Genomic DNA, 56,480 nt, shown 5'->3' with positions numbered 1-56,480 from the left:
ATCCTGCAGTCGTTGAATCTGCGGCCGCGCAAGTTGGAGATTGTGTCGTGTCCGTCGTGTGGGCGGGCGCAGGTGGATGTGTACAAGCTGGCTGATGAGGTGACCGCGGGTCTGGAGGGCATGGAGGTGCCGTTGCGGGTCGCGGTGATGGGTTGTGTGGTGAACGGGCCGGGTGAGGCTCGTGAGGCTGATCTGGGTGTGGCGTCGGGTAACGGCAAGGGGCAGATTTTTGTGAAGGGCCAGGTCGTCAAGACCGTGCCGGAGCACCAGATCGTCGAGACGCTGATCGAGGAAGCGATGCGGATCGCCGACGAACACGGGGACGCATAACGACATGAGGTTCGACATGGACACAACGGTTTCCCTGCCCTTCGAGCGCACGCACCCGCTGCGAATCCCGCCCCTGTTGCGTGAACTGCAGGGCCAGGGCCCGGTGCACCGGGTCCGTACCGCGGTGGGCGACCCCGGCTGGCTGGTCACCGACTACGCCGAGGTCAAGCGGCTGCTCGCGAGCGACAAGCTGGGCCGGTCGCACCCCGATCCGGAGAACGCCGCGCGGATCGGTGAGTCGGCACTGGTCAGCGGCCCGCTCGGCGACTACGAGACCGAACCAGCGGACAGCGCGCGCACCCGCGCGTTGCTCCAGCCGCACTTCTCCCCCAAGCGGATGCGAGTCCTGCGCGAACGGGTGGACGAGCTGACGACCGCGCTGATGGACGACCTCGCCAGGCAGGCGCACCCGGTGGACTTCATCGAAGCGCTGGCGTTGCCGCTGCCCATCCTGGTGGTCTGCGAACTGCTCGGTGTGCCCTACGAGGAAAGGGAGCAGTTCCGCGCGTGGATTCACGCCGCCGCCGACGTGACCGACCGCGCCGGGTCCGAGCAGGCGCTCGGCGCGCTGTTCCACTACGGCCAGCAGCTCGTCGCCCGCAAACACGAAACCCCGGGTGACGACATCACGTCCCGGCTGTGCCAGACGGAGGGCGTCAGCGACGAGGAAGTGGCGCTGCTGACGATGGCCCTGCTGTTCGCCGGTTTCGAGACCACGTCCGTGCACATCGGTCTCGGCCTGTTGCTGTTCCTGGTCAACCGGGACCAATGGCAGGCCATTGTGGACGATCCGGCGCTGATCCCGAGCGCGATCGACGAGATGATCCGGGCCACCCCCGGCCCGGCGGGCGGTGACATCCCCCGCTACGCCAGGACCGACATCGAGATCGGGCCGGTGCTGATCAAGGCGGGCGATCTCGTCCTGCTGGACAACGGTGCCGCCAACCACGACCCGGCGGCGTTCCCCGAGCCCGACCGGTTCGACGTCACCCGCCCGGCGGGCGCCCACCTGTCGTTCGGGCACGGTCCGCACTACTGCATCGGCGCCCCGCTGGCCAAGGTCGAACTCGAAGCGGTCTTCACCCAGCTGGTCCGGCGGTTCCCGGACCTGCGCCTCGCGGTGGAGCTCGACGAGCTGCGGATGCGGGCCAACACCCAGACCGGCGGGCTGGTCGACTTGCCGGTGACGTGGTGATCCCGCTCGCCCCGGGCGGCCTGCCGCTGGCCGGGCACGCACTGGCCCTGCTGCGCGACTCGCACGGCTTCCTCACGTCCCTGCCCGCCCACGGTGATCTGGTCAGGATCAAGCTGGGACCGAGTCAGGCGGTCGTGGTCTGCACACCCGAGCTGACCCAGCGGGTGCTGCGCGAGGACAAGGTGTTCGACAAGGGCGGGGCGCTGTTCGACCGGATCAGGGAGTGGCTCGGTGACGGGCTGGGCACGTGCGCCTACCACCGGCACCGGCGGCAACGGCGGCTGATCCAGCCTGCCTTCAACCACACCCGGCTGCCCGGCTACGGCGAGACGATGACCGGCCTGATCGACGAGGTCACCGCGGGCTGGCAGGACGGGCAGGTCCTCGACATGCCCGCCGAGATGGGAACGCTCAGCGCCCGCATCGCGGTGGAGACGATGTTCCGTGACGCGTTGTCCCCGGACGTGCTCAGGAAGTCCGTCGACGACGTCACCACCATCGTGCGTGGCCTTTACCTGCGTGCCTCCGCTCCCGAGGTGCTGACCAAACTTCCGCTGCCCGGCAACCGGCGCCAGCAGATGGCCCGCACCAGGCTGCGGCGGATCGTCGGTGACATCATCACCGAACGCCGGTCGGCCGGGGCCGACCACGGCGATCTGCTCTCGGCTCTGCTGGCCGCCCGTGATCTCGCCGAACAGGGCGACGGCCAGGGACTGTCCAATGAGGAGATCGGCGACCAGGTGCTGACGTTCTTCGCGTCAGGACTGGAGACCACGGCGCTGGCCCTGGTGTGGTCGCTGCGGCTGCTGTCCTATCACCCGGACATCGAGCAGCGCGTACGGGCCGAGGCCACGTCGGTGTTGTCCGGCAGGCCGGCCGCGTACGACGATGTGTCCAAGTTGGACCTGACGGGCCGGGTGGTCACCGAGGTCCTGCGGCTGTTCCCACCCGCGGGCGAGATGTTCACCCGCCGCGTCACCAGCGACACCACCCTCGCGGGCCATCCAATCGCCGCGGGCACGACCATCGTGTACAGCTCCTGTCTGATCCACCACCGTGGCGACCTGTACGACAACCCGGCCGCCTTCGACCCGGACCGGTGGGACCGGCAGACCCGCACACCACCGCCGCGCGAGGCCTTCATCCCCTTCGGCGGGGGTGCCCGCAAGTGCATCGGCGACCAGTTCGCCCTCACCGAAGTCATCCTCGGCCTCGCCACGATTCTGTCCCGGTGGCAGGTCCGGCCGGTCCCGATGCGCCGGGACCGGCCGAAGAACACCACCGAGTGGCGTCGCCTCGGCAAGCGCATGCGGGTCACCCGCGTGAAGTGAGCGACGGACAGCGAAACGGGCCACAACCGCGATCGGTTGTGGCCCGTGTCTCGTTCTGTCACGCCACCTCGAAGGTCGGCACGTACTCCCGCTGGCAGACGAAAAGTCCTTGGCAGTACAGCGCGTTGTTGTCCAGGCCCCATTCCGGCGTGTACGGCATCTTGCGGCCGTCCGCGTGCGTGATGATCACGTTCTCCGGCGGCGGCCCGTCGTAGGACAGCATGTCCAGATCGGACAGCAGGGTTCCGATCTCGGCGGGCACGGTCAGCGCGGCACTGTGCTCGTCGATCGGCTGGTGTCCGATGTGCTCGAACTCGTAGTCGGGCGTCCTGGCCGGTTCGGCGTAGATGTACGGACGCGCCAGCAGGTCCAGCTCGAAGGCGGCCTGCGCGCCCGGGTGGTGCGGCCACCAGGGCTGCTTGCGCACGAAGTCCGCCACCATGGCGTTGAACTCGTCGCGGTGGGCGTGCAGCACCATGTGCGCGACCATTCCGCTGTCCCGGAAGTCGTAGTTGCCCAGGTTCTTCACCGACTCGGCGAAGTACAGGCTGATCTGGGTGTCCATCCGGCCCTGGAAGTACTCCACGGCCTTGGTGAAGAACTCGTCGAAGGGCGAGATCTCGTGGCGGTCGAGGTAGTTCGCCAGGTAGTAGAGCCCCCGGACGTTGTACAACGCGTGAACGAGGTAGGCGTACCAGACGCCCAGTTCGTACTCGGCGAAGTTGACCCACTTGGTCCCGATGACGATGTCCGCCTCGGCGATGTCACTGGGCACCCGCGCGGTCTGCACACCGAACACGTCACGCTGCTCGTAGATAGGGGTGTTGTGCAGCAACAACTGCGGGTACGTCACGACCACGTCGGCGTGGAGCCGGCACAGTTCGGCGATCCCCTGGCGGTACGACTGCAGTGTCTCGCCGGGCAGCGGCCAGATCAGCTCGATGTTGGAGTTGATGCCCTTCGCCCGTAACGTCTGCTGCAACGTGGTGTACGCGCTGAGCCGGATGTTGGCGCGCTGGATCAGGTTCAGCGTGTTCTGGTCCATCGTCTGCAGCGAGATCGTCTGGCTGGTCACCAGGCCGCCTTCGACCAGCGTCTCGGTGATCTTGGCCATCCGGTCCGGCCGGTTCTTCGCCGACGCCATGTCCACCCGGTACGGCAGGCCGTTCTTGTTCTTGCAGTCCACGATGAACTCGGTGAACTCGACGTCCCGCGGCCCAATGCCCCAGTTGGCGTCCGCGATGAAGATCGACTGGAAGCCGTTCTCCGAGATCCAGGTGATGTCCTGCCGCACCCGGTCGTCCTCGAACTTGTACACCTTGTCGTTCGTGGCCGCGCCCCACGCGCAGAACCCGCAGTTGAAGGGGCAGCCGCGGTTGGTCTCGAGGATCGCGGAAATGTACTCGCCCGGTTTGTAGACGCCTGTGGTGAACGGGGACGGCACCTCCATAAGGTCCTTGATCCGTTCGGATTTGGGGGTGGTGATCGCCTCACCGTTCTGCCAGAAACTCAGTCCGTTGACCGAACGGAGATTCATTTCGCCGCTGACCACCTGTTTGAGGTAACCGTAGAAGGTGCGTTCGCCCTCGCCGTTGCACACCACGGTGTTCTCGCGATCCGGCGAGACGTATTTGGTGAGGTGGTTCATCACCTGCGGACCACCGAGGATGATCTTGGCGTCCGGCCGTTCCTCGTACAGACGCTGGAGCAGCCACTTGGTGGTGCCCATGTTCCACAGGTAGCAGCTCACCGCGTACACGTCGCTGTTCTTGGCGACCAGCTCCTCGGCGATCGCGGTGCGCTCGCTCGTGGCGTTGCGGGAGAAGATCTCGAACGAACACTCGGCCGCGATCTCCGGGTCCTGCGAGGCGTACGCCTGCAGGTATCCGGTGGCCAGCGGAAGGACACCCTCGTAGGCGGTTAATTCGACGAACGTGACTTTCGTACCCATACGCCTGACCTTTGGTTCAGCGAGCCGACAGTTTCACGACGGACGCGGACACGAAGAAAGGATCCACCATAACCCCCAAGTCACACCGACCGCATTTTCGGAATGCACCACCGTAGGTCCGCGAACGGCGGATCGGCAAGCGGGGTTCAGTCGAACGATCACGGTCCAGCCATCCCACAACGAAGTGGGAACGCCCAGTATCCCGCCAGAACCGCCGGGACCACACTCAGTCCTTTATAGACAGTTCAAAAGAGACGATCGAGATCGGTGACGACGTCCAGTTCATGGCTTCCTGACCACGGTTCCGCCGAACGGCGAGGATTTGCACACCGCTCCGGACAATGCGATCCTGGTGGATCAGGCCCGCGAGAGCACCATCGCGCTCTGAAAACCACCGAAACCGCTGCCCACGCTCAGCACCACACGCATGTCGTGCTCCCGGGCGGTGAGTGGCACATAGTCCAGGTCACACGTCGGATCGGCGTTGTGGAGGTTGGCGGTCGGCGGGACGACCTGACGGTCCAGAGCCAGTGCGCACGCCGCGACCTCGATCGAGCCGATCGCGCCGAGCGAATGCCCGACCATCGACTTGATGGAACTGACCGGAACCTCGTAGGCATGCTGCCCGAGGGCGCGCTTGAACGCGGCGGTCTCGTGCCGGTCGTTCTGCTTCGTGCCGGAGCCGTGCGCGTTGATGTAGTCGACTTCGGACGGGTCGATCCGCGCACGGTCGAGCGCGACCCGGATGGCCTCGGCCATCTCGCGTCCGTCCGGCTTCAGCCCGGTCATGTGGAATGCGTTGCTGCGGCTGGCGAACCCGCTGATGGTCGCGTAGATCCGAGCACCTCGGCGGCGGGCGGCCTCAGTGTCCTCCAGCACCAGAACAGCGGCGCCCTCCCCGAGTACGAACCCGTCCCGCTTGGCGTCGAACGGCCTGGAGGCGTGCTCCGCGTCGTCGTTGTTCGGCGACGTGGCCCGGATGGCGTCGAAGCACGCGGAGGTGATCGGGGACAGTGGTGCGTCGGTCGCACCCACGAGCACCACGTCCGCCGTGCCCTCCTCAATGAGCGCAGCCCCGTGTCCCACCGCGTCCAAACCGGACGTGCACCCGGTGGAGACCAGGGCGGTCGGTCCCTCGGCCGCCACCTCCCATGCCACCTCCGCGGCCAGCGTGCTCGGCACCATGTAGCCGTACAGGTGCGGCACGCCGTAGGTGTGATCGACCAGCCAGCGGCGGCCCTCGTCGGCCAGGACCGCGTACTCCTCCTCCAGCCCCATGGTGCAGCCCACGGCACTGCCGATGCTGACCGCGATCCGTTCCGGCTCAAGCTCGCCGAGGTCGACGCCGCTGTCGGCGACCGCCTCTCTGGTACACACCGTGGCGAACTGCGCGGCCCGGTCCATGCGCCGGGCCTGTTGCGCGGAAAGGCCTGCCTCCTTCGGGTCGAAGTCGACCTCGGCGGCGATCCGCGAGCGGAACTTCGTGGGGTCGAACAGGGTGATCCGGCGGGTGGCGGTGCGGCCCGCGGTCAGCAGTTCCCAGAACGCCTCCCGGCCGATCCCGCCCGGCGCCACCACACCGATCCCGGTGATGGCGGCCGTCCGGTTCACCGGGGTCCTCCGACGTCCGGGTGGGGTGCGTCCGGTGCGGGCAGCTGCTCGGTGTCCACGTGGCCAAGCTCGGGCCGCGGAGCCAACGGGGACAGGTGGAACACCACTCGCGCGGTCTGTCCGCCCACGTTGACCAGACGATGCCGCACGCCGATCGGCACGATCAGCGAGTCGCCCTGCGCCAGCGCGACCGGTTCGCCGTCCAGTGACATCTCCAGGTCACCGGTGATCACGTGCAGGAACTCCTCGGAGTACGGGTGGTAGTGCTCGGTCACGAACTCGCCGGGCGCGAGCAGCAGCACGCCGCCGAATCCGGAGGTCGACCCCACGGTCTTCGGGCTGAGAGTCACCCTGATGTCCCCGCCACGACGATGGTTCGGCACCGCCTCGTCGATATGGACCTTCAGCCTCCGCGTCGCGGTCACTGGACCCTCCCGTCCCGCGCGGTCCACACGTAGATCGGCGACGCCATGGCGTCCTTCGGTTCCGCCCAGCCGGGGTCGTACGGCGCCACGAGCTTCGCCAGCTTCTGGTTGAGGTCCTGGTACAGCGGGTGGCTGCGTGCCTTGTACAGGTTCGGCGAGATGTCCTGCTCGGCCTCCACGAGGTGGAAGTACAAGTCATGGAAGGTGAACAGGGTCCGCCGGGACACCCCGATCATGTGGGGAAGTGGTGAGCCGTCGGATTCGCCGAAGGCGTCGGCGATGGTCCGGGGATCATCGGTGCGCAGCTTGGCGACGATCAGTGTGCGGTGCACGGTCAGCCTCCATTCGGTTACCAGTCAAGGAATCGGTCTCCTCGCAGGAACGTCCCTGTCGGACCGTCGTCCGGCAGGGTCGCCGCGTCGGCGACGTCCACCGCCGCCTCGTCGGGGGAACGCCGCGCGTCCGGCACCATCCGGGTGCGCACCTGCCCCGGGTTCACCGCGTTCACCAGCACCCCGCTGCCCTTGGTCTGTGTCGCGAGCATCGTGGTAAGACCGTTCACGGCAGTCTTCGACACCGAGTACCCGGGCGCACTGGTCCACAGCCCGACGCTGAACGCCCCGGTGGCGCTGGAGACGAACACGACCCGCCCCCACCCACGGCGCACCATGTCCGGCACGAAGGCCTGGGCCACGCGCCAGGACCCGACCAGGTTCACCAGCAGCGTGCGCTCGACCAGTTCCAGCGGAACGGACAGTGGATCGGTGCCGCTGTCGAGCAGGACACCGGCGTTGCACACCAGCACATCCACCGCACCGAGCGTGCCCACGGCTCGGGTGACACTGCCAGGGTCAGTGATGTCGAGTGGCTGTGACCGGACGTCCGGTCCCAGCTCGGCGGCGGCGCGCGCCGCGTCCGCCGCGTTGCGTGCGGTCACCACGACGCTCAGGTTTCGCCGGTGTAGCTCAGCCGCGACCGCGCGGCCCAGTCCTCGGTTGGCCCCGGTGATCACGGCGACGCGTTGCTCAAGCACGCCGCCGATGGTCACCGGAACCACTCGATCCTGGCTTGAGTCCCGTCTCGAGCAGGTTTCCAGCACGGGACCGCACGGTCGGGGTATGCGATTCCTGTTCACCACGTGGGCCTGGCCGTCACATCTGTACGCCCTCGTTCCCTTGGCTTGGGCCTGCCGCTTGGCTGGTCACGAGGTCCTGTTCGTCAGCCAACCCGGATTGCTCCCGGACATCCGGCGCACCGGCCTACCGGCCGTCTCGATCGGGACGGACGTGGACACGGTCGGAATGGTTCGTGAGTACCTGCTACCGCTGGAGGGACCGACCCCGCCGCCCGGTAACGGCGCACCGCGTGCCCTGCGCATGCTGCTCGCGCACGCCGAGTCGATGACCGGCGACCTGGTCGAACTGGTCCGCGCTTGGCGCGCGGATCTCGTGGTGTACGACCAAACCGCATTGGCCGGCCCGCTTGCGGCGGCTGCCGCGGGAATCCCGGCGGTGCGCCATCTGTACGGCGTCGACTTGATGCTGCGGGCCCGGTCCCTGTTGCCGGACGCTTTGGCACCGCTGGCCGAAGTCCACGGCGCCGCCGGATTTGACGCGTTCGGTGCGGCGACCGTGGACCCCGTGCCTGCCAGCCTTCAGACTGTCGGTGACCATCGCCGCATTCCCATGCGTTACATACCGTTCAACGGATCGGGTGCGCTGCCACGCTCGCTCGGTGATACTGGCGACCGTCTCCGCGTCTGCGTCAGCTGGGGGCACACGATCGCCAAGGTGGAACCGGCCCGGTTCCTCGCCGGATGGCTCGCCTCCGCCCTTCGGGACGCGGACGTGGACGTCGTCCTGGCGATCACCTCGGCACAGCGCACGCTGATCGGCCAACCGCCCGACGGTGCGCGGGTCGTGCTGGACGCACCTCTCTGGCATGTGTTGTCGACTTCGGACATGCTGGTCGGGCACGGCGGCGCGGGCAGCGTGCTCACCGCGCTCGACCGCGGGCTGCCCATGCTGCTCGTACCCCAGTTGCCCGACCACGCCGGGCATTCGGCTCGGGTGGCCGACAGAGGAGCCGGCGTGGTGCTCGAACCGGACGCGCTGAGCCACAGCACCGTGCGGGAGCACATCGAGCGGATGCTGGGCGACTCGCCCGAGCGTAAGGCCGCCCGCGCGCTCCGCGAGGAGATGCGCGAGCAGCCCACGCCTTCTGCCGTGGTCTCCGAGCTCGAATCACTGTGCCGGTGAGGGCTCCGGTTTCATGGGGACACTCCCTTGGGCCGCTCAGTCGCCGGGGCCTGCGGGCCGGGCGCGGGTGGCGCCCCTCGCGGCAGTGCTGCGGTCAGCACCAGTGCCAGCACCAGCACTCCGACACTCACCACGAGCGTCCCAGCCGTGGCCGAGGTGAACCCGCCAGGCAGCCGGGCGAAGAAAACCGTGCCGAACAACGCGATCCCGGTCGCCGTGCCGAGCTGGACGGTGGTGTTGACCACCCCGGACGTCGCCCCGGCCTGGTCCGGCCGGACGTCCGACATCGACGTGGCGAACAGCGCGTTCAACGTCGCCCCCATGCCCAGGCCGAAGCCCACCGCCGGGACGAGCAACACCCACGCGTTCAACGCGCCGCTCAGCCACACCACCAGAAGCGCGATCGCGGCCAGGCTCACCAGGAGCACCGCGACGGCGGCGGCGGTGAACAGCCGGCCGAGCCGCGGGGCGAGCCGCATCGCGAGCACGTTGCCGGCGACGATGCCCAGGGTCGCAGGCAGGAACGTCAACGCGGCCTCTATCGGCGTGTACCCCAGTCCCAACTGCAGGTGCAGGGTGAGGACGAAGAACACGCCGACAGCCGTGTTGACGCAGAGCATGACCACTTGAGCCGACGCCAAGCTCCGGCGCCGCAACAACCCCGGTGGCATCAGCGGCTCCCCGCCGCGCCGGGCGAGGACTCGCTGCTGGTACGCGAAGAGCCCCAGCACCGGGATGGCCGCCAGCATCAGTCCGATGGTCCAGACCGGCCAGCCCAGCTCACGGCCCTGCACGAGCGGGTAGAAGATCGCGAAAAGCCCGAGGGTGAGCAACACCAGGCCGCCCAGGTCCATGCGATGACGGACGAAGCCAGGCCGCGCGGGCATCGCCAGCAGCGCGCCGGCCAGCGCGACCAGTCCGACCGGAAGGTTGACCAGGAAGATCGACCGCCAGCCCAGGCCGAACACGTCGGCCTGGGTGAGCACCCCGCCCAGCAGCGGACCGGCCATCCCGCCCACCGGGAAGGCGGCCGCGTAGTACGTCATCGCCTTCGGCCGTTCCGCCTCGTCGAACTCGGCGTGGATGAACGACAGGACCTGCGGCACCATCAACCCGGAGCCGATGCCCTGGACCACTCGCGCGGCGATCAGCACGGCGACGTTCGGCGCCAGGCCCGCCGTCAGCGACGCGACCGTGAAAACGGTCATGCCCAGCAGGAACAACCGCTTGATGCCGTACCGGTCGCCCAGTCTGCCGCCGGTGATCAGGGTGAGCGCGAACCCCAGCGCGTACCCGGCTGAGATCCACTGCAACTCGGCTTCCCCGGTGCCCAGTTGACGCTGGATGGTCGGCAGCGCCACGACCACGATCTGGTTGTCCACCATGTCGACCAGGACGGCCAGGATCGCCACGGCCAGCGCCCACCACCGGAGCTGATGCTTCCGCACGGCGCCCTCCTTCCACCAGAAGCGCCTCGACACCCGCCATTGTCAACCGTTCACATCACTGTGTCAAACGAACGTTTGATTGAGTTGACCAGACAGTCAATTCTGCCAGGTGGATGTACAATTGCCGGGTGTCTGCGCCCAAGGCCCGCCGGTCGCCCAAGCCCCAGGAACGACAGCGAGATGCGGACCGAACCCGCAAACTGATCCTGGACGCGGCGACGGCCGAGTTCGCGGCGCATGGCTACTCAGGCGCCCGGATCAGCGCGATCGCGTCGAGGGCCGGGGTCAACCAGCAGCTGATCTCGTACTACTTCGACGGCAAGGACGGCCTGTACCAGGCGATTTCCGAGCGCTGGCGGCAACGGGAGAGCGAACTCGTGCCCCCGGGCACGCCGCTGCCCGAACAGGTCCGCCAGTACGCGCTGGAAGCACTGGACAACCCGGACGGGGTCCGGCTGCTGGCGTGGAGCGGCCTGGAGTACACCGGCCCGGACAGCGATCTCGACCACGCGCCCCGCTCGCAGCGGATGCAGGGCACCGTCGACCACATCCGCGAGCTACAGGCCGCCGGCAGGTTGCCCGACGAGGTCGACCCCGCCTGCCTGACGATCATGCTGATGGCCGCCGCGATGGCGACCACCACGCTGCCGCACGTCATCGAAGGCGTGTGCCAAGTCGATCCCAAGTCCCCCGAGTTCGTCGACCACTACGCCGAACAGCTGACTCTTGTCACACGTCTGCTCGGTCTCGAGCCCGCGTAGTGCCACAGTCGCCCACGTCCTGCCGCAACTGATGGGTGAGAACGGCGAGCATGCCGAGGTTGACCACGACTCCGGGCAATCCGGCTAGCTGCCGGTCGGCGAAGTTGAACACCTGCCCGATCAAGATGTTCACCAGTACCGCATACCGCAGAATCCGGATGCCGTCCCGCCGGTCCCGCAGCCACCGCAGGAAACCGACCACGATGAGCACGGTCGCGGCCACAACGGCGCCGAACTGGACGATCCGTGCGACGGTCGGCGTGGCGGTGACAGTACCGAGCAAACCGGGCAGGACGGTTGTCAGCGAGTCGACGACCATGATCAGGAGCACCACGCACACGCTGACAAAAGCGGCGTTGCTGCGCACCACCGTGCGAACCAGACGACGGAGGCGTCGCATGAACTCGGCGCGCCGGCGGTGACTGGGGTGTGCCGGCGGGCATGCCTCGATCATCCGCGTCGCCGCGTCGGTCATCAGCTCGTCCGCACCGTGTGCGCGGGCGTCCGCGATCAGCCGGGCACCTTGGGCCCGCGCCGTCTCGGTCAGTCCATCGAGGACACCTGTCTCGGCGATGGCCAACGCGTTGGCCAGTTCCGTTGCCGGGTCTTTGTCATGCCGGTCCGCCAGCCAGCGCATGCTGATGATGACGAGGCAGAAAACCGCATAGATGATGGCGAACGTGGGTTGGAAGAAGTAGTTGTTGTCGGCGGTGACGAACTTCCCCACCTCGTCGACGACCAGGCCGAAACCTGTGCCCGCGACGACAGCGCCTGCCGCTTTGGCGCGCGGGCCGAGGAACGACAACAGCACCAGTTGGCCGCCGAGCATCAGCAGAGTCCCCCAAAGGGTGTGCGCGATGTGCAGCCCGCCGCCGCTCAGTTCCGGGTAGCCGGTCAGTTCCAGGTAAGCCCGCACCACGAGAACCGCGCTCACCGCGGTGATGACGAACAGCTCGATCATGCGGGCACCACGAATGTCCCGCCCACGCAGCCACCGCGAACGAGCCATGGACCGGCCTCCTCCCGGCGTCACGGACGATGGGCGGACCGCGCCCGTAGTGCCGAATCCGTGTGACAGTGCCAATCCGGTCGGACTCGACCGGATTGGCCGGTCCCGCGGCCAGTTCTGCCGCAGTGTCCTCGAGGAGTCGTCGAGCCCGGATCGAGTACCGGCCGTCACGATGCCGGTGATCCGGTGATCCCGATCCACGATCCGCCGAGTGGAGGGCCATACATGTGCGGCATCACAGGCTGGGTGGACTTTTCCCGGGACCTGACGGCCGCGCGGCCGACCATCGAGTCGATGACCCGAGCGCTCGGCAACCGTGGCCCGGACTCCGCGGCGGTGTGGCTCGATCGCCACGCCGCACTGGGGCACACGAGAACCGCGGTCATCGACCTCGCCGGCGGTTTGCAGCCGCTGGTGGCACAAGAGGACGGTAGGACGCCGGCGGTTCTCAGCTACAGCGGCGAAGTGTACAACTTCCGCGAACTGCGCAGCCTGCTCCGGAGCAACGGTCACCGCTTCCGCACCAGCAGCGACACCGAAGTCGTCCTGCGTGCCTATCTGGAGTGGGGCCCGGACTGCGTGCGACGCCTGGAGGGCATGTTCGCGTTCGCGATCTGGGATCGGCGCCACGAGGAGCTGGTGCTGGCCCGTGACCGGCTGGGGATCAAACCGTTGTTCTACGCCCGGCTGCCCCACGGTGTGCTGTTCGGCTCCGAGCCCAAGTCGTTGCTGGCCAACCGGTTGGTGCGCCCAGTGGTCGATCAGGCCGGGCTGCGGGAGCTGCTGTCGACAGCCAAGACACCGGGGCAGGCGGTTTTCCGTGACATGCTGGAACTTCCGCCAGGCCATACCGCGGTGGTGAGTCGCCGGGGAATCAGCCTGAACAGGTACTGGCGGTTGAGAGCCGCGCCGCACACCGACGACCTGCCCACGACGATCACCACGGTACGCGAGCTCCTGAAGGACATCGTCCGCCGTGAACTCGTCGCGGACGTCCCACTGTGCACCGCCCTGTCCGGCGGGCTCGACTCCAGCGCGCTCACCGCCTTCGCGGCCGACGTCCTGGCCGAACAGGACGGGCACCGGGTACGGACGATCACCACCACGTTCGAGGGCTACGGGGACAACTTCCGTCCGGATGACACCCGCAGTGCGCCCGACGCCCCGTTCGCGGCCGAGGTCGTGCGTGCCGTCGGATCCGATCACGTCGACATCGTCCTGACAACCTCGGACATCACCGAGGAATCCACCAGGCTGGCCGCGATGCGCGCGCAGGACATGCCCACGCCGTACGGCGACATGGACGCATCGCTGTACCGCACCTTCCGCCGAATCCGGCAGCACAACACCGTCGCACTGATCGGCGAGGGCGCGGACGAGATATTCGGTGGCTACATCTGGCTGCATCAGGCCGAGTTCGCGCACGCGCAGACCTTTCCCTGGGTGGCGATGGAATCGCTGCACGACAGCTGTCGTGAGGCGGGCATGGGACGCGCTCTGCTCGACCAAGGTCTGCTTGCGAAGATCGACATGCCACAGCACTACGCCGAGATCTACCGGCAGGCCTGTGCGGAGGCCCCCCACCAGGACGGCGAAAGCGCCGACGAGCACCGGATGCGTGAACTGTGCTACCTGCATCTGACGCGCTGGTTGCCGATGCTGCTCGATCGTGACGACCGGCTCAGCATGGCGTCCGGTCTGGAGGTGCGGGTGCCGTTCTGCGACCACCGGCTGGTGGAGTACCTCTACAACGTTCCCTGGTCGATGAAGACCTACGACGGCAGGGAGAAAAGCCTGCTACGGGCCGCGGTGGCGGACAAACTGCCGCAGCGGGTGCTGCGGCGGCCGAAGAGCCCGTGGCCGGTGACCCAGGACCCGGCGTACACCCATGCGTTGCAGCGTGAGCTGTCCAAGTTGCTGGCCGGCTGGGATTCCCCTGCGCTGCAACTGATCGACGTCGGCAACGCCCGCCGGGCGGCGGACGACACGTCGGCCACGGCCTACGGATGGCACAGCCGAATGAACATCGAACTGGTGCTCCAGCTCGACCTGTGGCTGCGGCACTACGAGGTCGAACTCGCCCTGTAGGGATCAACGGCATGTCCACCGACATGATTTCCCAAGGAGAATGATGACGAGAGAGATGGCCGCGCAGCCGCTGCCGTTGGCCCGTGAGTGCCCGTTGACCCCGCCCGCCGAGTACGCGCGGCTCCGCGCCGAAAACCCGGTCAGCCCGCTGGCGCTGCCGGGTGGCGGCACCGGTTGGCTGGTCACCCGTTTCGAGGACGTGGCGGCCGCGCTGGTCGACCCCGCGGTGAGCGCGCAGCGGAAGTTCCAGACCACCGTCTCGGCGGTCACGCTGACCGCCGAGGAGTGGCAGGCGTCCGGGTTCGGCACCTCGTTCATCGGGATGGACCCACCGGAGCACACCCGTTACCGGCGGATGCTGACCGGGCAGTTCACCGTCCGCAGGCTGAAGGAGCTGACGCCCCGGATCGAGCAGATCGTGGACAAGCACGTGGACGCGATGATCGCCGCCGGACCACCGGCCGACCTGGTGCGGGACTTCGCCGAACCCGTCCCGTCACTGGTGATCTGCGAGCTGCTCGGCATGCCCTACGCGGACAGCAAGCAGTTCCAGCGCCACGCGGACGCGATGCAGCGGTTCGAACGCACGAAGGAGGAACTGCTGACCGCGATGACCGGGATGGCCACGTACATGCGCGCCCTCGTCCAGGAGAAGCGCGACCATCCGGACGACGGGCTGATCAGCGGCCTCATCCGGGCCACGCCCGAGGACGGCGTTCCGCTGACCGACGACGAACTGGTGGCGACCGGCAACCTGCTGATGATCGCGGGATACGCGACCACCGCCAACATGATCGGGATGGGCGCGCTCGCCCTGCTGACGCACCGCGAACAGTGGGAGGTGCTGCGCGACCATCCCGAGACCATCGAGCGCGGTGTCGAGGAAATGCTTCGTTACCTGTCGGTGGGGCCGTTCGGGCTGCCGCGCACGGCGAAGGCCGACACCGAGATCGGCGGACAGCGAATTCGGGCGGGCGACCCCATCGTGTTGTCGATCGAGTCCGCCAACCGGGACCCCGCGCAGTTCGAATCGCCGGACGTGCTGGACGTGACCCGGCAACCCAAGCGGCACCTCGGTTTCGCCTACGGTGCCCATCAGTGCCTCGGCCAGCAGCTCGCCCGGCTGGAGATGCGGATCGCGTTCGGTACGCTGACCCGGCGCTTGCCCCAGCTGCGGCTGACCGTCCCGGCCGAACAGATTCCCATGCGCTCGGACATGCAGATCTACGGCCCGTACGAGCTTCCGGTCACCTGGTAGCGCCAGTCACGCGGGCACGACCACTTCGCGAGTCCGTTTCGAGCGGGGACCTGGACACTGAACGAACCGCCGCCATGAATCCACTATGGATGGACGCGGAACACCGGCGAGAGCAAGGGGCTTCGATGCCGCCCGACCAAGCACCGCTTCGTTTTCCGTTTCGCAGCAAGCATCCGATGCTGCCGCCGGACGAGTACGCACTGCTTCGGAAGGAGCGGCCGCTGTGCCGCGCCAGCCTGCCCAACGAGCACAGCGTCTGGCTGGTCACCCGATACGCGGACGTGCGGCAGGTACTCGCCGATCCCCGGTTCAGCCGGGAGGCCATCACCCGGCCTGACGCACCGAGGCTGCTGCCGGTGGCGGCGGGCTCGAAGTCCATCTTCGTGATGGATCCGCCCGAGCACACCAGGCTGCGCAAGCTGGTGGGCCGGGTCTTCACCACCAGGCACGTGGATCGCCTGCGGCCGAGGATCGAGCACCTTGCGGGCGCCATGGTGTCCGCCATGGCCGAGCAGGGACCGCCCGCCGACCTGATCGCGGGACTGGCGCAACCGCTGCCGATCACCGTGATCTGCGAGATGCTCGGCGTTCCCCACCAGGATCACTTGCTGTTCCGGGAGTGGACCGACGTGATGCTCAGCGTGAGCGCCCACTCCTCCGAGGAGGTGACCGCGGCCGCGGCCAAGCTTCGCCGGTACTTGGGCGAACTGATAGCGGACAGGCAGCGTGCCCCCGCGGACGATCTGTTGACCACGCTCATCAAGGCCAGGGACGAGTCGGACTCGCTGAGCACCGAGGAGTTGCTCGCCTTCGGCGAAACCCTGCTGATGGCCGGTTACCACGCCACCACATCGGAAATCGCGCATGCCGCGCTCACCCTGTGCGAGCGGCCGGAGACGATCCGCCGGCTGCACAGGCACCGGGACGAACTGCCTGCGGCGGTCGAGGAGCTGTTGCGGTACTCGCAGGCGGGCGGCGGCGTCGGACCGATCCGGATCGCAGTGGCCGACATGGAGATCGGCGGAACCACCATCCGCGCCGGCGACGCGGTGCTGCCGTGCATCAACTCGGCGAACCGTGACGAGACCGTCTTCAGCAACGCCGAAGACCTGGAGCTGACCCGGAGCCAGAACCCGCACCTGGCCTTCGGCCACGGAATTCACCACTGCATCGGCGCTCAGCTGGGGCGCGTGGAGCTCACCGTCGCCCTTGACGCACTGCTCGAACGGCTCGGCCAGTTCACCTTGGCCGTGCCGCCGGACGAGCTGGAATGGAAGGCCGGCAGGGCGTTCACCCGGCCGGAGACACTGCCGTTGCGGTGGTGAGACGAACGGCGCACCGAACCTGGGAAGGACCGCGACACACGATGAGCACCACGACACCCACGCCCAGCGCCCGGCCGTTGATCGAGCTCGGCACCTCCTTCTGGAGGGGCAAGACGCTGCTCTCGGCCGTCGAGATAGGACTGTTCACCGAACTCGGCGACGGTTCCTGCACAGCGGAGGAACTGCGCGCCAAGCTGGACCTGCATCCTCGTGCGGCCAGCCACTTCCTGGACGCGCTGGTCGCACTGGACGTGCTGGAGCGGACCGACGGGAGGTACCGCAACACCGAGGCGAGCGCGTACTTCCTCGATGAGAACAAGGACACCTACCTCGGCGGCTGGATGCGTCAGGCCAGCGCGCACCTGTTCCGGGCCTGGGGCGGTCTCACCGAGAGCCTGCGCACCGGCAAGCCGTTCATCGGCTGGGACAGTGCGGACTACTTCGAGCGGCTGTACGAGGACATGGACGAGCGGCGCAACTTCATCGCGGCGATGGACGCGTGGACGACCCACATCGCCCGCGAGTTGGCGGCAGGTGTCGACTGGAGCCGTCATCACGACTTCGTCGACGTCGGCGGCGCCCGCGGCAACCTGTCCGCCTGGCTGGTCAAGGCCCAGCCACACCTGTCCGGAACGGTCTTCGACCGGCCAGAGCTCGAACCGCTGTTCGCCGAGCACATGGCGCGGCACGGCACCGCGGAGCAGGTCCGCTTCGTCACCGGCGACTTCTTCACCGAGTCACTGCCCGAGGCCGACGTGCTGATCTTCGGGCACATCCTGCACGACTGGGACGACGACGAGCGCCGCGCGCTGGTGGCGCGTGCGTACGAGTCGGTTCGGCCCGGCGGCGTCGTGGTCATCTACGACCGGATGATCGACGATGACCGAAGGCGGAACGTGACCGGGTTGCTCGGCTGCCTCAACCTGCTCGTGGTCACACCAGGTGGTTCGGAGTACACGGTGGCCGAATGCCGGGCCTACGCGGCTGCTGCCGGGTTCGGCGAAACCACCACGCTGCCCCTTTACGACGGCTTGGAAACCGCGGTCATCGCCCGCAAAGCCGGCTGACCGGAACAGTCCCCAGGGAGTTCCCATGCCGTACACGGCCATCACCTACGACATCAAAAGCGGGTACGAGGACGAGGTGGCCGAGGTGTTCGGCGACTTCCAACGCCCGAAGAGCACTGTGGTTCCGGGTGCCGACGGCGAGCAGGCCGGCCGAATCCTGGCCACTGCGGTCTTCATCCGGGACAGCACGCTGGTGCGGTTCATCGAGTACGAGGGCGATCTGGAGGCGGTGGCCCGGTTCATGGCCACCCAGCCCGGCGTGCGCCAGGTGGAACGGAAACTGGCGCCGTACCTGAACAAGCCGAGGGACACCGGCACCGTCGACGGCTTCCTGCGTACCTTCCGGGAAAGCCAACTGCGCTGCATCACCCAGTTCACCGTGCCACGCGCCTGACCCGAGCAGCGGCGTCGCGCCGGGTCAACGAACCGTTTCGTGGAATCGGCTCAGCCGAGAACCACCGCGACGGAGTTGACCACTACCGCGGCTACGGCGAGCGTGGTGCGCAGGAGGTGCCAGCGCCGCCACAGCGGCCGGGGATCACGCCAGCCGACGGGGATGCCGGCCGGATCGAGCGACTTGACCACGCGGTTGATCGGCACGTTGCAGAAGTGCGAGACCACCGACACCCCGAGCAGTAGCACTGCCGCGACGACGAACAGCGTCGTCGGTCCCTCGGCGAAGACGGCCAGCGCGATGTCGACCGTCATCGACGACAGCACGATGATCGGCATGGTGGGGTCCCACCGCCGGCCGATCAACTGGTGCGTGTAGACGTACCGATCGGGTGGCATCGCGACCAGCGCGGGCAGCACGCTCAGCGCCACCGCGAACAGCACACCGGCCACGACGCCGCTACCGACCAGCACGGCCACAGACAGCACATCCGTGATCACGCCGAGCCCGCTGGAGCATCAGCCCTGTTGGTCCGCAACGGCAGTTCGACCACGGCGGCCGCGTCGTCGTCGCCGTATCCGGCATCCACAGTAGACGCGAGAATCTCGGTCGCGCGCCCGACAATCGGTAGTTCCACGCCCTGTGCGTGGGCCTCTCTGCCCGCGAGGCTGAGGTCCTTGAGCATCAGGGCCGCCCTGAACGCCGCAGGCTGGTAGTTACGCGTGCGCATGAACTCCGCACGGAAGCCCAGTACCGGGGAATGCCATCCGCTGCCCGCGAAGGCGTCCAGCAACAGCCGCCGGTCCATGCCCATCGCCTCGACGAACGCGACCGCCTCGGCCAACCCCACGGTCTGCACACCCAGCAACAGGTTGAACGCCAGCTTCAGCACGCAGGCATTGCCGGCCGGGCCAAGATGCCTGTGTTCCCGGCCGATCGCGACCAACACGTCGTGCACCGAATCCACATCGGACTCGTTACCCGCGGTGAAGACTCGCAGCTGCCCGGTAGCGGCCATCATGGGATTGCCGATCACACACGCCTCGACCCGGCGCACGCCCGCTTCGGCGAGTCGTCGCGCCGCCTCCCGCGAGAACGCCGGCGACACCGTCGAGGTGTCCACCACGACCATGCCGGGCCGCAGCCGGCCGGCGAGTTCACCGAACAGCACACGCTCAACCGCCTCCTCGTCGGCGAGACTGAGCAGGACGACATCGGCGACCGCCGCCGCGTTCGCTGCTGTCGCCGCGACGATCGCACCGGCCTGCCGCAAGGATTCGGCCTTCGTGGCCGTGCGGTTGAACACGATGGTGGTGAAGCCCGCGGCAAGCAGCGAACGGGCCATGCCGGAGCCCATCGCGCCCAGTCCGATCACCGCTGTCGGCGTTTCGGGCACGGCTCATCCCTTCGTCGGGTGCGTGTCCAGCGAAAGCTGGGAGACACAGCGCATGGTGGCGTCCCTGAAGTACTGGCCGAACGCCTGGGGAGTGGTGGTGTCCCGCTGCCGCTGTAGGTACGGGGCCAGCTGCTGCTCGATCAGGTGGACGCCGCGCTGGGCCGCCATGTGCCGGGCGATGACGGCGAAATCACCCTCGAAGTGGATGATCCGCACCATCACGTCCTCCTTGACGAACACGGCAGTGCCGAGCAGGCGACCGGCGGGCCCGCCGTCCTCGTACCGCAGGTCCGGCGTGTCCACGCGCTGGAACTGCGCGAAGATGTCGGCGATCTCGTCCTCGTGCCCCGGTTTGACGCGGTAGGTGATCGCGGCGTACGGCATCGGCTCACTCCGTTCTCGTTGGTGGATCACATTTCCCTGGCCGGCACCGGCTCGGTCTGCTGGTACGGCGAGCTGTCCTTCGCCAGCGCCCGGCTCAGACTCCGGCGGTACAGCGCGAAGCCGGCACCGGCGAGCGTCGCCGCCCCGCCCAGACCGAGGTAGTACACCGACTCAGGGACAACCTCCCCCAGCCGCACCAGAGCACTGCCCAGCCCGCCGCCGAGTGCGGCGAACAGCCACAGCATGCCCAGAATCCGCCCCATGAACTGTTTGGGCAGCACGTCGGCCGCCGACGAAATGGTGACCGCCGCGATGACCACCTCGCCGCAGGCGTGCATCAGGTAGACCGCGATCAGCCACAGCGGTGAGACCTTCGCGCCGCCGGAGGTGTTCGCCGCGGCGACCGCCATCACCAGAAAACCACCACCCACCAGCAACAGTCCGACGGCGAACTTCACCGCCAGCTGGTACCGCTCGCCGAAACGCGGCAACACGACAGCCACCAGCGGTGCGATCACCAGGATGAACAGCGGCGTCGCGGACTGCAGCCAGCTCGCCGGCACGCCGAACCCGAACACGGTGAGGTCGGTATGGTCCCGTGCGAACAGGTTCAGCAGCGAGGCCGCGTGCGCGATGATCATCCAGAAGAGCGTGGCACCGAGGAACACCGCCAGGAATCCCTTGAGTCTGCGGCGATCACCGGCGCCCAGCGCCGGATTCCGGTACAGCACGACATAGCCGACCACCGGGATGACCAGACCGAGCACGCTCGCGCACACGATGGCCGTCGTCGCACTGAGCACACCGCACAGCCACAGCACGGTCAGCAGCCCGGCCAACGCCAGCAGAGCGCTTCCAGTTCTGCGGGCCACCACAACACGTTCGGGCCTTGTCAGCGGACGCTCCGGACGGCCGCCCACGTCGTGGAACTGCCCGGCCGCGCCGGCCAGCAAAGCAGCGGTGAGCAACACCGCCACCGACGCGATCGAGAACGCGAGGTGCCAGCTGACCCGCTCGCCCAGGTATCCGGTCAGCAGCGGGGCGATCAGCGCGGACACCTGCACTCCGACGTACATCAGCGAAATGCCCGACTCCCGGCCCCGGCGACCCGCGAACATCAGGTTGACCATGGCCTGGTGGTTCGGTTTGAACAGCCCTCCCCCCGCGGCCAGCAGAACGAGCCCGGCCGCGGTGGTCCAGCCGGCCGGGACCGCCAGGCACACATAGCCGAATCCGCTGATCAGGCAACCTGCCAGCAGCGCACGCCGTTGGCCGAGCACCCGGTCGCCCAACCAGCCGCCCGGCAACGACAGCAGGAACATCACGCTGATCCATGCGCCGAACAAGGCGGCAGCGTCGCCGGTGGCCAGGCCGAGCCCGCCCCGGGACTCGGGCGCCGCCGCGTACAGCACGAGGATGGCCTGCATACCGTAGAACCCGAACCGTTCGAGTGTGTCGGTGCAGAACAACGTGACGTACCAGCGCGGCATCGTGCGAAGGGAAACAGGTCCGTCCGCTGTGGACTCCCGCCTGCTCATGCCGTCACCTCTCGACAGGCACGTGCCCACTCGCCCGGGCGAGCGCCGCGGCCAGAATGCCGTCCTGGTCGTCAACCCACCCGGGCGAGCGCCAGGCGACGAAGGCGTCCGGCCGCACCAGGACCGCGCCTTGCTCGGACACTCCGTAGGCCGTGGCCCAGTCCCGGTCGACCGGCACCATGTCGCCGCCCTGGCCGACCACGAACCCGCGCACCGGAACGGACAGCTGCTTGGCGACCCGCTCGGCGCTCTCCACCCAGCCGCTTCCCCTCGAACCGGTCAGCAGCACGAACTCGTCCCAGAACAGGTCGATTGTGGACATGCGGGCTCCGTCACGATCCAGCCACACGTGCGGCGCGCGGGTTCCGGGCTCGCCGGACAGCTGAAGATCCGGGGTGAGTACCGGGACGTCCTGGCGGTCACCGGTGATCACGTCCGACTTGTACCGGTACCCGAGAGTGATGATGATGTCGTCCACCATGGACGCCAGCGTTTCCTCGTCCGCGTGCCCATGCCGGATACGGTTTCGCACCATCGCCTGGCGTGCCATGGCCGCACCCACCCCGCGTCGTTCGTCGTCATAGCTGTCCAGCAGCGCGTCGCCGGCCCAGCCACGCAGCACCGCGGCGAGCTTCCATGCCAGGTTGTGGGCGTCGTGAATGCCTGTGTTGGCCCCGAAACCACCGGCCGGTGGATGCACGTGCGCCGCGTCGCCCGCCAGGAACACGCGGCCCCGCCGAAAGGTCTCGGCCACCAGCTGGGCACCCTGCCACGGAACTTTGGCGACGATCTCGACGTCCATGTCCGCCTTCCCGGAAGCGGTACGCACGATGTCGACGCACCGCTCGTCGGGGTAGTCGGCCGGTGATTCGCCCTTGTCCGGGTAGTACAGCGGTGCGGCCAGCCACGGGTCACAGCCGTGCAGCCGGGACAGGCCCATCAGTGTGCCTGGCGCCGCCGTCGCGTAGCACAGGATGAACTTGCGGCCCTTGAGCAGCTTCTCCAGCTCCGGCGCGCGGAAGTAGATGCTCAGCGCGTCGAACACGGTGCCGATGCCGCTGCGTTCGACACCGAGCTGCTGCCGCGTGCGGCTGCCGGCGCCGTCCGCGCCGACCAGGTATTCCGCTCGGACGGTCATCCGTTCGCCGGACCCGTCGTCCTTGACGATGGCGGTCACGCCGTCCTCGTCCTGGTCGAAGCTCAGCAGGCGCGTGGCGAACCGCACCTCCGCCCCTGCCCTGCGCGTCAGGTCCACCAGAACCCGTTCGTAGCGGTCCTGCCCGCAGCCCATCACCCGCTCCGGGCTGATGGTCGGCCCGTCCAGCGACGGCGCTTCGAGCACGATCGCGTCGTCGATCTCGGCGAACGTGCGGACCTGCAGGATGCCGCCCTCGAAATAGCCGTGTGAGTCGCCCACTTCCAGTGCGCGGATCTCCTTGTTGACCCCGGCCGCCCGGAACAGCTCCATCGTGCGGGCCTGTAGCCCGGGCGCGCGGGGCAGCGTCGACGTGCCGTCCCTTTTCTCCACCACCAGCGAACGCACACCGTGGTGTGCCAGGAAAAGAGCGGTGGACAGACCCACCGGCCCGGCACCGACGACCAGCACCGGAACCCTCACGTCTACCATGCCGTCTTCCTTTGCCCCAGTCCGCCGGCGGACAAAGCGACCTTGGCGATGAGGTCGAGTTGCTCCACGTCCGCTGTGCACGGAAAAAGCAGCAACTCGTCACACCCCGCCTCGGCGTAGCCATCGATCGTGTCGCGCAGCCTGTCCTCGTCCGCGATCACGCCGGACGCGAGGAACTGCGCCTTCTCGCCCATGTAGGAGTAGTAGTCGAGCAGGTACTCCCCGCCCGTCTTCTTGCGATCCGCGCCAAGCGCCACGTAGGTGAGCGCACCCAGTTTCGGTGTGTCGGTACGACCCTCGGCCTTCCAGGCATCGCGCACCTGTTCGGCCAGTGCCGGGAACTTGGCGATCGGGCCACCACCGGAGACCCAGCCGATGCCGTGCTTCGCGGCACGCGGGAACGCTGCGGGCGAGTTACCGCCGATCCACAGTGGAACGCGCTGGTCGTTCACCGGCCGTGGACCGATGCCCGGCACGGGTCCGGCACCGGCCCACACCTTGCCGAGCTCGTTGAGCAGTTCGTCCAGCCACCTGCCCCGGGTCCGGTAGGACACTCCGGTCGCCCGGAAGTCGTCCTCCCGCGCGCCCGCCGCGACGCCGACCACCAGCCGCCCACCGGAGACGCGGTCGATGCTGGCGAGTTGCTTGGCCAGCAACGCCGCGCTCGGCCAGTACGCGGCCAGCAGGATCGTCGGCGCCAGCGTGATGCGCTCGGTCACCGCGGCTGCGGCAGCCAGCGAGACAAGGCTGTCGTAGCTGTCGTACACCAACCGGTCAAGCACCGCCAACGTGCTGAATCCCAGCTCGTCCGCCCGGCGGGCGAACTCGACCAGCTGACGGCCGTCCGTACCGGGAACGGTGTTCGGCAGGCCCACTCCAACGTCCATCGTGATCTCTCCTGTTGTCCGTTCCCTGGGGACTGTTCACGCGGTCGCCAGCACCGACTCGTCGAAATCGATCCGCTTCAGCGACCACTTCGCCACTCGCAACGACATCGCCACCGCCTCGGTGGCGTAGCCGAGCATCTCCGCCTGGTAGTTCTCCGATGCCTCGGACACCGAGCACTCGCCTCGATCCACCGCGCGGAGCCATCGGGTCAACGTGCTGGCGTCACGCATGGCCGTGTTCGCGCCGACGCCTCCGGACGGCGGCATCGCATGCACGGCGTCGCCGAGCGGGATGACGTTTCCCGGTGCCCACGGCTCGATCGGGGCGGTCGCCCGCACGGCGACCGGAAAGGTCTCCGACACGTCCGCGTAGCGCAGAATGGTGCGCAGCGCCGGATGCCAGCCCGAGGTGCGTTCCACCACCAGTTCCCACAGCCGCGCGCCGCTCATCGTCAGGAACTCGCGGTCGGCCATGCCTGTGGCACTGCGGTGCATGGAGAACACCGACATGAAGTAGTCCCCGGTGTCGTCGAATTCGTACCCCGGCCACAGCTTCGCCGCCGCCTGCCTGGGCTTGACGCGATACACCATCGGCATCAGGCCGAGCTTGTGCCCGTCCGAGCCGATCACCCACGTGAACCGGTCCTGCAGGACCTCGGGGACACCACGACGCAGTGCGCCGGTCATCGGGATGCGGCCGAAGACCGTGCGAACTCCCAGATCGCGTGGCTCGCCGAGGTCTCCCTGTTGGCGACGTACCACCGAGTTGCTGCCGTCCGCCGCCACCAGCACGTCTGCCCTGACCGCGTCGCCATCGGCGAAGTGCGCCACCACGCCACCGCCCACCGGCCGTTCGTAGTGGGTGAACCGCCTGCCGAAGCGCACCACGTCGTGCAGACCCGCCAGCAGCACCCGGCGCAGCGTGACCCGGTCGACCGCGTCCACCTTCTCCGGCCGATCCGCTCTCGGGTCGTTGATCTCCGGACCCCATTGCTCGACCAAATGCTCGTCGTACACGGCCATGCCGTAGCCGTACCGGCTGTTCGCGGTGGCCACGAGCAATTCCCGCACCGGACGAGGCAGGCAGTCACGCAACGCCTGCTCGCCCTCGGGGCTGATGTGGAGGCGATAGCCCTGGTTGCGGCCGCGCACGGACTCGTCTCGTTCGTACACCTCGACGTGGACGCCGGCCTGCCGCAGTCCCTGAGCCAGACAGAGCCCGCCCACGCCACCGCCGATCACGACGACGCGCAGCCCGCGTCGTGATGCTCCGCCACCCATCACACCCCGCCGTCCACATTGAGCGTGGCTCCACTGATGTAGCGGGCTGTGTCACCGGCCAGGAACAACACCGCGCCGGCCACGTCCTCCGGCTGGCAGATGCGGCCGAGCGCGGTCATCCCGACTATGCGTTCGACTGCCTGCGGCGGCAATCCGGCGCCCGGTTCGGTCTCGGTGAGCCCAGGCGCGACGATGTTGACCCGGATGCCACGCGGACCGACTTCCTTGCACAGTCCACGGGTGAAGCCGAGCAGCGCGGCCTTCGAGGCGGTGTAGTGCACGCCGTTGACCCGTCCGCGCAGCGCGACGGAGGAGCCGACGTTCACGATGGACGCGCCGTCCGTCAACAGATCGAGCATCGCCTGGGTGACCAGGAACGCGGTGGTGAGGTTGTGGTCGATCAACCGGTGCCACTCGTCGTCGTCGATGTGCCCGAACGGGACGCCGCCGTCCACGCCGACGTTGTTGACCAGCACGTCGAGCTTGTCGAACTCGGTCCGCACCACCTCGGCCAGCCGCTCCACCTCGGGCCTGTTGGTCGCGTCGGCACGCACCACCCGATGCTCGTCACCGAGCGTCTTGAGCTGCCTGCTGAGGCTTTCCGCCGCCTCGTCCGCGCTGTGGTGGCAGGTGATCACCCGCGAACCGGCACGGGCGAAGGCGAGCGTCGTCGCCCGTCCGATCCCCTTGGTACCGCCGGTGACCAACACTCGTTTGCCACGCAACCCCTGGTCCACTGGATGCCACCTCTTCCTGCGTTCGGCCGGCGTCCGATGCTGTCAACGGCGGCTGGTCCGGTACTCGAACCGTGGTCGAGGACCCGCCCACCGAGTCCACTGAGGACTTTCCGCACGCCTTCGAGCACGCCTCCACCACGCGATGCGAACGTTCCCGCTCGACTCGGCATGGCGCCTGGCCGGCCGAATTCGCCAGAAAGGGAGCCGCACGAATGACGAACACCGTTCCCGACGTCAGCACCCCGGCCGGAATCATCCGGCTCTGCAACGCGTTCTGCGATGCAAAAGCGTTGCTCACCGCGGCGGAGCTCGACCTGTTCACCGTTCTGCACGCGGGCCCGTTGACCGAAGAGGAGATCCGCCTGCGGCTCGAGTTGCACGGCCGCGGGCTGCGTGACTTCCTTCAGTTGCTGGTCGCGCTGGGCCTGGTGGAGAAACAGGACGGCCACTACCGCAACGCCCCGGGCGCGGACCGCTACCTGGTCCGGCACATGCCGACCTATGTCGGCGGATTCCTCCACCGGGCCAACAACAACCTGTATCCGGCGTGGGGCAGGCTGACCGAAGCACTGCGGACCGGTAAGCCCCAGGCGGCAGGCGACTTCGAGCAGGTGCTCCGGAACCCGGAGGTGCTCGGCCAGTTCGTCCGCATGATGGACGCGCTGACGCAGGTGCTCGGGCCGCGACTGATCGAGGCGTTCGACTGGACGGGATACCGGACCGTGCTGGACGTCGGCGGCTGCCGGGGCAACATGGCAGGCCAGATCGTCAAGGCACATCCCGGGCTGACCGGTCATGTCCTGGACCTGCCACAGATGGAGCCGTTCTTCGACGAGCACATGGCCGCCCTGGGCCTCACCGGCGAAGTGCGCTTCCACGGCGGCAACTTCTTCCACGACCCGCTCCCCCGGGCCGACCTGGTGATCCTCGGCCACGTCCTGCACGACTTCGACCAGGAACACCGGAAAACGCTGGTCCACAGGGCATGCGAGGCGGTACTCCCCGGTGGGGCGCTGCTGGTCTACGACCGGATGCTGGACGAGGAGCCGACCCACGTGGAGAACCTCGTGATCAGCCTGGACATGCTGCTGGTCAGCGACGGCGGCTCGGAGTACCCGGCCGGCGAGATCCGGGAACACGCGGCCGGCGCCGGCTTCACCCGGTTCCACGCCGAGCCACTCGGCGACTACGACACCCTGGTCGTCTGCCGCCGCCCGTAGCGTCCGTGACACGCCGGGATCGGCTCCCTCCCCCAACAGGACCACCTGAGTGCCGTCGAGCCGGTTTCGAGATGGTCTCCAGACCGGAAAGCGAGTGTGGGGACGTGGTGAAAAGCATCCCGATGCCTACCGGGAAAGGCGCGGTGACGAGCACGTCCGGGACGGTCACCGATCCCGTGGTGACCGGCATCGGTGTGCTGGCACCGACCGGAGCCGGCGTCGAGGCACACTGGCACGCGGTACTGGCGGGCAAGTCGGGGATAAGCCGGATCAACCGTTTTGATCCGACGTCCTATCCGGTGCGGTTCGCCGGTCAGGTGCCCGGGTTCGCCGCCAAGGACCACGTACCGGGCCGGCTGATCCCGCAGACCGACCACTGGACGCACCTCGGCTTGGCGGCGGCCGCTGCCGCGCTCGCCGACGCGCGGATCGATCCGGCCGAGCTGCCCGAGTACGAGATGGCCGTGGTCACGTCGAGTTCGTCGGGCGGGACCGAGTTCGGCCAGCACGAGATGGAACGGCTGTACCTCAACGGCCCGTCCTGGGTCGGCGCGTACCAGTCGATCGCCTGGTTCTACGCGGCGACTACAGGGCAAATTTCCATCCGGCACGGTATGCGGGGCCCTTGCGGAGTGCTGTGCTGTGAGCAGGCCGGTGGGCTGGACGCGCTCGGACAGGCCCGGCGACTGCTGCGGACAGGTTCCCGGCTGGTGGTCAGCGGCGGCACTGACGCGTCGTTGTGCCCCTACGGCCTCGTCGCGCAGCTGACCAACGGCCACCTGTCCACTGTGGAGGACCCAGCACGGGCTTATCTCCCGTTCGACGCCGCCGCGTCCGGTTATCTGCCGGGTGAGGGCGGGGCGATCCTGGTGCTGGAAAGCGCGGCTGGTGCCGCCGCCCGCGGGATGGGCCACGGCTACGGGATCATCGCGGGATACGCGGCGGGTTTCGACCCTCCGCCAGGATCGGACCGGCCGCCCGCGTTGCGCCGCACGATCGAGCGCGCACTGGCGGACGCGGATGTCGGACCGGCCGATGTGGACGTCGTGTTCGCCGACGGCGCCGGGGTCCCCGAAGCGGACCTGGCCGAGGCCCGGGCCCTGGCGGAGGTTTTCGGCCCGCGTGGGGTGCCGGTGACCGTGCCGAAGACGTTGACCGGCCGGCTTTACGGCGGGGGCGCCGCGTTGGATGTCGCGACCGCGCTGCTGTCCCTGTGCGACAGCGTCATCCCGCATACGGCCGGGCCGACGCACCTGGCGGCCGGGTGCGAGATCGACCTGGTGACAGATCAGCCACGGGACGCCCGGCTGAACACGGCGCTCGTCGTGGCCAGGGGCCACGGCGGGTTCAACGCGGCGCTCGTGCTCAGGCGGCCGGAAGCCGACAGAGCGGAGGGAGAGTGCGGATGAGCGAGTTCACTTTGGACGATCTGCGGGAGATCATGCGAGCCAGTACGGGTGTCGACGAGGGCGTGGACCTCGACGGCGACATCGCCGACGTGGAGTTCGACGACCTGGGGTACGACTCCCTCGCGGTGCTGGAGCTGTGTGGGCAGGTCGGGCGCAGGTACGGCGTCCAGATCTCCGACGACGCCGCGTCGGAGATGCCGACGCCTGCCAGAGCCGTCGAGTTCATCAACACCATGGTGGCGAAGGCGAGGGTTTGACGTGGCGGGACACACCGACAACGAGATCGTCATCGACGCACCGATGGACCTGGTCTGGGACATGACCAACGACATCGAGTCGTGGCCTCGGCTGTTCAGCGAGTACTCGGAGGCGGAGATTCTCTCCCGGCGTGACGGGACCATCGTCTTCCGGCTCGCGCTGCATCCGGACGAGAACGGCAAGATATGGAGCTGGGTGTCCGCGCGCACGCCGGACGAGTCGACCAGAACCGTACGGTCCCAGCGCATCGAGACCGGGCCGTTCAAGTACATGTGGATCTACTGGGAATACCTGCAGACCGACAACGGCGTGCGGATGCGCTGGGTGCAGGACTTCGAGATGAAGCCGCAGGCGCCGGTGGACGACATGGCCATGCAGGCGCGGCTCAACCACAACACCCCTGTGCAGATGCGACTCATCAAGCAGAAGGTCGAGGCGGCGGCCGTGTCCGACCGGGCCGCTGTCACCTGACGCGCGGGGACCCGATCGAACCGTCGGAGGTGAACGTGCTCGAAATCCTGGTACCACTCGTGTTGCTGGCCAACGGCCTCGCGGCCGGAGTGCTGGTGGGCACGCTGCTCGGCGGGTGGCCGTTGCTGGAAAGCCTGCCTCCTGACCGTTACGTGCACGCACACGCGTTCTTCTCCACTCGGTTCGACCCCTTCATGCCGGCCTGCCTGGTGATCACAGTGATCGGTGACGTGCTCATCGCCGTGGTCACGCCCGACTTGGGCGCACGAGTGCTGTTCCTCGGCGCCGCGGTGGCGGCGCTGGGCACGGTCGCGATCTCGTTGGTGAAGAACGTTCCGGTGAACGCGTGGATCCAGGCGCAGAACCCGGACGATCTGCCCGACGACTTCGCCGAACGCGACCCGCGCCGGGACTGGGGCGCCTGGAACCGGGCCCGGACAGCACTGTCGACGCTCGCCCTGCTGACCAATTGCGTCGCCGTAGGTCTCCTGCTGTGACCCGTGGATGAACGACAGAACGCGGAGGACGACATGGATCTCGATCTGGTGGGCAAGAAGGCACTGGTGACCGGAGGAACGCGCGGCGTCGGTCGCGGCATCGTGCTGGCGTTGGCGCGCAACGGGGTCGACGTCATCACCTGCTACCGGCAGGAAAGTGAAGCGTCGGCCTCACTCGTCCGGGAACTCAAGGAGATCGGCGGACATCATCACGTGCTGCGCGCGGACCTCGCCGAGCCGGTGGAGATCGCGGACCTGCTGCACGAGTGCGAGTCCCGGTTCGGCCGGCTCGACCTGGTGGTCAACAACGCCGCCGTGATCAGCCATGTGCCGTACGAGGAACTGCCGTTGGCGGATTGGCAGCGCACGCTCGCCACCAACCTGACCGCCGTGCACCTGGTGATCCAGCACGCGCTGCCGCTGCTGGGCGAAGGCAGCTCGGTGATCAGCATCAGTTCCAAGTCCATCGACGTGGGCATTCCGCTCCGGGCGCACTACACCGCGACCAAGGCCGCGCTGCACGGTCTGACCCGGAGCCTGGCGCGGGAGTTCGGCGGTCAGGGAATCCGGTTCAACGTCCTGTCCCTCGGCATGATCCACACCGAGGCGATGGACGCGCTGCCGGCCGAGCAGCGCGAGCCGATGATCAAGCGCTACACCGAGAAGACCTCGCTCGGCAGGCTCGGCACACCGGACGAGGTGGCGGGCGCGGTGCTCTGGCTGGCCGCCGACCTGTCCCGGTACGTCACGGGCGCGGTCGTCGCGGTGGACGGCGGGATCGCGTGATGATGCCCGAGGGTGTCTTCCGGGTGATGCTGCGGATGGACATCAAGCCCGGCATGGAGAACGAGTTCGAGCGGGTGTGGCGGGAGATCGGCGACTCGGTCACCTCGCATCCGGCGAACCTCGGCCAATGGCTCGCTCGCGGCGACGAGGCGGGCGTCTACTACATCGTCAGCGACTGGGTGGACGAACCGCGGTTCCGCGAGTTCGAGACCAGCGACCGGCACCTGAACCATCGGAAGAAGCTGCACCCCTACCGTTCCGGCGGCTCGATGACCACCATGCGCGTCGTCACGTATCTGCCTGGCGACGCGAACGGGAAGAGCCACCAGGAATGGGAGGCGGCTCGATGACCGGCGAAGTACGGGTGCTGCTCTACCACGCGACGAACGACCTCTCCGGCATCGAGGCGGCCTACCACCTGACGAGTACTCGGCTCGAATCGGTGCCAGGCCTGCTCGGCAACGAACTGCTGCACTCGGTAGCCGACCCGAACGGATTCGTCGTGCTCAGCGCATGGCGGAACCTGGACGCCTTCCAGGAGTGGGAGAAGAGCTCGGAACACCGCAACCAGACGGCTCCGCTGCGGCCATACCGGGACACGACGATGCCGAATCCGTTCGGCCTGTACCAGGTGACGGCTTCCTACCGGACGAGCTGACGGGAATTTCGCGTGATGCGCCTACCGACGCCCGAAGACGAGGGAAGACCGCACGAGCGGTGGCGGGCGTTCGGCGGCGTACTGCTGGACGCATTGACCTACACCGGCATCGCCCTGTGCTGGCACCCATGCCCGTTGCCAGAGGTAGCCGCCAGCACGTCCGGAACGCCGACGAACGAGGGGACGACCCGACATGACCACGATGGCGAACCGCACGCGGGATGAGACCGGGGACGCCGCCGCGGCCGGCAATGACTGGCTGGTTTGCGTCAAATGCCGGTCCCTGTTGTACCGCAGCCGATTCGAACGTCTCGCGCAGGTGTGTTACGTATGCGGCTGGCACGCGCCGCTGAGCGCTCGGGACCGCGTCGGCCAGCTACTCGACGTCGGCTCCGGGAAACCGGTCGAACCGGCTCCCACCACGCGCGACCCCCTCGGGTTCACCGACCTGGTGCCGTACGCACAACGCCTGGCGAAGGCCGAGCGGGTGACTGGGCTGGACGAAGCGGTGTACGTCGTGCGCGGCGCGGTGCGCGGTAACTCGGTCGTGGTGGCCGCCATGGACTTCCGCTTCCTCGGCGGCAGTATGGGCGTCGGCGCCGGAGAAGCCGTGGCGACCGCGGCGGACACAGCGCTCGCGCACGGCATCCCGCTCGTGCTTGTGACCGCGTCGGGTGGAGCGCGGATGCAGGAGGGCGTGCTGTCCCTGGTACAGATGGCCAAGACCAGCAACGCCATGGCCGCGTTGGACGAAGCCGGGCTGCTCACCGTCACGTTGGTCACCGACCCCACGTTCGGTGGTGTGGCGGCGTCGTTCGCGACCCTCTCCGACGTGATCATCGCCGAACCGGGCGCCAGAATGGGATTCGCCGGTCCCCGGGTGATCGAGCAGACGATCCGGCAGCGACTGCCGGAGGGCTTCCAGTCCGCGGAGTTCCTGCTGCGACACGGTCTGGTCGACGACGTACGGGGTCGCACGGAGCTACCGCAAGTCCTGGGCATGCTGCTCGGCAGCACCCGGCCGATCGCCGCCGGTTGGGGCCGCGGCGAGACCGACCCGGTCGTGCGCGACCCCGACCTGCTGGAGCCCAAGGACATCCAGCACGTGATCGACCTGGCCAGGCAGCCGGCCCGGCCGACCATTCTGGACCACGGCGCGACCTGGTTCGACGGTTTCCTGGAACTGCACGGGGATCGCGCAGGTGCGGACTGCCCGGCCATGGTCGGCGGACTGGCCACTGTGGACGGCCTGCCCGTCATGGTGATCGGGCACCAGAAAGGGCACACCACCGACGAGCTGGTGCGACGCAACTTCGGCATGCCGACCCCCGCCGGGTATCGCAAGGCGGCGAGGTTGATGCGGCTGGCCGCGAAGCTGCGTGTGCCGGTGGTCACGCTGATCGACACGCCGGGCGCGCATCCCGGCCTTGACGCGGAGCGGCACGGCCAGGCGAACGCGATCTCGGAGTGTCTGCGCGTCCTCGGCGGCCTGCCGGTGCCCGTGGTCAGTGTGATCACCGGGGAAGGCGGCAGCGGCGGTGCGCTGGCCCTGGCCGCCGGCGACCGCGTGCTGCTGGCCGAGAACGCCATCTACTCGGTGATCAGTCCGGAGGGATGCGCCGCGATCCTCTGGCGTAGCCCGGATGCCGCCGCCGACGCCGCCGCGGCGCTGCGGTTGGACGCCCAGTCCCTGCTGCGGCTCGGCTTGGTCGACGGCGTGATCCCTGAGCCGCGAGGCGGCGCGCACCGAGACCCGGCCCGGGCAAGCCTGTTGGTCCGCGACGCCGTGGTGTGTGCGCTGCGCGACCTGCGTGCGCGCACCGGCGGAGAGCTGGTGGCCACCCGGCGGGCGAAGTTCCGCCGGTTCGGAACGGCGAGCTTCGCGGGAGCGGGTCGATGAGCGGCACGCGGGATACCGAGATCGACGTCATGCGGTCACTGGAGATGGACGTTGCCAGAATCGGCGTGGAAGGCGCGATGGATCTGCTCAGCCGCAGTCTCACCGAGATCGTGCGGGCCGCACCGTTGGTGCCGAGCCGGGCCCGCGTGCGGTTCGGTTGCGCGAGCATCGAGGTCGAGTGGCCCGCTGCGCCGAGCGGGGAAACGGCCTCCACGGCCACGCCGGCCAAGCCGAGCCGGTCGGACAACGGGCTGCGCGAGTTGTGCACTCCCCTGGTCGGGACCTTCTACCGGGCGGCCGAACCCGGCGCCAGGCCGTTCGTCGAGGTCGGCGACGACGTCGAACCGGGCCAGCAGGTCGCCATCGTGGAGGCGATGAAGCTGATGAACGCGATTGTCGCGGAGGAGGCAGGCCGCGTGACGGAGATCCTTGCCGTTGACGGGGAATCGGTCGAATACGGCCAGCCGCTGCTGCGACTGGAGCCACGAACCGGAGAGTGAGCGAGGTGTCCAATCCGGCAGTGCCCGCCGATCCGGGCAGACCGCTGTTCGACAAGGTCCTGGTGGCCAACCGCGGCGAGATCGCGCTTCGGGTGGTGCGCACGTGCCGGGAGATGGGCATCCGGACGGTCGTCGTCCACTCCACCGCCGACCGCGACTCGGCGGCCGTGCTGGCGGCCGACGAGACGGTGCAGATCGGTCCCGGCGCGCCCAAGCGAAGCTACCTCTACCCGCCGATGATCATCGAGGCGGCGCTGCGTACCGGCGCGCAGGCGATACATCCCGGATACGGCTTCCTGTCGGAAGATCCGGACTTCGCGGAGATCTGCGCGCGTAGCGGCATCACGTTCATCGGCCCCCGGCCCGAGGTCATGGCGCGGCTTGGCGACAAGGTGATGGCCCGTGAGTTGATGGACAAGGCGGGGTTGCCGGTGGTGCCAGGATCGACCCAGGCGTTGAGCGACCCGGCCGAGGTGGTCACCACGGCGAAGCGGATCGGGCTGCCGGTGATCATCAAGGCGTCGGCGGGCGGCGGTGGACGCGGCATGGCGGTGGTGCGGGAATGGGACGACTTGCTGCCCGCGTTCCGGTCCACCCGGGCCGCGGCGCGCGCCGTCTTCGGCGACGAACGGGTGTACCTGGAGCGGTTCTGGGAGCGGGCACGGCACGTCGAGGTGCAGGTGCTCGCTGACAACCACGGCAACGTCGTCCAGCTGGGCGAACGGGACTGCTCGGTGCAACGCAGACACCAGAAGCTCATCGAGGAAAGCCCGGCTCCGGCGCTGGACCCGCAGATGCGGGCCAGGCTCGCCGAGGCCGCGGTGCGAGGCGTGCGGGCGGCAGGCTACACCGGGGCGGGCACGTTCGAGTTCCTCGTCGACGGACGGCAAGCCGCCTTCATCGAAGTCAACTGCCGCATCCAGGTCGAGCACCCGGTCACCGAGATGGTCACCGGCATCGACCTGGTCCGCGAACAGATCCGGGTCGCCGCCGGCCTGCCGCTTTCGGTTACCCAGGACGGTGTACGTCCGTGGGGCGTGGCGATGGAATGCCGGGTCAACGCGGAGGACCCCAGCCGGGACTTCGCGCCATGCCCGGGTGAGCTGACCGAGTTCGTGCCGCCGGGCGGTCCGTTCGTCCGGGTGGACACGCACGCCTATCCGGGCTGGCGAGTGCCGCCGCAGTACGACTCGTTGCTGGCCAAGGTGATCGTCTGGGCAGCGGACCGCGAGCAGGCCCTCGCCCGGATGAATCGGGCGCTGTGCGAGTTCCGCATTGGTGGACCCGGTATCCGCACGACCGTCGAACTGCTGAGAGACGTCCTGGCCAACCCGATCTTCCGGGCAGGTGACCACTGCACCGCACTGCTGCGTGAAACCAATGAGGCCGGTGTGCCCAGTAGGCCATGAGCGGCGTGGAAGCGGGCGAACTGCTAGCCGCGCAGCTCACGCCTGACGGACTCAGCGCCAAGGCGCGCCGGTGGTCAACTGGTCCGGACTGACGTTGGCCGTCATCGGCGACCTTGTCTGGGCGGGCACGAGGCCCCTTTCCGCATACAGCCGGTACGCACTGGCGCGCAGGCTGGGCAGGAACCGGTAGCGGATCTCGTCGGCGGAATGGGCTTCGGTTTCGATGAGGTAGCAGTCCACCAGCTCTTCCAGCAGCGTTTCCGTTTCGTACGAGTCCGTGCCCAGCATCGCCGCCGCGCTCGCGAGTGCGACGTCGTCGCTGTCGATGGTGCTCAGCCGGCAGAACGCCACCTGCACAGCCGGCGGCATCTGGCGGTATGTCCGCGCGACGCTCGCGCCCAGACCAAGCGGGTCCTCGGGAGCGGCGGCCGGATGCGGCGCCCTTCGCCCGAGCCAGGTCAGCAGCCGCTCGGTTGACCAATGTGGACGGAACTTGAGCCGGGTCGCCACCGTGTGCAGCGCCATGGGCAGGCCGTCGCACAGGTTCACCAGGGTTCGGGCGCCCTGGTCGTCCTCGTTGATCCGGCCGTCGCCGACCCACTCGGCCAGCACCCGGATCCCGTCGGCGGCATCCAGCGGTCCCAGCCGGACAGTCGCTGCCACGTGCGGCTCGGACAGCCGCCGCCGGCTCACGACGAGCACGGCACTGTCCTTGTTGGACGGCATGAGTGACCAGAGGCAGGATGCGTCGATCAGGTCGTCCAGCACGACGAGCACACGGCGATCCGCTGTCCAGGTGTGGAACAACCGGGCCCGTTCGTCGAGCGAGCGGGGAATGCGGGCGTCCGGTACGCCCACCGCGCGCAGGAACCCACCGAGCACTTCAGCGGGATCGACCGGCCGCCCGTCCGCTTCGAGCAGAACGGCGTAGAACTGACCGTCCCGATACTGGTCGCGAAGGGCGTGTCCGGCACGCATGCACAGCGCGGACTTGCCCGCGCCCGGTGGCCCCTCGATGCACACCACGGCTGGGCCGCACCGGCCGGAAGGCCGCAGTGTGTCGAGGATCAAGTGCAGTTCGCCGTCTCGAGCCACCAGGTTGGGTCCTTCCGGCGGGAGTTGACGCGGCGGGTCGGCTGACAGCGAATGCCGCTGCTCCGCACCGGACCTGTGGTCGAGACTGCCATGTGCGGCGAGCATCGCGCAGTGCAGGCGCTGCAAATCCTTCGACGGATCCACCCCCAGCTCGCTCGCCAGCGCCCGCCGGGTCCGCTGGTACACGCGCAGCGCCTCGGAGCGCCGGCCCGACCGGTAGAGCGCGAGCATGAGTTTGCCCTGAAATCCCTCATGCGTCGGCTGTTGGGCGGTCAGCGCGGTCAGCTCGCCAAGCACCTGACGGTGCTGGCCGAGCCGCAGCGCCGCGTCGATCCGGTGCTCCAGAGCGCTCTTGCGAAGTTCCTCCAGCCGCAGCACTTCCGCTTGCAGCACCGGCCCAGGGCTCACGTCGACCAGCACGGGGCCGCGCCAGAGCCGGAGCGCCTCGTCCAGCGTCCGCAGCGCGGATTCCACGTCGCCTGCCTCAAGCTCCGCCCAGCCCTGCATGGCTTGCTGCTCGAACAGGTTCGCGTCCAGCGACACCGAATCCAGCGACAACGTGTAGCCGCTCGGCAGCGTGTGCAGCGCGGGTTGCCCCGCGACAGGACGCCGATAGGAGCCGATCCCGTGCGAGGCATCCATGCCCAGCAGCTTTCGGAGCTGGTAGATGTAGGTTTGCAGGGTCGTTGTGACGCTCGGTGGCGGTTTGTCCTCCCATAGCTCTTCGATGAGCTGTTCGGTCCGGACAACGTGATTCGCGTACACCGCCAGAACACTGAGTACCTGTCTCAGTTTCGGCGCCGATGGGGTGATCGGCACCCCGTCGATTCGGACTTCGAACGGACCCAGAACACCGATTTCCAAAGCAGTAACCCTCCCCAAGGTCCGGGCCGGCGGGGTGCCCTCGTCAGCCGTCGTCGCACGCGATCAGCTCGTCACGTCAGTCGGCTCGCGACCGACAATCGCACGTGCGTGCCTGACGTTTTTTGGAAAGAGGCTTGAGGCTCTGCGGAGCGGGACTCGAACGACCCAGGTCCACTTCACCGGCGAGATTACCAGCGTGTTTTTTGTTATCCACAAGCGACGCTACCAACACACGCGGCGGCCACGCAAAGGTAACGCCGTCATTTTCACTCGAAGGGGGATACTCACCGATATCGACCGCGGACCGGCCGTAGACGCCATCGGAAGTGTCCGTGCCGGAAACTGTTCGGCAGATCCGGGTTGGACGCCTTGCTCAAGCAGCCGAACGGCACACGGTCAGGGTGAATGCCGAGCCGCGAGCAACGGTGTGTGACCAAAACGGACGCCGGTGCCCCCCAATACTGACACCCAATATGCCGACCCGGGCGCATCTGAAAGATTTTCGTGTTCTTCGTACGACATGAAGAAACGATGTGACAATCCGGCCCCGCACGGTTTCCGCCATGCCACGACGCGAGTTCGGATTGGGTAACCTGTCCGGGGGATCATCATTATCGATCAGGGCATTCCTGGTTCATTGATCAAGAAGAAACGGGTACCGTGGTCTTCATGCGACAACCAGCTGCCGGGCCGGGCGCGTCGCCTAACGCGCGGGATTACATCCTCGAGACCTGGCCAGGGAGACTCGACGCGGATTGCCGGCCGGCTCGTATCCGCCTGAGCCGGCTCTGAAACGGGCCGCCACGTTCCCGTCCGTGCATGAGTTCGGCAACCTGGGAAATGGGTGAATGTGGCTTGGCGAATCGGCGCGAGGCCCTCATGTCGTCAACGCGCGGCGAGAGTGGATCGCGTCCGCGAGGTTCACGGAAGCTTGCGCGGGCATCCACGGTGATCGAATTCGTTGCGGGTAGGGTGATGCGATCCGTGATAGTTCGGTGGAGGGGTGCGTGTGACGGAGCTGGTGCGGTTCGAGTCAGCCGAGGGAAGTTCGCTGCTCGTTGAAGTCGACGACGAAGAGTACGGCGTCACAAGGGTTTCCCGGGGACGCGACGGCGTTGTTGAAGCGGCTCAGACCTTGGACGAGGCGCTGCGTTCCACGCAGCCGACCGTCAAGGCCATCGTGCAGTCGATCCGCGCGTGCGCGCCGGACGAATTCGAGATCGAGTTCGGTATGAAGCTCAACGCCGAGGCCGGTGTGATCGTCGCGAAAACCGCGCTGGAAGGGCATTTCACGGTCAAGCTGGCGTGGCGGCGGCCATAGGCCGTCAGTGACGGTTCCAGTGCAGCACGAGCAATCCCATCGATGTGGAGACCGCCATCGTGTCGTCATCGACGAGCGCGAGGTCGTGGATGTCCGCCCCCACGTCGATGAGACGGTGCAGGCCCCCGTCCGGGCGCCACGCGCGGATCGTGCCGTCGTGGCTGCACGAGAGAATTGTGTTGCCGCCGGGATGTCGTCTTATGGCGACCGCGGTCACCCAGGTCCGGTGTCCGATGAGCGTTTGGTCTCCCAGTAATCCGGCGAACGTGGTGACCGCGTCCCGTCGCAGATCCCAGATCCGCACCGTGCCCTCGCGACTCCCCGAGACGATGACAGGCCGCCCTTCGAACTCGCCGATGGTGACCGCGTGGACCGGTCCGTAGATGCGCAGCAGACCCAGCGGAGTTCCGTACTCCAGGTCCCAGAGCCGGATGGTGTGGTCGGCGCTGCCCGAGACGATCATCGGACGGCCGAAGACATCGCCGACGGCGACTGACAGGACGCTGCCGCCGTGGCCGGCGAGCGGCGCACCGATCGGCGTTCCCCGTGCCAGATCCCATACGCGCACCGTGTGGTCCGCACTTCCGGACACCGCGACAGGAGTACCGGATACCTCGCTCATCGCCACGGTGAGGACCCGTTCGTGGTGCCCGGTCAGTGGCTCCCCGACAGAGGTACCGTCCGCGACCCGCCATACCCGGACCGTGCGGTCTCGGCTGGCGGTGACCACGACAGGCGTGTCACCGATTCTGCCCGCGGACAAGGAGTGCACCGTGCTTTCGTGCCCGATCAGTGGCGGCCCCGCCAGCCTGCCGGTATCCACGTGCCAGCGCCGAATCGTGCGGTCGGCACTGGCCGAGACGAGGATGGCCCCCTCCGGCCGGTCCACCACGTCGACCGAGGTCAGCCGACTGGTGTGAACACCGCTGTCCGATGACGGTCCCGTCCCCGAAACGTCACCTGCCGATGGCGTGTCGGTGGCGAACATTCGCACTGTGCCGTCGCTGGCCCCGGAGACAAGCACCGCCCGCTCATTGATGACCGCCATCGTGACGGTGGACACGCGCCCGTCGTTCTCCATGAAGGGTGCGCCGATCGGGGCGCCGGTGCTGAGGTCCCACAGCAACACCGCCCCGTCACGTCCGCCTGACGCCACAACCGGCCGCCCATCGAGTTCACCGGTGGCCACCGCATGGACCGGCCCGTCGTGGCCCATCATCGGGGGGCCGACCGGTTCTCCTGACGCGAGATCCCAACGCCGCACAGTGCCGTCATAGGCGGCGGACACGACGAGCCGTCGGCCGTCGGCGTCACCGATCGCCACGGCGTTGAGCCAGTCGGTGTGCCCGGTCAGCGGGGGGCATGCCTCCGTGCCGTCGGCGAGATCCCATACCCGTACATGGTTGTCGTTCCCTCCGGTGACGACCACCGTGCGCCCCTCGATCTGCGTGATGGCGACGCCACTGACCCAGTCGCCGTGCCCGGTGAACGGCCGGCCGATCGGTTCACGGCTGCCCAGATCCCAGACCTGGACTTTGCCATCCCAACTCCCGGTGGCGAGCACCGTACGGCCGTCGTAACGACCGACGGCCAACGCTGCGACCGTATCGTCATGTGCGGCAAGCGGTGCTCCGATCAGGCTGTGATCGGCCAGGTCCCACACCCGGACCGTGCCTTCGCGGCCGCCCGACACGATCACCTGCCGGTCGTCGCACCGCGTCAGCGCGATCGCGTACAACGCAAGGTGTCCGACCAGGGGTTCGCCGATCTGACAGCGAGCTGTCGCGTCCCAGATCCTGATCGTCCCGTCCTCGCTGCCCGAGACGATGATCGGCTTCCCGTCGAGTTCCCCGACGCGCACGGCCCGAACCCAGCCGTCGTGGCGACCGCACACGTTGTGCGTCCGTCCCTGCCGCCAGGATGCCCAGCGCACTGTCCAAGGACGCACCACCGGCAGCCGGTCGATGCGTTTCGCCAAGGGCTGGGCACCGGTCATGTGGGCTGCGAGCTCAAGGTAGGAAAGGTGTTCCTCGGGCGGCTTCGTCCGCAGGTGCCGCGCGGCGACGGTGAACGCACGCCCTGCCTGCCGCCCGGCGGCGGATTGGAGAGAAGGTACGGCGAGTTCGAGCCTGCTGGGATCGACGGCGACGAGAAATCGCGGGTCCTCCACTAAAGCGTCGAGAACACCGCCCTTGCCGGCGTGTGAGGGAAAGTAGGACCGCGCATAGGAATGCGCGCGCTCCCAGTCCTTGCCTGTGCCGTCCTGCCGGTCGGGCACGTTCGCCAACAGCGTTTCGGCGTACAGGCGCTGGGTCGTCTGGTCGTGCCGATCGCGTCGCAGGTACTCCGCCAGGGCCTCATGGAACAGGCGATAGACCACCTTGCCGTCGGTCATGGTGCTTTCCAGCAGGTAAGCGGCCGCCGGGGAGTTCAGCAGCCACTGGATGTCGTACATCTGGTATTCGGTCCGCGCGAGCGCATTGGCCAGACTCAGCCACAGCTGATCCGCGGGCAGTCCACGACCCTCCACATAGGCCAGTGGCATCAGCAGGTCGCAAACCCGGCGTTCGTTCTCACCGAAGCGGGAGAGATAGCTGTCCATCGCGTCGGCCACGCTGTCCGGCAGGTGCTCGTGCCAACCGGGATCGGTGACGTCGATGGGAGTCGCGGCCTCGGTGAGAAACCGGCTGACCAGCCGAGCCACCAGAAACGTCGGGTATGCGCGTGCGGCGACCGCCCGTGCGACGGTGTCCGCCAGCTCCGTCCGGTCCCGATAAGGCGTACGCCCGTCTGGATCGTCGCTCAGCAGCAGGCAGCGTCGTGAGTAGACGACCAGATCCTCAGGGTCCAAATAGGATGGTTCGTCGAGGTCGTACACAACGCCTGAAATCCGTAGCACCGGCAGCAGGACGCGGCGAGCGCCAACCAGTACGCGCACTCCGACGCTGCCGGCGTCCGCGGCCAGCGGGCGAAGCAGTTCCCGCGCGATGCGGTCGGGCTCGTCTGCCTCGTCCAGCGCGTCGACCACGACGGTCAGCGGCTTCGCACGCTCCAGCACCGATTCGATGAGCTCGTCGGCCGATTCCACCTCGGCGTCCACCGCCTGGGCGATGCTGCGCGTGACCTCGTCTATGGTGCGGCCCTTGGCGTTCACCGCGACGTCAATGACACCTACCGGCGGAACGGTGCCGTCCTCGGCGTCACCAAGTGGGACCAACCGGCGATAGTCGGGATCGGCCAGCGTGACCAGTCGCGCCAGCGTTGCCGACTTGCCCGACCCGGGGCCGCCGGTCACCACCCGGATGCGCCCGTCGAGCACCCGACCGGTAAGCCAGCCGACCAGCTCACGCAGAACGTTGACGCGGCCGGTGAAGTACCAGCCCTTCCATGCGCTGCGCTCGACGCCCCGAGAGCGCGGACCCCAGTGTGTTCTCAGGTCCGGGTCGAAGATCAGCCGCCAGCGGATCGACTCCTCCAGCGGCGGCCACAGTCGCGCGAGCACCCGGATCGGGATCATGTAGGCCGTCCGGGCCTCGCGGAGCCGGTCCTGCGCCACCACCATCCCGATGACCGAGCGGAGTTCGTCGTCCCACACCGGCGATCCACTGAACCCGGGCTGGATCAGGTGCCCTGACGGCTTCTCGTCCTCGATCTGGATCCAGTCCCAGCCGGGCCCGACCGGCCCGGTCACGGTGCCCCTTGCCCAGACGCCACCTGTCATGCCACGGGGAAAACCGTGCGTGCGGTAGTGGTGCCCCCACGCGCTCACGGGGCGGCTCAGCGGTGCGGCCAGTGTTCCTGGCGGCGCTGGTGATCGCAGGGTGAGTACGGCCATGTCGCCCTGACCGTCCACCGTGATGGGAAACCACGCTTCGGTGAGCGCGACCGACGTGACAGCAGGACCGTCCGCGAAGGGGAAACTCACCTCGATCTCGCCGACGGGCAACAGCTGGGGATCGTCGCAGCCCAGTGCCTGGCTGACCACGTGTGCGCACGTGACCACAAGGCGGTCGGAAACGAGAAACCCCCCGCCCACAACGCGGCCTTCCACGTCGTGGATCCGGACGAGCCACGGCGGCCGTTCAGCCAACAGGCGGGTTTCCATCTCAGCCCCTCTGCCGTCTCAGGCACCTCACTGCATGCCGCGGTCCCGGTCCGGTCAGACCCGATAGGCGTTCACGTACCGTGCCGGATCCCGCTCGAACTCGTTCTCCCAGCGGTGCAGACACTTTTCGGCGAAGGTCTCGCCGGTCTCCGCGACCTCCCGCACGGGGGACAGGTAGGCGAGCGCCTCGTCCGTCTCCACTCCCGCCGCAACCCGCGCCCGAAGGCCGGCTTCGCTCAGCCGCACCAGTTCCGCGGCGAGCTCACGTACTGGCCGGCCCGCGAAACGCGCCGCCATGCCACGCACAGCGATATCTGCGAGCGCCGCGTAGTGCTGGTCAACGGTCGCGTGCCGCAGCAGTTCCCAGGCCGCGGCACGAGACCCCGGGTGGTAGGTCAACCCGGTCCAGAACGCCGCGACGGCGGGCAACGCGTCGTAGGGAGGGCTGTCCACGGCCCGCATCTCCAAGGTGTTCCGCACCCGCACGTCGGTGTAGATCTGCGAGAGATGGGCCATCCAGTCCGATGCGTCGGGACGGCGGCCATCGTCGAAACCGGTGGCCAGCAGCTCGGCGAACGACCGTGCGGGAGCGGCTTCGCAGGACCCGTCCGGGTGCTTGTGGTAGATCATCGGCAGCGAAAGCGCCCAGTCCACGAATCCCTCCAGGGTGACGGAATCTCCGATCGTGACAGGGATGATCCGAGTCCTGGCGGGGTCGATACGGCTCCAGTACTGCATCCGGCGGGACAGCGCCCCGTGGTGCCGCCCGTGTTCCAACGGCGAGTTCACGAACAACGCGGCCGCCACTGTCGACACGGCTGCCTGCATCCGAAGCTTTTCGATGAGGTCCTCCTCGGTGACGTAGTCGAGGGTGACCTGGGTGGACAGCGTCAGCGCCATGACCTCGCGCCCCCAGGCACTGGCCTCGCCGAGGCTGGCGAAGTGGTCGCGCATGATGTCACCGCGGGCGTTGGGCACCCAGTGGACGTCGTCGATGCTGGTGAAGGGAAAGTTCGAACCCGGTACGAGGGCGAACCCGTGGTGTTCGGCGATCTTCCCCAGCCAGCCCAGCATGCGGCGAGTAACCTCGACGGCTTCGACGAGGCTGGCCGCCGGCCGTGACGAGTATTCGACTGCGCCACCGTTCTCCAGCGAGATCTGGTCGCCGTCGGGCAGCATGATCCCGACTGGCCGGCCCCGCTCGAATCTTGGCTCGCCGCCCAGTTCGTCCTGGCAATGGGCGAGGAATTCACCCAGCCCGTGCACGCCGTGGTACGGGACACCTCGTCCGGTGCGCAGATCAAGCGGAGCGCTCTCCACCTCGATGCCGATCAGCTCCGGCACGCCAGGAGGTTTGGCGAATACCGCGAAGAGATCTTCACGGGAAAGAGACTTGGTCGACCCCATTGATCCTCCTGGGTGACGCCGTGGTGGCGATCTTTCCGAATTGATCACATATTGATCAGCCTTGCCGGGAAATCCTACAGCACTGCTCCATGTGCACTTCCCGATGTCACTCCTGTTGGGCTCTTCCACCGGCCCGCTATCACCGCCACAATCGTTGGCGGAGGTGATTCCGTGGCCATGGAAGTCAAGTCCGCAGAGACTGTTCCTGTTGAGATCGAGTTGGGCGCACCTGAAGCCGTCGTCGACGAACAGGACATCGTCGAGACATCGATCAGCGCAAAGATCACCCGATACGGTGATTACGGCGGCCTGCAAGCGTGACAGATCATTATGCTGGCTGCTGTCGCACTCATCCGTGTGGTGAGTCGCCACGGCAGCCGGCACTCACTGGAGATCGCTGAACAAACCCTTGGACCTTCGCCGGTGCCGAAGCTCGCGCGGCCAGGGTGGCGTTGTCGTGCACACTTCCTGTGTCGAAGGGAAGAATCGTGACCGCGGACTTCCAGATAGTGCGGGGAAGCTGTCCATGTCTGCGCAAATCCGCTCGTGAGCTTGGTGACGGTTCATGCGACCAAGACGAGTCGGTGCGTTGCCCGGCTGGTCTTTTTGACGACCTCCCGGCCGCCCATCATCGGACGAATGACACGGGCCCGTCATCGGTTGTCCGAATCGATCCGGCCGACCTCCGCGGACTGTACGGCGGGTCCGGAGAAGTTTTCATGTTCGTCGCGTCGCCGACCGTGCGAGCGGCCGTCGCTCTGGACAACCGCGACGGCCGTCGAATCGAGGAACTCGAATGGAATCGGGACGACGACAGGGCCCGACTCATCGCGAGGTTCGCCGAACTGCGTGCCGAGGGGTTGTCCTGTGACGTGTTGTGGATCGCGGACGATGAATTCGAGCACTTCCTTCCCGAACATATCTCGAACGTCAGGCTCGCCGCGATCTCCTTCTTCTCGTCACCTTTCAGTGCCGCCGCGCTGCGTCGCTACATGCGGATCATAGAAACGTGTGACTACGCCAACGAGCGGAGGATCGAGAAGGCCTTGATAAGGTGTCTCGACGTCGCTGCCCGTATTCACTTCCGAACGCCCGTGATGGAGACGCATGCCGTTTTCGATCACCGTGGCGCCACACATTGGTTTTCTCTCAACGGCGCACTCGAGCGCGGTGAGCAAACAGTGCTGCCGACCGGTGAACTTTCCGTCCTCACTGACGCGGCCGGCGATTTTTCGCTCAGCACACCCTTCGCGCTGGACGGTGAACTCGTGTTGCGCGGCACGCCCATCGTCCACCGCGGCAACCGAGCGGTGACCGAGGCCGAGACGGCGAGTGCGTACCAGGCCATGTCGACGATGCTCGAATACCCTGTCATCGCCCGCGTCGAGGCCGGTGTCGTGGTCGGACTGCGCTCACCGGTACGGCGTCACAACCCGTTCGCCGAGGCCCTGGAACGGTTGTTCAGTATCGACGAGCGGTACCGCAAAGTGCACGAAATCGGGTTCGGCACGAACGTCGCGTGTGCTCAACTCGCCTCAGGCAACTTCTTCCCCAACGAGCGGACGCCCGGGGTGCATTTCGGATTCGGACTCGGCGGTCACACGCCCTTTCACATCGACCTGGCCTGCACGCAGATCGACACGCAGATCGAGCTGACGTCGGGAGCGATGGTCGATCTCTATCAGGCATTGCGTTTGCCTCGCGGAAACAACGACCCGGTGGATGACAACAGGTAGCGGCCTGGCGTTCGGCGAGAAAAGAGAAGGGACGACAGCTGATGCGTCGCGAGCCATCGGGGACGAACGCTCCAGCCGCCCGAAGGACGTTGTTCCGCGGCGGGCAGGTTTTCGACGGCTCACGGTTCGCATCCACCGACCTGGTGGTCGCGGATGGGGTGATCGTCGACGTCGGGCCGGGACTCGACGGCGACGAGGAAATCGCGCTCGACGGCCTGAGCGTGCTGCCAGGCCTGTTCGACTGCCACGTACACCTGACGACCTCCGGTGTCGACTACTGGCGGCTGGCTCAGCAACCGTTCTCGTACCGCTTCTTCGAAGCCGTCCGCAACATGCGGCTGACGCTGGGCGCCGGGATCACGTTCGTCCGCGACGCGGCGGGAGCGGATCTGGGGCTCAAGCGCGCGGTCGCCGATGGACTGGTGGCCGGGCCGGACATGCGCATCGCCATCTCCATGATCAGCCAGACCGGCGGCCACGCCGATCCGTGGCTGCCGTCAGGCAGTTGCCTTCCCGCGCTGTTTCCTCCTCATCCCGGTGCACCCCACGGCGTCGCGGACGGGCCCGAATCGGTACGGCGCAAGGCGCGCGAGATCCTGCGAGCCGGAGCGGACATGCTCAAGGTCGCCGCGTCCGGAGGCGTGCTCTCCGCCCGCGACGACCCGCACCACGCACAGTTCCGTGCGGACGAGTTGCGAGAGCTCGTATCGGAAGCCGCGGCAGCCGACACGTACGTGATGGCACACGCGCACAGCGCGGCGGGCATCAAGGCGGCGGTCCGAGCCGGTGCCCGATCCATTGAACACGGCGTATTCCTCGACGACGAGTGCCTCGAACTCATGGTGGACAGCGGAACCTACCTCGTACCCACGCTCAGTGCCGCGCCCCGCCTCGTGGAGGCGGCGGCATGCGGTGCCGCATTTCCCGACGGCGTCGTCGCGCAGGCTGTCGAAGTCGTCGCGGCGCATCGCGACGCCTTCACCCGCGCACTGCAGGCTGGCGTACGGGTGGCCATGGGAACTGACAGCGGTGTCGGTCCCCACGGCCACAACCTGGACGAGTTGCACATGATGAGCGAGGCTGGCATGCCGCATCCGGCGGTCCTGCGGTCGGCGACCATCGATGCCGCACGGCTACTCGGTGTCGCTGATGTCGTTGGTGAGATCGCACCGGGCAAGCGCGCCGACCTCGTGGTGGTCGCGAACAGTCCGGTGGACTTCGAAAAGCTGTCCGAGAACATCGTCGCGGTCTACCAAGCCGGACGGCTGGTACACGGCGACGATCCGGCCGGGCGGTCAGTTCGAAGCAGTGCGATCAGCGGCTGGAGTGAGTGACCCCGCCGACGTCACCAGTTCCTCCTGAGCCGCACGGAACAGCGTGCTCTCGATCTCGGTGAGGCTCGGCCGGGCAGAGTCGTCCAAAGGTAAGCCCCTGCCGAGCGATCCCGCACCGTACACCGGACTCCCTCGGCGCGGCACAGCCAACTCGCCCCTGGCGGGCGCGTACTAGCCGCGGTGCGGGCCTTCCACCGTTCTTGTCCCAGCCCTCCGGGGACGAAGCGCGTACCCGCAGAACGTGAACGTCACCTGCTCGTCGTTCAACCGGCGCCGGTCGTCCGTGCAATACACGATGCGCGTCTTGGCGTGGAACTACTCGTCCACCCACTCCGGGGGAGCGGCCGATGTTGGACTCGACGTTCCACCTGGCCTCAACCGGTAGTCAGGACTAGTGCGGCGGCAGCCGGTCGGTGCAGGCCGTGCCGCTCGACGGGTGAGCTGGCGAGCACGGAGTGAGCGATTGTTTAGCGGACCAATGGCCGCACGTGACGGCTTCGACTGGCGGTTCGTGTGCTGGTCACCGTGCCCGGCACGTCCTCCCCGACACATCAAACTCTCGATCATGTTTTCAGGTTCACCCGGATGGCCGTCAGTAACGGCGTGTTCGATTCGACAAGATCCAGCCGCAATCGCCACAAGTGGTTGCCAGATAACTGGTCTGGAGGTACCAGAAATTGTGAGAACATCACACTCATGTCGTCGGCTCTGGGTCTTCGCAGTCGTCGCGTCGATGTTTGTGGTCACGCCCGCTACAGCGAATGCACAGTCCAGACCTTCGATGACCGGGTATACCGGGTTCATTTCGGTTGTGGGTGATCCTGCTGAACCCACAATCGACGCCGCCGGTAATGTTGTCGTGTCCTCGCCGCCGCAGCGGACCGGCACGGCCGAGGAGGCGGTGCGTGTCGCGGCTCGCCGGAACAACGTATTCGACGCCGACCCGGCCCAGCGGGATAAGTTGGAAAGCTGGAGTCGGGCGATCGCCGCGCAGACAGCGGCACAGCCACCGCAACAACTTCTGGACGAGTGCCTCAAACAACCCGGTGCGGACAGTCCCGGAGGACACGTCCTGTTCCGCGGGTTCTGGTGCCAGAAGCGCACCGTCCATGGCGGGATCATCGTCAACGGGAAAATCGAGGGGGAGTTCTGGGTCGACTACAGGGCGGCTGCCATCGGGAACCCATTCGTGCGCAAGACCCATGTGTTCTTCCGCGGTGATGACTATCGAACCGAGGGCACGTTTTCCGGGTGGTCGACGCTAGGTCTCAAGTACGAGTGCCGCGTACTGACCGTCGGATGCACAGCCGACAAGGGTTTCGTCACCAAAGACATCGGCGACTGGGACGACGGGGACTGGGTGGACTGGACCATGGACTCCGATGAACGACAGTCCTCCCAGGAGCCGGAGCGGGTTCTGCGTCACATATTGGGCCTAACCGGGCAGGCAATAGACGACTTCGGCAGGCCAACCGTAACTGGGTCCGGGGATATAACCGGATTCCGATGCGATTCGGCAAACTATTTCCCCTCTCCACTCAGGTGCGTATTTACTGACGTCATCCCCCGGCTCAACTACAACTTCGGAAACGGCTACGACGAAGTCGTCCACCACATTCGCAAAGCCCAGAATCAACCAGCTCAAACGTATCCCAACTACGGAACACCCAAAAACATACCCGGCAAATGGGCATCTGACGCGAGCCAGCCCCCGCTGACACGCGTTCAATATAATGGTGAAGATTGGAAGAAAAACGCGGCCGAGAAAGATAGGGCGTGCGACAAGCAACCCCCATACACGGGCCCTGGCCAGCTGCCGGACTTCGACAAGACTACCCGGCAATGCGACGAATACCCGTTCGCAACCACCCAGCAGGGCGCAGGTAAAGGCGACGGAAACTTCTCCATTCAGGATGTACCAAAGGAGCAAAACGGACTCGCCGGCAATGCGCTGCAGTGGTATCTTGAATGGGATCGCATTCTATACAAAGATCTTGACAATTACTGGGTCAAGGCTGGCTGAGTGGTAACCTCAGCACATGCCAGTGATGCCAACGCGTGTCATTGAATCCCACGTAGGGATCGACTACAGGCATTTCCAAGTGGGATCGCGGGGGCTGCACGAGCCTCCGCGGTTCCCCTTTGACGAGATGCCCTCAATTTTGACCGTTGTGGACAATGCCGTCGCCGTGCACAGCGCGGTGCACGTCCACCACGCCGCGGCGGTGCGAATGGAGTCGTGGGAGATCCCACCCACCACTGGTGGGCCGGACGGCGCCGACCGCGATGAACGGCAAGTGGTGTTCGACGACGATGCCGATGAGATCGTCGTCTACGCGCAAGCGCCCATGGCCACCGCACCCGAAACCGGCATGCTGCACCTCAACGCACCCGGTGAATACCGGGTCAGGGCGTACCGGTGGGGAAGCAACGACGCGATCGCCGCCTACGCCGCCGATCCTGACCGGCAGCCCGACGGGATCGAGAGGTTCCTCATCCAGTTCTGGCGGATCGGCGACATCACCGACCACACCACCCGCCACCCCGGCCGCGGAGCACCCGCTGAACACCAATGGGACATAGCGATCCGAGACTGGGCACAGCGCCAAGGATTCGGACCGAATCCGCCGGCCATCGGCTGACTGGTGCGGCCACCGACCTGTGGTTCCAGAAGTCCGGAGTTTCCCAAGCTCGATGGGGTCGAGCTGGTGTCGACAACGAAACGTCAAGGATGTCTTGAGACATCACACAAAACGAACTCCGCCTCCACAACGTGGATCCGCTCACTCGCTCGCTCATCGGGATGGGCGTGCATCGATGAGTCGACCAGCGACATGAGCGTGTGTTCAGGCATATCCTGGGCTGGCGGAGCATGCCCGGCACCTCGCCGGACGCACGAGTCCGGACCGGGCCGTTCTGCCACCCGCCCCGGACTTGATCACCGCCGCGATCCACGAGCGCGCCACCCCAGCGGAGTCGTGCCTGTTCGTCGGCAGCAGAGACGCCGACCTCACTGCCGCACGCGCGGCGGGTATCGACACCATCCGTCACCGTCGCCTTGACACCTCACCCGCTGAACCGGTAGCGCCGCCGCCGCCCAATCCCTGGTTCGACGCACTGTCCACACCTGCCAAGCGATAACCGTCGATCCCGCACTCTCATCGGCATGGGCACCCGTTGCCGCGATCGTGGTGCTGACACTTTCTTGTTCGCGGCGCACTGCACCCCTCTGTCACCACCCCACTCGCCTGGAGCAGTGAACGTGGCAGCACGTGGTCGTAAGGTGACCACGATGCACAGCAACAAGAAGCGAGCCCGGACAGCCGCACTGACGACCGGAACAGAGGCGGAGCGCCGCCCGCCGACCGCCCTCCGCCGTTGACGCGGAAGGACGAAGGCCCCACCTACGAGGTCCTGCGACCACGTACGGTCGTGTGGCTCGCGGTCCTCATGGTCGCGATAGGCATCGGCGTCGCGGCGTGGCTGGTGCTTGCCTATGGCCGAGGAGACCCGCGCAACAGCCTGGAGGCGATCAAGACCGCCGGCACGATCGTGATCGGCTCCGGCGGCGCGGTCGCGCTGTGGCTGGCGGTTCGCCGCCAGCGGACCGCCGAACTGGCCATCGCCCAGAAGGATCGTGAGCTTCGCCAGAAGGACCTCGACCAAGCCCACACCGCCCGTGACGCCGTGGAACGACGGGTCACCGAGCTGTACACAATGGCCGCCGCCCAGCTCGGCTCCGAGCATGCCCATGTGCGGATCGCGGGCATCTACGCACTGGAACGCCTGGCGCAGAACAATCCTGACCAGCGCCAGGTCATCGTCAACGTGCTGTGCGCCTACCTGCGCATGCCCCACACCACTGATGACACCGGCTCGACGGAGCCCGACCCGGACCGCGAACTGCGCAGAACTCAGGAACGGCAGGTCCGGCTGACGGCCCAACGCCTCCTGACCACCCACTTGCGACGGGGCCAGCCGGACGCGTTCTGGCCCGGCATCACGCTGGACCTGGCCGGCGCCACTCTCCTCGACTTCACCCTCGAACGCTGCCATCTGCACGGCGCCACGTTCGAGGGTGCCCGGTTCCACGGCACCGCCGAGTTCAGCCTGGCCGAGTTCACCGGCCCGCTGACGTTCGGCAACGCCCGGTTCACCGGCGACGCCCGGTTCATCAACACTGTCTGGGCCGAGCCCACCGACTTCACCCGGGCACGGTTCGACCACGAGGCCGACTTCGCACAGGCCACGTTCCGGTCGATCGCCACGTTCGACGGAACACAGTTCGAGGGCAAGGCCGACTTCGGCGGTACGCGATTCGACTTTGTCGTGTTCGACAACGCGCGCTTCGCTCAAACAGCCGTGTTCGACGGTGCGCGGTTCACCGGCCGTACGCACTTCGGTGTCGACAAGTACCACGCAGTCCATTTCAACGGGCGCACCTACTTCCGTGCCGCGCGGTTCGACCAGGACGTGGTTTTCGGCGGCACACGCTTCGCCGACGCTGTCGTCTTCGACGATGCAGTCTTCCACGACTTCGTCGGCTTCAATGACGCGGTCTTCGCGGACAGCGCGATCTTCACCAAGACGAAACTGCTGGACGAGGCGAGGTTCCGCGGAACTCGATTCAACGGCAACGCCCTGTTCGGCGGATCGGAATTCGGTCGACACGCCAACTTCGACAGCGCCCTGTTCGGCGCGGAGGCCAGGTTCAGCGACGTGACGTTCACCGGCGCCGCCACGTGCGGGGGCGCATACGCCCGCCTGGACGTGGACGACCTCCGCATCTGGCCAAGCGGCTGGCTGCTCGCCACACCGCCAACCGCGGACACGGAACGTCTGCACGACATGCCAGGCCGCTGGGGCCGCCTGTACGACCGGTGACGGCCTAACCCACCTCACCCGCTCAGGTGTAGCGGCCACACCGACAGGTGAGAAAGGAGGTCTGAAGCCCGGCTCGCCGCAACCGCAAGGGGCTGAGCCGCCATGTCCCTTTAACGTGGCCTGGCATCCCTGCTACTACAGGGATGCCACCTTGAAGCCAGACACCGATCTTCCCTAGAAGCAGCATCTGAGCTGCGAAAATATGTGGCGCACCCGAAGGGATTCGAACCCCTGACCTTCTGATCCGTATCCGGGTAAATCCGTCCAGAACGTCCTTGCCAGTCCTGGGCAGTCCGAGGATGGCCAGATCGGACCACCTTCGTGTCCTTCCCCGTCCTGCCCCATCCGCGCTGGTGCTCTGACGTCTGAACACCCATCGAACACCCCAGAGACCTCTGAGTACGGGCCTGAGCACAGCGCGCCGAACAACGGCCAACCGGGTCCGGACCCGACAGCCAGCGAGCCCGCGGCTCTGGGTTCCGCCACGACAGGTCCCCGCCCGGCGTACCAGGCGCCCCCTCAGCACGACGTCCCTCTGGACGAGGCTGACAGGCTGGCCCCGCCACGCTTCCTGCAATGCGCCGACGCACCAGCCGTTCTGGACGCCCTGCGCGGCATCACGCTCAGTCACCACGACCAGGACCAGTCGGTGGCGAAGCCCACAAGATAGGAATGCACGCTCCTACTGCACCAGCTCGCCACGGTGCCCCCGGGGGGCGTAAAGCCGATACCGCGCGCCGTAGTCATAGGCCAAGCGCGACCCTGGTGATCGCGCTGGAGGACGAGACAACTCGGATCGACCGAACGCCATCACCAAGCCAGCACTGTCACGAGTGGGCTTGACCCGTTGACGCACATCTGAGATCAGGGGGGTGCGAGCCTCTGGGAGGGATGTTCATCATGAAGCCTATGGGCAAGAAGAAGCGGCGGCCGCAGCGGGCGTGATTGTCGAGTTGTGCCAGCGCGGTGACCGGTCGCCGGGTCAGGTCGCGCGGGATTTCGACCTGACCGAGACCGCGGTGCGCGCGTGGGTCAAGCAGGCCGAACTCGATGCCGGGACGCGAAATGACGGGCTGACCAGCACTGAACGTGACGAGTTGACCGCGATGCGGACAGAAAACCGCCGACTGCCCGAGGACAACGCTCCTTAAGCGTGCCACGGCTTTCTTCACTCGGGGCAGGCCCGGTGAACATCTACCCGTTCATCTGCAACGATGGCGGCGTGGAGCTGACGTTTTGTCGCTGCTAACCACATCTCGTTGGGCAAGCCCAAACAAAGTGAATTGGGCCATAGCCTAGCGCACTAATGTCTTATGGTTCACGAATGACAACATACTTCAGCTCATCCGATCCGCACCACTAAAGCATGCCAACTGGTCCGATGACACTGTTTCCAGTCCAGTTGGTTCCACTGTGTACCGCCATTCAGTAATAGACGGCGCGTCAGTGCAGCGGATTAGATTCGTCATCTATTGTCGCGTCCTGGGCTATCCGGGTGGTCTTGTTCAAGTTGTCTAGAGGGCTCGTGAATTGGGTGCGTAGGGTCCGCCGATGTGTCCGGACGCCGGGGGGTGTCGACGGGGCGGACACTACTCAGGGGAGGTCCAACCACCCATGCGATCAAGAAGCTCTCGTAGCTTGCGGATGGGCAGACTCCTAGCCGTAGCAACCACATTCAGCCTGATCACCAGCGGCATGGTCGGCACGAGCACCATCGCGGCCGCGACCACACCGGTAACACCGAAGCCGCCGCTGCCAACCACAAGCCAAGCGTGGCAGGCACCTACCGCGGTTAACCGCACGCCGTTGGGTGGACCGCCACCGCAAACCTACTGGACGCCTGGGCCGGCAGTTCGCCAGCGGGGCACTGGTCAGACGCAAGGGCTGGCCGATTGCGGCGACCGCACAGGCTTGCGCCCGTTCTACCCGTTGGAGCGGTTCAAGGTCAGTGACCGGATGGAGATCCTGGTCAACCTCTCCAGCGGCAACCTGGTCGTCACCCAGGACGACTTCACCCTCAAGGGGACCGGGCTGGACCTGGCGATCAGCCATGTCTACAACAACCTCGTACCCACCAGGGGATCCTTCGGTGTCGGCACCACCATGTCGCTCGGCGCGGACGTCGGCCTCGAGTTCGACGGCAACGATGTGATCCTGCACGGCCCGAGCAACTACTGCGCCACGTTCATCCCGAACATCCTCGGCGGTTACATCACCCCAAGCGGGATGAACGCCAAACTCCACGAGGAAAGCGACGGCACCTTCACGCTCACCTTCCACTCCTCCGAGGAGAAGTGGCGGTTCACCGAGTACGGCAGGCTACTCTCCCAAGCCGACCGCAACGGCAACAGCAACACCTTTCACTACAACCAATTCGGCAGCGTCCACTCCATAGTGGACTCACAGGGCCGGGTCACTTCGGTCTTCACCAACCACGCCGCCCACATCACGCGCATCACCGACCCGACCGGCACCGACGTCGCCACCTACGAGTACAACAGCAACAGCCAGCTGACATCGTTCGTCGACCGCAACGGCCACACCATCAAGCTGGAGTGGGACGCCGACTGGAACCTCGCCTCCATCACCGACCCCTCCGGCAACAAGTACTGCTTCGACTACGACGACGCCCACCGAATCACCAAAGTGTCCGTGCCCAACAGCGCCACACCCTTGGACACCACCTTCGAGTACCAGTCCGGCAAAACCGTGCAACGGGATCCGAAGGGCAACGCCACGACCTATCACTTCGACAGCGCAGGCCGGCAGACCAAGGCGGTCGACGCGCTCGGGCACGAGCAGTCCCAGAGTTGGACGGCCAACAGCGATATCCAGACCACGACCGACGGCATGGGCAACGTCAGCGAGAGGCGCTACGACCCGCTCAACAACCTCATCAGCACCAAGCTGCCGACCGGCGCGACCAACACCATCGGCTACACCAGCGCAGCCCACCCGTACTCACCAACGTCGTTGAAAGATCCGGCAGGGCGGGAAGTCACGCGTGAGTACGACGGTCCAGGCAACCTCACCAAGATCCGGTCGGTGGGTCTGAACTCGGACATCGACACCCGGACGTACAACTATCCGAAGGGCACGCTGGCTACGGCCAAGGACGGCAACGGCAACATCACCAGTTTCGGATACGACGCCGCGGGCAATCTGACATCGGTGACCCCGCCCGCACCGATGGGCACGACCAGGTACCAGTACGACTCGCTGTCGCGAATTGTGCAGGTGACCGACGGGCGCGGGCGCAAGATCGGTTACGACTACGACAAATTCGACCGCGTCGTACGCGTCACCGACGACTCCGACAACGACAAGACCCTGCTGGAGATCTGGTACGACCACCAGGGCAACATCATCTGGAAGATCGCGCCCACGTGGAACACCTACTTCTCCTGGGACCGCTACCCCTCGTTCAACCAGGTCAAGACCGCTGAACGCACCGAGGGCGTCAGCAACGAGCACGTCACCTACGACTACGACGAGGCCGGCAACCTCGACAACGTCTGGACCAGTGAAACCGGCCAGTCGCTGCTGTTCTACTACGACGCGGCCAACCGGATGGTCAAGATGACCGACCCCGGCATCCAGGACACCACGTTCACCTACGACAACGCCGACCGCCGCACCTCGATCACCTGGCCAGGCGCGGGTTCTCAGACCATCGGCTATGACGCTTCGGGACGGCAGACCAGCATCTCGGTCAAGAACCCGGCTGGGACGGAAACGCTCAAGGTCACCTACAGCTACGCCGTGCCCGGTGGCGGCGACAGCGACCTCCTGCAGTCCAAGACCATCGCCGGAGTCACCACCACATTCAGCTACGACCCACTAGCCCGGCTGTCCAGGGCAGGCAACGACACGTTCAACTACGACCCGGCCAACAACCTAACCAACCTGGCGGGCACACCGTTCACCATGAACGCGGCCAACCAGGCCACCCAAGCAGGCAACTCGACCAACACCTTCGACGCCGCAGGCAATCTGACCGGCCGCACCAACCCGTCGGAGACGTACTCCTACAGTCCCACCAACCAATTGCTGAGCGCGACCAGCGGTGGCGTTGAGGTCTACCGGGCCAGCTACGACGGCATCGACCACACCCAACCCCGATCCATCACCGAAAAGGTCGGCTCGACCACCAGCACCCACGTCTTCGGGCAGACTGCGCTGGGGCCGATGTGGGTCAAGGAGAACGGGTCGTTGACCACCTACAGCCGCGATCCCCGTGGCACTGTCATGACCGTCCAGACTGACAACGGTGCTCGCTACAACGCCATCACCGACTACCAAGGCAGTGTCCTGGGACTGGTCGA

General features: G+C 67.0%; 48 protein-coding genes and 1 pseudogene. 31 read left to right on the top strand and 18 right to left on the bottom strand.

Going from position 1 to position 56,480, the window contains the following annotated elements; genetic code table 11:
- From GC106_RS44275 to GC106_RS49615, 3 genes and pseudogenes are all read left to right on the top strand, one after another.
- A pseudogene (locus tag GC106_RS44275) lies at positions 1-330 on the top strand (flavodoxin-dependent (E)-4-hydroxy-3-methylbut-2-enyl-diphosphate synthase); the annotation flags it as partial.
- Positions 331-334: 4 nt separating this feature from the next.
- Positions 335-1,525, top strand: coding sequence for a cytochrome P450 (locus GC106_RS44270; protein WP_246368205.1), 1,191 nt, complete (start codon positions 335-337; stop codon positions 1,523-1,525).
- A complete protein-coding gene (locus GC106_RS49615) occupies positions 1,522-2,856 on the top strand; it encodes a cytochrome P450 (RefSeq protein WP_173142201.1) in 1,335 nt (444 codons plus the stop codon). Before GC106_RS44270 ends, GC106_RS49615 begins: the two co-directional genes overlap by 4 nt.
- A 58-nt stretch (positions 2,857-2,914) precedes the next feature.
- Here GC106_RS49615 and GC106_RS44260 read toward each other — a convergent pair whose 3' ends face one another.
- The 5 genes from GC106_RS44260 to GC106_RS44240 form a co-directional block, all read right to left on the bottom strand.
- Positions 2,915-4,807, bottom strand: coding sequence for a B12-binding domain-containing radical SAM protein (locus tag GC106_RS44260; protein WP_173142200.1), 1,893 nt, complete (start codon positions 4,805-4,807; stop codon positions 2,915-2,917).
- A 357-nt stretch (positions 4,808-5,164) separates the two neighbouring features.
- Entirely contained in the window at positions 5,165-6,418 is a 1,254-nt protein-coding gene (locus GC106_RS44255) for a beta-ketoacyl-[acyl-carrier-protein] synthase family protein (protein ID WP_173142199.1), read from the bottom strand.
- Complete coding sequence (locus GC106_RS44250) at positions 6,415-6,843, bottom strand: cupin domain-containing protein (protein WP_173142198.1); 429 nt, start codon at positions 6,841-6,843, stop codon at positions 6,415-6,417. The genes GC106_RS44255 and GC106_RS44250 overlap by 4 nt, the downstream gene beginning before the upstream one ends.
- On the bottom strand, positions 6,840-7,175 hold the full coding sequence (locus GC106_RS44245) for a TcmI family type II polyketide cyclase (RefSeq protein WP_173142197.1): 336 nt from the start codon (positions 7,173-7,175) through the stop codon (positions 6,840-6,842). The genes GC106_RS44250 and GC106_RS44245 overlap by 4 nt, the downstream gene beginning before the upstream one ends.
- 17 nt (positions 7,176-7,192) lie before the next feature.
- Entirely contained in the window at positions 7,193-7,876 is a 684-nt protein-coding gene (locus GC106_RS44240; RefSeq protein WP_173142196.1) for an SDR family NAD(P)-dependent oxidoreductase, read from the bottom strand.
- 85 nt (positions 7,877-7,961) lie between these two features.
- Here GC106_RS44240 and GC106_RS44235 point away from each other — a divergent pair, with 85 nt between their 5' ends.
- Complete coding sequence (locus GC106_RS44235; RefSeq protein ID WP_173142195.1) at positions 7,962-9,101, top strand: nucleotide disphospho-sugar-binding domain-containing protein; 1,140 nt, start codon at positions 7,962-7,964, stop codon at positions 9,099-9,101.
- 11 nt (positions 9,102-9,112) lie between these two features.
- On the opposite strand, the gene GC106_RS44230 is transcribed toward GC106_RS44235, so the two are convergent.
- The gene (locus GC106_RS44230) at positions 9,113-10,549 is read right to left on the bottom strand and encodes an MFS transporter (protein WP_173142194.1); all 1,437 of its coding nucleotides are present in this window, start codon (positions 10,547-10,549) and stop codon (positions 9,113-9,115) included.
- A 128-nt stretch (positions 10,550-10,677) separates the two neighbouring features.
- Between GC106_RS44230 and GC106_RS44225 the strand changes: the two genes are divergently transcribed.
- On the top strand, positions 10,678-11,310 hold the full coding sequence (locus GC106_RS44225) for a TetR/AcrR family transcriptional regulator (protein ID WP_312873389.1): 633 nt from the start codon (positions 10,678-10,680) through the stop codon (positions 11,308-11,310).
- On the opposite strand, the gene GC106_RS44220 is transcribed toward GC106_RS44225, so the two are convergent.
- A complete protein-coding gene (locus GC106_RS44220; protein WP_173142192.1) occupies positions 11,279-12,319 on the bottom strand; it encodes a hypothetical protein in 1,041 nt (346 codons plus the stop codon). The genes GC106_RS44225 and GC106_RS44220 overlap by 32 nt on opposite strands.
- A 225-nt stretch (positions 12,320-12,544) precedes the next feature.
- On the opposite strand from GC106_RS44220, the gene asnB reads away from it, so the two are divergent.
- The 5 genes from asnB (at position 12,545) to GC106_RS44195 (ending at position 18,451) form a co-directional block, all read left to right on the top strand.
- A complete protein-coding gene (gene asnB, locus GC106_RS44215; protein ID WP_173142191.1) occupies positions 12,545-14,407 on the top strand; it encodes an asparagine synthase (glutamine-hydrolyzing) in 1,863 nt (620 codons plus the stop codon).
- A gap of 43 nt (positions 14,408-14,450) precedes the next feature.
- Positions 14,451-15,665 (top strand): cytochrome P450, encoded by a 1,215-nt coding sequence (locus GC106_RS44210; RefSeq protein ID WP_217281723.1) that lies wholly within the window; start codon positions 14,451-14,453, stop codon positions 15,663-15,665.
- Between the two features lie 125 nt (positions 15,666-15,790).
- Positions 15,791-16,990: a cytochrome P450 gene (locus GC106_RS44205; protein WP_173142190.1), complete on the top strand. Its 1,200-nt coding sequence runs from the start codon at positions 15,791-15,793 to the stop codon at positions 16,988-16,990.
- A 41-nt stretch (positions 16,991-17,031) separates the two neighbouring features.
- Complete coding sequence (locus GC106_RS44200; protein ID WP_173142189.1) at positions 17,032-18,057, top strand: methyltransferase; 1,026 nt, start codon at positions 17,032-17,034, stop codon at positions 18,055-18,057.
- A 25-nt stretch (positions 18,058-18,082) separates the two neighbouring features.
- Positions 18,083-18,451, top strand: a complete 369-nt coding sequence (locus GC106_RS44195; protein WP_173142188.1) for a SchA/CurD-like domain-containing protein — start codon at positions 18,083-18,085, stop codon at positions 18,449-18,451.
- Positions 18,452-18,501: 50 nt separating this feature from the next.
- Here GC106_RS44195 and GC106_RS44190 read toward each other — a convergent pair whose 3' ends face one another.
- Genes GC106_RS44190 through GC106_RS44155 form a run of 8 tightly spaced genes read right to left on the bottom strand, consistent with a single transcriptional unit; the run spans position 18,502 to position 26,301 of the window.
- Positions 18,502-18,951 (bottom strand): anthrone oxygenase family protein, encoded by a 450-nt coding sequence (locus GC106_RS44190; RefSeq protein ID WP_312873387.1) that lies wholly within the window; start codon positions 18,949-18,951, stop codon positions 18,502-18,504.
- Positions 18,948-19,847 carry an NAD(P)-dependent oxidoreductase gene (locus GC106_RS44185; RefSeq protein WP_312873386.1) on the bottom strand — a complete coding sequence of 300 codons (900 nt, stop codon included), beginning with the start codon at positions 19,845-19,847 and terminating at the stop codon, positions 18,948-18,950. Before GC106_RS44185 ends, GC106_RS44190 begins: the two co-directional genes overlap by 4 nt.
- A 3-nt stretch (positions 19,848-19,850) precedes the next feature.
- Positions 19,851-20,231 carry a SchA/CurD-like domain-containing protein gene (locus GC106_RS44180; protein ID WP_173142187.1) on the bottom strand — a complete coding sequence of 127 codons (381 nt, stop codon included), beginning with the start codon at positions 20,229-20,231 and terminating at the stop codon, positions 19,851-19,853.
- 26 nt (positions 20,232-20,257) lie between these two features.
- Positions 20,258-21,769, bottom strand: a complete 1,512-nt coding sequence (locus GC106_RS44175) for a peptide MFS transporter (RefSeq protein ID WP_173142186.1) — start codon at positions 21,767-21,769, stop codon at positions 20,258-20,260.
- A 4-nt stretch (positions 21,770-21,773) separates the two neighbouring features.
- Positions 21,774-23,396, bottom strand: coding sequence for an FAD-dependent monooxygenase (locus tag GC106_RS44170; protein ID WP_173142185.1), 1,623 nt, complete (start codon positions 23,394-23,396; stop codon positions 21,774-21,776).
- Positions 23,390-24,283, bottom strand: a complete 894-nt coding sequence (locus tag GC106_RS44165) for an LLM class flavin-dependent oxidoreductase (RefSeq protein WP_173142184.1) — start codon at positions 24,281-24,283, stop codon at positions 23,390-23,392. Before GC106_RS44165 ends, GC106_RS44170 begins: the two co-directional genes overlap by 7 nt.
- Positions 24,284-24,319: 36 nt before the next feature.
- Positions 24,320-25,564 carry an FAD-dependent oxidoreductase gene (locus tag GC106_RS44160; protein ID WP_173142183.1) on the bottom strand — a complete coding sequence of 415 codons (1,245 nt, stop codon included), beginning with the start codon at positions 25,562-25,564 and terminating at the stop codon, positions 24,320-24,322.
- Positions 25,564-26,301 (bottom strand): SDR family NAD(P)-dependent oxidoreductase, encoded by a 738-nt coding sequence (locus GC106_RS44155; RefSeq protein WP_173142182.1) that lies wholly within the window; start codon positions 26,299-26,301, stop codon positions 25,564-25,566. Before GC106_RS44155 ends, GC106_RS44160 begins: the two co-directional genes overlap by 1 nt.
- A gap of 212 nt (positions 26,302-26,513) precedes the next feature.
- On the opposite strand from GC106_RS44155, the gene GC106_RS44150 reads away from it, so the two are divergent.
- The 11 genes from GC106_RS44150 (at position 26,514) to GC106_RS44100 (ending at position 35,409) form a co-directional block, all read left to right on the top strand.
- Positions 26,514-27,521: a methyltransferase gene (locus GC106_RS44150; protein ID WP_173142181.1), complete on the top strand. Its 1,008-nt coding sequence runs from the start codon at positions 26,514-26,516 to the stop codon at positions 27,519-27,521.
- Positions 27,522-27,643: 122 nt separating this feature from the next.
- Complete coding sequence (locus GC106_RS44145) at positions 27,644-28,930, top strand: ketosynthase chain-length factor (protein WP_173142180.1); 1,287 nt, start codon at positions 27,644-27,646, stop codon at positions 28,928-28,930.
- Positions 28,927-29,187: an acyl carrier protein gene (locus GC106_RS44140; protein ID WP_173142179.1), complete on the top strand. Its 261-nt coding sequence runs from the start codon at positions 28,927-28,929 to the stop codon at positions 29,185-29,187. Before GC106_RS44145 ends, GC106_RS44140 begins: the two co-directional genes overlap by 4 nt.
- Before the next feature lies 1 nt (position 29,188).
- Positions 29,189-29,659: an SRPBCC family protein gene (locus GC106_RS44135; protein WP_173142178.1), complete on the top strand. Its 471-nt coding sequence runs from the start codon at positions 29,189-29,191 to the stop codon at positions 29,657-29,659.
- A gap of 35 nt (positions 29,660-29,694) precedes the next feature.
- Positions 29,695-30,156 carry an anthrone oxygenase family protein gene (locus GC106_RS44130; RefSeq protein WP_173142177.1) on the top strand — a complete coding sequence of 154 codons (462 nt, stop codon included), beginning with the start codon at positions 29,695-29,697 and terminating at the stop codon, positions 30,154-30,156.
- A 3-nt stretch (positions 30,157-30,159) separates the two neighbouring features.
- Positions 30,160-30,942, top strand: a complete 783-nt coding sequence (locus GC106_RS44125; RefSeq protein WP_312873383.1) for an SDR family NAD(P)-dependent oxidoreductase — start codon at positions 30,160-30,162, stop codon at positions 30,940-30,942.
- Positions 30,942-31,292, top strand: coding sequence for an antibiotic biosynthesis monooxygenase family protein (locus tag GC106_RS44120; protein ID WP_217281722.1), 351 nt, complete (start codon positions 30,942-30,944; stop codon positions 31,290-31,292). Before GC106_RS44125 ends, GC106_RS44120 begins: the two co-directional genes overlap by 1 nt.
- The gene (locus GC106_RS44115; RefSeq protein WP_173142176.1) at positions 31,289-31,600 is read left to right on the top strand and encodes an antibiotic biosynthesis monooxygenase family protein; all 312 of its coding nucleotides are present in this window, start codon (positions 31,289-31,291) and stop codon (positions 31,598-31,600) included. Before GC106_RS44120 ends, GC106_RS44115 begins: the two co-directional genes overlap by 4 nt.
- A 193-nt stretch (positions 31,601-31,793) precedes the next feature.
- Positions 31,794-33,500: a carboxyltransferase subunit alpha gene (accA, locus tag GC106_RS44110; RefSeq protein WP_312873381.1), complete on the top strand. Its 1,707-nt coding sequence runs from the start codon at positions 31,794-31,796 to the stop codon at positions 33,498-33,500.
- On the top strand, positions 33,497-34,000 hold the full coding sequence (locus GC106_RS44105) for an acetyl-CoA carboxylase biotin carboxyl carrier protein (RefSeq protein WP_246368204.1): 504 nt from the start codon (positions 33,497-33,499) through the stop codon (positions 33,998-34,000). Before accA ends, GC106_RS44105 begins: the two co-directional genes overlap by 4 nt.
- A gap of 44 nt (positions 34,001-34,044) precedes the next feature.
- Complete coding sequence (locus tag GC106_RS44100) at positions 34,045-35,409, top strand: acetyl-CoA carboxylase biotin carboxylase subunit (RefSeq protein ID WP_173142204.1); 1,365 nt, start codon at positions 34,045-34,047, stop codon at positions 35,407-35,409.
- 51 nt (positions 35,410-35,460) lie between these two features.
- Here the strand turns inward: GC106_RS44100 and GC106_RS44095 are convergent, their stop codons facing one another.
- A complete protein-coding gene (locus GC106_RS44095; RefSeq protein ID WP_312873392.1) occupies positions 35,461-37,323 on the bottom strand; it encodes an AfsR/SARP family transcriptional regulator in 1,863 nt (620 codons plus the stop codon).
- Positions 37,324-38,377: 1,054 nt separating this feature from the next.
- Between GC106_RS44095 and GC106_RS44090 the strand changes: the two genes are divergently transcribed.
- A complete protein-coding gene (locus GC106_RS44090; protein ID WP_217281718.1) occupies positions 38,378-38,689 on the top strand; it encodes a CU044_2847 family protein in 312 nt (103 codons plus the stop codon).
- 4 nt (positions 38,690-38,693) lie between these two features.
- Here the strand turns inward: GC106_RS44090 and GC106_RS44085 are convergent, their stop codons facing one another.
- Positions 38,694-42,794, bottom strand: coding sequence for a trypsin-like peptidase domain-containing protein (locus GC106_RS44085; protein WP_173142174.1), 4,101 nt, complete (start codon positions 42,792-42,794; stop codon positions 38,694-38,696).
- 54 nt (positions 42,795-42,848) lie between these two features.
- Positions 42,849-44,201: a glutamate-cysteine ligase family protein gene (locus GC106_RS44080; protein ID WP_173142173.1), complete on the bottom strand. Its 1,353-nt coding sequence runs from the start codon at positions 44,199-44,201 to the stop codon at positions 42,849-42,851.
- Between the two features lie 171 nt (positions 44,202-44,372).
- Between GC106_RS44080 and GC106_RS44075 the strand changes: the two genes are divergently transcribed.
- From GC106_RS44075 to GC106_RS44035, 9 genes are all read left to right on the top strand, one after another.
- A complete protein-coding gene (locus GC106_RS44075) occupies positions 44,373-44,522 on the top strand; it encodes a hypothetical protein (protein WP_173142172.1) in 150 nt (49 codons plus the stop codon).
- A 398-nt stretch (positions 44,523-44,920) separates the two neighbouring features.
- Positions 44,921-45,937 (top strand): CgnE/CgnB domain-containing protein, encoded by a 1,017-nt coding sequence (locus GC106_RS44070; protein ID WP_173142171.1) that lies wholly within the window; start codon positions 44,921-44,923, stop codon positions 45,935-45,937.
- A 41-nt stretch (positions 45,938-45,978) separates the two neighbouring features.
- Positions 45,979-47,271, top strand: a complete 1,293-nt coding sequence (locus GC106_RS44065; protein ID WP_173142170.1) for a metal-dependent hydrolase family protein — start codon at positions 45,979-45,981, stop codon at positions 47,269-47,271.
- 781 nt (positions 47,272-48,052) lie between these two features.
- Positions 48,053-49,294, top strand: coding sequence for a NucA/NucB deoxyribonuclease domain-containing protein (locus tag GC106_RS44060; RefSeq protein ID WP_173142169.1), 1,242 nt, complete (start codon positions 48,053-48,055; stop codon positions 49,292-49,294).
- Between the two features lie 127 nt (positions 49,295-49,421).
- On the top strand, positions 49,422-49,913 hold the full coding sequence (locus tag GC106_RS44055; protein ID WP_173142168.1) for a hypothetical protein: 492 nt from the start codon (positions 49,422-49,424) through the stop codon (positions 49,911-49,913).
- Positions 49,914-50,205: 292 nt separating this feature from the next.
- The gene (locus GC106_RS49885; protein WP_173142167.1) at positions 50,206-50,412 is read left to right on the top strand and encodes an HAD hydrolase-like protein; all 207 of its coding nucleotides are present in this window, start codon (positions 50,206-50,208) and stop codon (positions 50,410-50,412) included.
- A 237-nt stretch (positions 50,413-50,649) separates the two neighbouring features.
- Complete coding sequence (locus tag GC106_RS44045) at positions 50,650-52,155, top strand: pentapeptide repeat-containing protein (RefSeq protein WP_173142166.1); 1,506 nt, start codon at positions 50,650-50,652, stop codon at positions 52,153-52,155.
- Between the two features lie 941 nt (positions 52,156-53,096).
- A complete protein-coding gene (locus tag GC106_RS44040) occupies positions 53,097-53,306 on the top strand; it encodes a transposase (RefSeq protein WP_173142165.1) in 210 nt (69 codons plus the stop codon).
- 760 nt (positions 53,307-54,066) lie between these two features.
- The coding region (locus tag GC106_RS44035; protein WP_173142164.1) for a DUF6531 domain-containing protein at positions 54,067-56,480 on the top strand (2,414 nt) is incomplete at its 3' end.

This window comes from Kibdelosporangium persicum (assembly GCF_013280595.1).
Taxonomy (GTDB): domain Bacteria; phylum Actinomycetota; class Actinomycetes; order Mycobacteriales; family Pseudonocardiaceae; genus Kibdelosporangium; species Kibdelosporangium persicum.
This window is presented reverse-complemented; position numbering and strand designations above follow the sequence as displayed.

Coding starts and splice junctions, on each gene's coding strand:
- GC106_RS44270 (WP_246368205.1), top strand. CDS start 335: ATGAGGTTCGACATGGACACAACGGTTTCCCTGCCCTTCGAGCGCACG.
- GC106_RS44260 (WP_173142200.1), bottom strand. CDS start 4,807: ATGGGTACGAAAGTCACGTTCGTCGAATTAACCGCCTACGAGGGTGTC.
- GC106_RS44235 (WP_173142195.1), top strand. CDS start 7,962: ATGCGATTCCTGTTCACCACGTGGGCCTGGCCGTCACATCTGTACGCC.
- GC106_RS44220 (WP_173142192.1), bottom strand. CDS start 12,319: ATGGCTCGTTCGCGGTGGCTGCGTGGGCGGGACATTCGTGGTGCCCGC.
- asnB (WP_173142191.1), top strand. CDS start 12,545: ATGTGCGGCATCACAGGCTGGGTGGACTTTTCCCGGGACCTGACGGCC.
- GC106_RS44210 (WP_217281723.1), top strand. CDS start 14,451: ATGACGAGAGAGATGGCCGCGCAGCCGCTGCCGTTGGCCCGTGAGTGC.
- GC106_RS44205 (WP_173142190.1), top strand. CDS start 15,791: ATGCCGCCCGACCAAGCACCGCTTCGTTTTCCGTTTCGCAGCAAGCAT.
- GC106_RS44200 (WP_173142189.1), top strand. CDS start 17,032: ATGAGCACCACGACACCCACGCCCAGCGCCCGGCCGTTGATCGAGCTC.
- GC106_RS44195 (WP_173142188.1), top strand. CDS start 18,083: ATGCCGTACACGGCCATCACCTACGACATCAAAAGCGGGTACGAGGAC.
- GC106_RS44180 (WP_173142187.1), bottom strand. CDS start 20,231: ATGCCGTACGCCGCGATCACCTACCGCGTCAAACCGGGGCACGAGGAC.
- GC106_RS44175 (WP_173142186.1), bottom strand. CDS start 21,769: ATGAGCAGGCGGGAGTCCACAGCGGACGGACCTGTTTCCCTTCGCACG.
- GC106_RS44170 (WP_173142185.1), bottom strand. CDS start 23,396: ATGGTAGACGTGAGGGTTCCGGTGCTGGTCGTCGGTGCCGGGCCGGTG.
- GC106_RS44165 (WP_173142184.1), bottom strand. CDS start 24,283: ATGGACGTTGGAGTGGGCCTGCCGAACACCGTTCCCGGTACGGACGGC.
- GC106_RS44160 (WP_173142183.1), bottom strand. CDS start 25,564: ATGGGTGGCGGAGCATCACGACGCGGGCTGCGCGTCGTCGTGATCGGC.
- GC106_RS44150 (WP_173142181.1), top strand. CDS start 26,514: ATGACGAACACCGTTCCCGACGTCAGCACCCCGGCCGGAATCATCCGG.
- GC106_RS44145 (WP_173142180.1), top strand. CDS start 27,644: ATGCCTACCGGGAAAGGCGCGGTGACGAGCACGTCCGGGACGGTCACC.
- GC106_RS44140 (WP_173142179.1), top strand. CDS start 28,927: ATGAGCGAGTTCACTTTGGACGATCTGCGGGAGATCATGCGAGCCAGT.
- GC106_RS44120 (WP_217281722.1), top strand. CDS start 30,942: ATGATGCCCGAGGGTGTCTTCCGGGTGATGCTGCGGATGGACATCAAG.
- GC106_RS44115 (WP_173142176.1), top strand. CDS start 31,289: ATGACCGGCGAAGTACGGGTGCTGCTCTACCACGCGACGAACGACCTC.
- accA (WP_312873381.1), top strand. CDS start 31,794: ATGACCACGATGGCGAACCGCACGCGGGATGAGACCGGGGACGCCGCC.
- GC106_RS44105 (WP_246368204.1), top strand. CDS start 33,497: ATGAGCGGCACGCGGGATACCGAGATCGACGTCATGCGGTCACTGGAG.
- GC106_RS44085 (WP_173142174.1), bottom strand. CDS start 42,794: ATGGAAACCCGCCTGTTGGCTGAACGGCCGCCGTGGCTCGTCCGGATC.
- GC106_RS44080 (WP_173142173.1), bottom strand. CDS start 44,201: ATGGGGTCGACCAAGTCTCTTTCCCGTGAAGATCTCTTCGCGGTATTC.
- GC106_RS44070 (WP_173142171.1), top strand. CDS start 44,921: ATGTTCGTCGCGTCGCCGACCGTGCGAGCGGCCGTCGCTCTGGACAAC.
- GC106_RS44065 (WP_173142170.1), top strand. CDS start 45,979: ATGCGTCGCGAGCCATCGGGGACGAACGCTCCAGCCGCCCGAAGGACG.
- GC106_RS44060 (WP_173142169.1), top strand. CDS start 48,053: ATGACCGGGTATACCGGGTTCATTTCGGTTGTGGGTGATCCTGCTGAA.
- GC106_RS44055 (WP_173142168.1), top strand. CDS start 49,422: ATGCCCTCAATTTTGACCGTTGTGGACAATGCCGTCGCCGTGCACAGC.